Source organism: Streptomyces sp. NPDC005576 (assembly GCF_042871745.1).
Lineage (GTDB): Bacteria > Actinomycetota > Actinomycetes > Streptomycetales > Streptomycetaceae > Streptomyces.
This window is the reverse complement of sequence record NZ_JBIAJC010000012.1, coordinates 114,146-170,816: the sequence shown is the minus strand read 5'-3', so window position 1 is coordinate 170,816 and position 56,671 is coordinate 114,146. Positions and strand designations below refer to the sequence as shown.

At 72.6% G+C, this 56,671-nt stretch carries 49 protein-coding genes (2 of these 49 cut by a window edge); 31 read left to right on the top strand and 18 right to left on the bottom strand.

Annotation, left to right across the window (positions count from 1 at the left end; all coding sequences use genetic code 11):
• A protein-coding gene (locus tag ACFYPN_RS22665; protein WP_389300518.1) for an ABC transporter ATP-binding protein crosses the window boundary here: on the top strand, positions 1-509 show its 3' portion. The gene continues 280 nt to the left of window position 1, outside the view; only the last 509 of its 789 coding nucleotides appear in the window; its start codon lies beyond the left edge, outside the window; the stop codon is at positions 507-509.
• A 91-nt stretch (positions 510-600) separates the two neighbouring features.
• Here ACFYPN_RS22665 and ACFYPN_RS22660 read toward each other — a convergent pair whose 3' ends face one another.
• Positions 601-1,635: a PRC and DUF2382 domain-containing protein gene (locus tag ACFYPN_RS22660; RefSeq protein ID WP_358757779.1), complete on the bottom strand. Its 1,035-nt coding sequence runs from the start codon at positions 1,633-1,635 to the stop codon at positions 601-603.
• A gap of 404 nt (positions 1,636-2,039) precedes the next feature.
• Here ACFYPN_RS22660 and ACFYPN_RS22655 point away from each other — a divergent pair, with 404 nt between their 5' ends.
• Positions 2,040-2,678 (top strand): adenosylcobinamide amidohydrolase, encoded by a 639-nt coding sequence (locus ACFYPN_RS22655; RefSeq protein ID WP_389300689.1) that lies wholly within the window; start codon positions 2,040-2,042, stop codon positions 2,676-2,678.
• Between the two features lie 105 nt (positions 2,679-2,783).
• Here the strand turns inward: ACFYPN_RS22655 and ACFYPN_RS22650 are convergent, their stop codons facing one another.
• From ACFYPN_RS22650 to ACFYPN_RS22635, 4 genes are all read right to left on the bottom strand, one after another.
• Entirely contained in the window at positions 2,784-4,040 is a 1,257-nt protein-coding gene (locus tag ACFYPN_RS22650; RefSeq protein WP_358757781.1) for a sulfite oxidase, read from the bottom strand.
• Positions 4,041-4,537: 497 nt separating this feature from the next.
• Positions 4,538-5,953 (bottom strand): trypsin-like serine protease, encoded by a 1,416-nt coding sequence (locus ACFYPN_RS22645; protein WP_389300515.1) that lies wholly within the window; start codon positions 5,951-5,953, stop codon positions 4,538-4,540.
• 64 nt (positions 5,954-6,017) lie between these two features.
• Complete coding sequence (locus ACFYPN_RS22640; protein ID WP_389300512.1) at positions 6,018-6,188, bottom strand: hypothetical protein; 171 nt, start codon at positions 6,186-6,188, stop codon at positions 6,018-6,020.
• 1,184 nt (positions 6,189-7,372) lie between these two features.
• Positions 7,373-8,245, bottom strand: a complete 873-nt coding sequence (locus ACFYPN_RS22635; protein ID WP_358757786.1) for a SigB/SigF/SigG family RNA polymerase sigma factor — start codon at positions 8,243-8,245, stop codon at positions 7,373-7,375.
• A 386-nt stretch (positions 8,246-8,631) separates the two neighbouring features.
• On the opposite strand from ACFYPN_RS22635, the gene ACFYPN_RS22630 reads away from it, so the two are divergent.
• The 5 genes from ACFYPN_RS22630 to abc-f all read left to right on the top strand — a co-directional run bounded on the left by ACFYPN_RS22630 (position 8,632) and on the right by abc-f (position 14,528).
• Complete coding sequence (locus ACFYPN_RS22630; protein ID WP_389300509.1) at positions 8,632-9,435, top strand: GNAT family N-acetyltransferase; 804 nt, start codon at positions 8,632-8,634, stop codon at positions 9,433-9,435.
• A gap of 237 nt (positions 9,436-9,672) precedes the next feature.
• Positions 9,673-10,350: a TetR family transcriptional regulator gene (locus ACFYPN_RS22625; RefSeq protein WP_358757790.1), complete on the top strand. Its 678-nt coding sequence runs from the start codon at positions 9,673-9,675 to the stop codon at positions 10,348-10,350.
• Positions 10,340-11,116, top strand: coding sequence for an SDR family NAD(P)-dependent oxidoreductase (locus tag ACFYPN_RS22620; RefSeq protein ID WP_389300506.1), 777 nt, complete (start codon positions 10,340-10,342; stop codon positions 11,114-11,116). The genes ACFYPN_RS22625 and ACFYPN_RS22620 overlap by 11 nt, the downstream gene beginning before the upstream one ends.
• A 122-nt stretch (positions 11,117-11,238) precedes the next feature.
• Positions 11,239-12,279: an NAD(P)-dependent alcohol dehydrogenase gene (locus tag ACFYPN_RS22615; RefSeq protein ID WP_358757794.1), complete on the top strand. Its 1,041-nt coding sequence runs from the start codon at positions 11,239-11,241 to the stop codon at positions 12,277-12,279.
• A gap of 566 nt (positions 12,280-12,845) precedes the next feature.
• Positions 12,846-14,528: a ribosomal protection-like ABC-F family protein gene (gene abc-f / locus ACFYPN_RS22610; RefSeq protein WP_389300503.1), complete on the top strand. Its 1,683-nt coding sequence runs from the start codon at positions 12,846-12,848 to the stop codon at positions 14,526-14,528.
• A 118-nt stretch (positions 14,529-14,646) separates the two neighbouring features.
• Here abc-f and ACFYPN_RS22605 read toward each other — a convergent pair whose 3' ends face one another.
• Positions 14,647-15,129 carry an NUDIX domain-containing protein gene (locus ACFYPN_RS22605; protein WP_358757798.1) on the bottom strand — a complete coding sequence of 161 codons (483 nt, stop codon included), beginning with the start codon at positions 15,127-15,129 and terminating at the stop codon, positions 14,647-14,649.
• A 274-nt stretch (positions 15,130-15,403) separates the two neighbouring features.
• Between ACFYPN_RS22605 and ACFYPN_RS22600 the strand changes: the two genes are divergently transcribed.
• The 4 genes from ACFYPN_RS22600 to ACFYPN_RS22585 all read left to right on the top strand — a co-directional run bounded on the left by ACFYPN_RS22600 (position 15,404) and on the right by ACFYPN_RS22585 (position 21,308).
• Positions 15,404-18,925, top strand: a complete 3,522-nt coding sequence (locus tag ACFYPN_RS22600; protein WP_389300500.1) for a phosphodiester glycosidase family protein — start codon at positions 15,404-15,406, stop codon at positions 18,923-18,925.
• A 254-nt stretch (positions 18,926-19,179) separates the two neighbouring features.
• Complete coding sequence (locus ACFYPN_RS22595; RefSeq protein WP_389300498.1) at positions 19,180-19,641, top strand: hypothetical protein; 462 nt, start codon at positions 19,180-19,182, stop codon at positions 19,639-19,641.
• 118 nt (positions 19,642-19,759) lie between these two features.
• Positions 19,760-20,998 (top strand): DUF4032 domain-containing protein, encoded by a 1,239-nt coding sequence (locus ACFYPN_RS22590; RefSeq protein WP_358757803.1) that lies wholly within the window; start codon positions 19,760-19,762, stop codon positions 20,996-20,998.
• A 118-nt stretch (positions 20,999-21,116) separates the two neighbouring features.
• Positions 21,117-21,308 carry a DUF6381 family protein gene (locus ACFYPN_RS22585; protein WP_358757805.1) on the top strand — a complete coding sequence of 64 codons (192 nt, stop codon included), beginning with the start codon at positions 21,117-21,119 and terminating at the stop codon, positions 21,306-21,308.
• A 230-nt stretch (positions 21,309-21,538) separates the two neighbouring features.
• On the opposite strand, the gene ACFYPN_RS22580 is transcribed toward ACFYPN_RS22585, so the two are convergent.
• Positions 21,539-22,009, bottom strand: coding sequence for a MarR family transcriptional regulator (locus ACFYPN_RS22580; protein WP_389300495.1), 471 nt, complete (start codon positions 22,007-22,009; stop codon positions 21,539-21,541).
• A 92-nt stretch (positions 22,010-22,101) separates the two neighbouring features.
• Here ACFYPN_RS22580 and ACFYPN_RS22575 point away from each other — a divergent pair, with 92 nt between their 5' ends.
• The 4 genes from ACFYPN_RS22575 to pgm all read left to right on the top strand — a co-directional run bounded on the left by ACFYPN_RS22575 (position 22,102) and on the right by pgm (position 27,871).
• Positions 22,102-22,455, top strand: a complete 354-nt coding sequence (locus ACFYPN_RS22575) for an HGxxPAAW family protein (RefSeq protein ID WP_358757809.1) — start codon at positions 22,102-22,104, stop codon at positions 22,453-22,455.
• Positions 22,456-22,745: 290 nt separating this feature from the next.
• On the top strand, positions 22,746-24,383 hold the full coding sequence (locus tag ACFYPN_RS22570; RefSeq protein ID WP_389300491.1) for an ABC-F family ATP-binding cassette domain-containing protein: 1,638 nt from the start codon (positions 22,746-22,748) through the stop codon (positions 24,381-24,383).
• Positions 24,384-24,467: 84 nt separating this feature from the next.
• Complete coding sequence (locus ACFYPN_RS22565; RefSeq protein WP_358757813.1) at positions 24,468-26,117, top strand: ABC-F family ATP-binding cassette domain-containing protein; 1,650 nt, start codon at positions 24,468-24,470, stop codon at positions 26,115-26,117.
• 107 nt (positions 26,118-26,224) lie between these two features.
• Entirely contained in the window at positions 26,225-27,871 is a 1,647-nt protein-coding gene (gene pgm / locus ACFYPN_RS22560) for a phosphoglucomutase (alpha-D-glucose-1,6-bisphosphate-dependent) (protein ID WP_389300487.1), read from the top strand.
• Between the two features lie 195 nt (positions 27,872-28,066).
• Here the strand turns inward: pgm and ACFYPN_RS22555 are convergent, their stop codons facing one another.
• Complete coding sequence (locus ACFYPN_RS22555) at positions 28,067-29,290, bottom strand: GDSL-type esterase/lipase family protein (RefSeq protein WP_389300484.1); 1,224 nt, start codon at positions 29,288-29,290, stop codon at positions 28,067-28,069.
• A gap of 95 nt (positions 29,291-29,385) precedes the next feature.
• Complete coding sequence (locus ACFYPN_RS22550; RefSeq protein ID WP_358757819.1) at positions 29,386-29,955, bottom strand: TetR/AcrR family transcriptional regulator; 570 nt, start codon at positions 29,953-29,955, stop codon at positions 29,386-29,388.
• A 71-nt stretch (positions 29,956-30,026) separates the two neighbouring features.
• Here ACFYPN_RS22550 and ACFYPN_RS22545 point away from each other — a divergent pair, with 71 nt between their 5' ends.
• Positions 30,027-30,518: an FBP domain-containing protein gene (locus tag ACFYPN_RS22545; RefSeq protein ID WP_358757820.1), complete on the top strand. Its 492-nt coding sequence runs from the start codon at positions 30,027-30,029 to the stop codon at positions 30,516-30,518.
• Between the two features lie 70 nt (positions 30,519-30,588).
• Here ACFYPN_RS22545 and ACFYPN_RS22540 read toward each other — a convergent pair whose 3' ends face one another.
• The 5 genes from ACFYPN_RS22540 to ACFYPN_RS22520 form a co-directional block, all read right to left on the bottom strand.
• Positions 30,589-30,963 (bottom strand): hypothetical protein, encoded by a 375-nt coding sequence (locus ACFYPN_RS22540; RefSeq protein ID WP_389300481.1) that lies wholly within the window; start codon positions 30,961-30,963, stop codon positions 30,589-30,591.
• A gap of 114 nt (positions 30,964-31,077) precedes the next feature.
• On the bottom strand, positions 31,078-32,217 hold the full coding sequence (rho, locus tag ACFYPN_RS22535) for a transcription termination factor Rho (RefSeq protein ID WP_358757824.1): 1,140 nt from the start codon (positions 32,215-32,217) through the stop codon (positions 31,078-31,080).
• A gap of 498 nt (positions 32,218-32,715) precedes the next feature.
• Positions 32,716-33,714, bottom strand: coding sequence for a methylmalonyl Co-A mutase-associated GTPase MeaB (gene meaB / locus ACFYPN_RS22530; RefSeq protein ID WP_358757825.1), 999 nt, complete (start codon positions 33,712-33,714; stop codon positions 32,716-32,718).
• A 13-nt stretch (positions 33,715-33,727) separates the two neighbouring features.
• The gene (gene scpA / locus ACFYPN_RS22525) at positions 33,728-35,980 is read right to left on the bottom strand and encodes a methylmalonyl-CoA mutase (protein ID WP_389300477.1); all 2,253 of its coding nucleotides are present in this window, start codon (positions 35,978-35,980) and stop codon (positions 33,728-33,730) included.
• Positions 35,980-37,833, bottom strand: coding sequence for a methylmalonyl-CoA mutase family protein (locus ACFYPN_RS22520; protein WP_389300474.1), 1,854 nt, complete (start codon positions 37,831-37,833; stop codon positions 35,980-35,982). Before ACFYPN_RS22520 ends, scpA begins: the two co-directional genes overlap by 1 nt.
• A 454-nt stretch (positions 37,834-38,287) precedes the next feature.
• Here ACFYPN_RS22520 and ACFYPN_RS22515 point away from each other — a divergent pair, with 454 nt between their 5' ends.
• On the top strand, positions 38,288-39,097 hold the full coding sequence (locus ACFYPN_RS22515; protein WP_358757892.1) for a tyrosine-protein phosphatase: 810 nt from the start codon (positions 38,288-38,290) through the stop codon (positions 39,095-39,097).
• A gap of 132 nt (positions 39,098-39,229) precedes the next feature.
• Here ACFYPN_RS22515 and ACFYPN_RS22510 read toward each other — a convergent pair whose 3' ends face one another.
• Positions 39,230-40,084, bottom strand: coding sequence for a hypothetical protein (locus tag ACFYPN_RS22510; RefSeq protein WP_389300471.1), 855 nt, complete (start codon positions 40,082-40,084; stop codon positions 39,230-39,232).
• On the bottom strand, positions 40,081-40,677 hold the full coding sequence (locus ACFYPN_RS22505) for a hypothetical protein (RefSeq protein ID WP_358757833.1): 597 nt from the start codon (positions 40,675-40,677) through the stop codon (positions 40,081-40,083). Before ACFYPN_RS22505 ends, ACFYPN_RS22510 begins: the two co-directional genes overlap by 4 nt.
• A gap of 209 nt (positions 40,678-40,886) precedes the next feature.
• On the opposite strand from ACFYPN_RS22505, the gene ACFYPN_RS22500 reads away from it, so the two are divergent.
• Positions 40,887-41,306, top strand: coding sequence for a DUF1992 domain-containing protein (locus ACFYPN_RS22500; protein ID WP_389300468.1), 420 nt, complete (start codon positions 40,887-40,889; stop codon positions 41,304-41,306).
• Positions 41,307-41,336: 30 nt separating this feature from the next.
• On the opposite strand, the gene ACFYPN_RS22495 is transcribed toward ACFYPN_RS22500, so the two are convergent.
• A complete protein-coding gene (locus ACFYPN_RS22495; protein WP_358757837.1) occupies positions 41,337-43,004 on the bottom strand; it encodes a glutamate--tRNA ligase in 1,668 nt (555 codons plus the stop codon).
• A 92-nt stretch (positions 43,005-43,096) separates the two neighbouring features.
• A complete protein-coding gene (locus tag ACFYPN_RS22490; protein WP_389300465.1) occupies positions 43,097-43,420 on the bottom strand; it encodes an ArsR/SmtB family transcription factor in 324 nt (107 codons plus the stop codon).
• Positions 43,421-43,540: 120 nt separating this feature from the next.
• On the opposite strand from ACFYPN_RS22490, the gene ACFYPN_RS22485 reads away from it, so the two are divergent.
• The 13 genes from ACFYPN_RS22485 to hemL form a co-directional block, all read left to right on the top strand.
• On the top strand, positions 43,541-44,767 hold the full coding sequence (locus ACFYPN_RS22485) for an MFS transporter (RefSeq protein WP_389300462.1): 1,227 nt from the start codon (positions 43,541-43,543) through the stop codon (positions 44,765-44,767).
• A complete protein-coding gene (locus ACFYPN_RS22480; RefSeq protein WP_358757842.1) occupies positions 44,730-45,647 on the top strand; it encodes a TIGR03619 family F420-dependent LLM class oxidoreductase in 918 nt (305 codons plus the stop codon). Before ACFYPN_RS22485 ends, ACFYPN_RS22480 begins: the two co-directional genes overlap by 38 nt.
• Positions 45,648-45,714: 67 nt before the next feature.
• Positions 45,715-46,653 (top strand): LysR substrate-binding domain-containing protein, encoded by a 939-nt coding sequence (locus tag ACFYPN_RS22475; RefSeq protein ID WP_358757843.1) that lies wholly within the window; start codon positions 45,715-45,717, stop codon positions 46,651-46,653.
• 143 nt (positions 46,654-46,796) lie between these two features.
• Positions 46,797-47,729, top strand: a complete 933-nt coding sequence (locus tag ACFYPN_RS22470) for a DMT family transporter (protein WP_389300457.1) — start codon at positions 46,797-46,799, stop codon at positions 47,727-47,729.
• A gap of 186 nt (positions 47,730-47,915) precedes the next feature.
• Positions 47,916-48,503: a LuxR C-terminal-related transcriptional regulator gene (locus ACFYPN_RS22465; RefSeq protein WP_389300454.1), complete on the top strand. Its 588-nt coding sequence runs from the start codon at positions 47,916-47,918 to the stop codon at positions 48,501-48,503.
• Between the two features lie 111 nt (positions 48,504-48,614).
• A complete protein-coding gene (locus tag ACFYPN_RS22460) occupies positions 48,615-49,034 on the top strand; it encodes a hypothetical protein (RefSeq protein WP_358757849.1) in 420 nt (139 codons plus the stop codon).
• A 234-nt stretch (positions 49,035-49,268) separates the two neighbouring features.
• Positions 49,269-50,012, top strand: coding sequence for an arylmalonate decarboxylase (locus tag ACFYPN_RS22455; protein ID WP_389300451.1), 744 nt, complete (start codon positions 49,269-49,271; stop codon positions 50,010-50,012).
• Positions 50,009-51,304, top strand: a complete 1,296-nt coding sequence (locus ACFYPN_RS22450) for an FAD-dependent oxidoreductase (protein ID WP_389300448.1) — start codon at positions 50,009-50,011, stop codon at positions 51,302-51,304. The genes ACFYPN_RS22455 and ACFYPN_RS22450 overlap by 4 nt, the downstream gene beginning before the upstream one ends.
• Positions 51,273-52,073 carry an aspartate/glutamate racemase family protein gene (locus tag ACFYPN_RS22445; protein ID WP_358757854.1) on the top strand — a complete coding sequence of 267 codons (801 nt, stop codon included), beginning with the start codon at positions 51,273-51,275 and terminating at the stop codon, positions 52,071-52,073. The genes ACFYPN_RS22450 and ACFYPN_RS22445 overlap by 32 nt, the downstream gene beginning before the upstream one ends.
• Before the next feature lie 120 nt (positions 52,074-52,193).
• Positions 52,194-53,210: a porphobilinogen synthase gene (gene hemB, locus ACFYPN_RS22440; protein WP_358757856.1), complete on the top strand. Its 1,017-nt coding sequence runs from the start codon at positions 52,194-52,196 to the stop codon at positions 53,208-53,210.
• 4 nt (positions 53,211-53,214) lie between these two features.
• Positions 53,215-54,612 carry a glutamyl-tRNA reductase gene (hemA, locus tag ACFYPN_RS22435; protein ID WP_389300445.1) on the top strand — a complete coding sequence of 466 codons (1,398 nt, stop codon included), beginning with the start codon at positions 53,215-53,217 and terminating at the stop codon, positions 54,610-54,612.
• On the top strand, positions 54,609-56,654 hold the full coding sequence (locus tag ACFYPN_RS22430) for an acetate--CoA ligase family protein (RefSeq protein WP_389300442.1): 2,046 nt from the start codon (positions 54,609-54,611) through the stop codon (positions 56,652-56,654). The genes hemA and ACFYPN_RS22430 overlap by 4 nt, the downstream gene beginning before the upstream one ends.
• Positions 56,651-56,671, top strand: partial view of a glutamate-1-semialdehyde 2,1-aminomutase gene (gene hemL / locus ACFYPN_RS22425; protein WP_358757862.1) — the 5' end (the start) only. 1,281 nt of this gene lie beyond the right edge of the window; only the first 21 of its 1,302 coding nucleotides appear in the window; the start codon lies at positions 56,651-56,653; its stop codon lies off the right edge, out of view. The genes ACFYPN_RS22430 and hemL overlap by 4 nt, the downstream gene beginning before the upstream one ends.

The window sequence follows — 56,671 nt, the reverse complement described above, 5'->3', positions numbered from 1 at the left end:
TCGAACTGAGCGTCGCCGACGTCGTCCGCCTCGGGCGCATTCCGCACCGCCGGGCCTGGGCGGCGCCGGGGCCGGCGGACGAGGAGGCCGTGCGCGAGGCCATGGAACGCACTGGGCTGACCGACCGCGCGGGGCAGTCCTGGCACACCCTGTCCGGCGGCGAGCGCCAGCGGGTCCAGATCGCCCGAGCCCTGGCTCAGCGGCCCCGCGAACTCCTCCTGGACGAACCCACCAACCACCTGGACATCCAGCACCAGCTGGACCTGCTGACGCTGGTGTCCGCACTGCCGCTCACCTGCGTCGTCGCCCTGCACGACCTGAACCTGGCCGCGATGTTCTGCGACCTCGTCACGGTGCTGGACGGCGGACGGGTCGTCGCCGCGGGACCCCCGCACGAGGTGATCACCGAGCGGCTGATCGCGGACGTCTACCGGGTGCGGTCCGTGGTCACCCGGGAGGGCCCGCAGGGGCGGCCCAGCGTGCGGTTCCTGCCCTCCGCCGGCGTGTGACGCGAGCAGGGCGTGGGGGCGGACCCGTCACTCCGGATCCGCCCCCACGCCCTGCTCGCACCGGCCGGTCCGCCGCAAGGGACGGGACAGGTCAGCGGCGCCTCCCGCGTCCGAACTCACCGCCCATGTCCTTGCCGGTGCCGGTGTCCGTGCCGTCGGCGTAGTCGATCTTCTCCTTGCGGACCTCCGCGGAGACCTCCTTCTGCTCGGTCACCCGGTCCCTCTCCAGCCGTACCCGTTCCACGGCCACGGCCTCCTTGCGCACGGTCGCGCGCTCGGCGTGCAGGGTCACCTCCACGTCCTGCTCGCCGATGGCGGTCTGCCCGGTCACCTTCTCGCCCGGTGTCAGCGGTTCCCGGACCACGCGCACCTCCTCGTGCGAGACGGGCACCGTGCGGGTGACCTCCTCCGTCACGACGTACTTGTGCAGGCGGGCCCTCCCGCTCTCGTACTCCTCCGTGCCGACCCGCAGCTGCTCCTCGGAGCGGATGAGTTCCTCCTGGCCGGCGAGATCGGCCTTCGACATGTCGGGGGCGGACCGCTCCGCCCCGGCGCCCACCAAGGGACGGCCTCCGGCCGAGGCATCGGCGTCCCGGTGGGTGCCGGCACCCGTCATGCCCGTGCCCGTCATGCCCGCGGCACCGCCGGTCGCCTTGCCGGTGCCGGTGGGGCGGGCCGCGCCCGCCGCTCCGGCGCCTGCGGCCCCGGTGCCCGCGGCGGCACCGGCCGCGCCGCCCATCGCGCCCGTACCGGTCGTCGTCCGGCCGTCCGCGCCCACGCCGGTACCGGCGCTACTCCTGGGCTTCCTGGTGAGTCCGTAGTGGCGGTAGAGCTCTTCCTCCTCGGCGACGGAGAGGTGGGCGTCCGCGTCGACCCGGGGGGCGTCCTTGACGCTCTCCTTCGGGTGCGCCACGTGCAGGTCCGAGCCGACCCGACGGGCTCCGGCGAGCGGAACGAAGCTCTCCTTCATCCCGAACATGCCGGTCTTGACCGTGACCCAGTCGGGCTTGCCGGTGTCGTCGTCGACGTACACCCGGCCGACACTGCCGACCTTTTCGCCCCCGTTGTCGTAGACGGTGAGACCGTCGAGCTCTCCGGAATCCGTGAAACCGTCAGCGGCTGCCATGACCGATGCCTCCTCGCCCGGACGCGTCCTGTGGTGGGTCCACTCAGGTGCGGCACGCCCGGTTCCATCGCGCCTCACCCGGATGGCCCCTGCAACCCACCGGCCGTTCGGCGCCCGGCGGGGAGGGGGCGACGCCCCCGCCCTTGCCCGTGCCCGCCGGGAAAGTGACCCGGGCCACTCGTTAGGCCGAACGGGTGAGGGCCGTCGACGGCAGCCCGATCGGCGGCCCGGTCGGGGCACCGGTCGGGTGGCGGCCTGGCGGTGTCCTGCGGGGGCCGGGAGCCCGCATAGGATCGACCGGCCGTCGTCCGCTCCGGAGGACCGTCCGCCACGGCCGGCCGCCGCACACCCCGGGAACCGCCATCACCTCCGTCCCCCTCCACCTCCCGGCGCCGCGCGGGCGCCTGCGTACCCGGCACGAGGACGGCCACCGGCTGGGCCATCTGGTCTGGCGGCTGGCCCCCGGCAGCCGGGTCTGCAGCAGCGCGGTCCTCGGCGGCGGCATCGGGCCCCGCGCCTGGATCCTCAACGCCCAGGTGCCCGGCGGTTACCCGAGGCTCGACCCCGACCGGCACCTCGCGGAGATCGCGGCGGCGGAAGGGCTCGAAGGCCCGGGAGCGGGGCTCATGACCGCGGCCGACGTGAGCGCCTGCACCGAGGCGGACGACGGGGGAGTGACGGCCACCGTCACCAGCGGCCTCGGCGTCCGCGGCTGGGCAGCCGCACCGGCGCCCGGCGCGGACGGCCCCCTGCCGCCCGGGACGGTCAACATCGTCGTCACCCTCCCGGTCGCCCTCGGCGACGCCGCCCTGGTCAACGCGGTCGCCACCGCCACCGAGGCGAAGGTGCAGGCGCTCCTGGACGCCGGACTCGACTGCTCCGGCACCCCCACGGACGCCGTCTGCGTCGCCGTGCCCGCCCCCGGGGCCGAGGGAACGGAACCGTTCGCCGGACCCCGGTCGCTCTGGGGCGCACGCCTGGCGAGGGCGGTGCACGCGGCCGTACTCGAGGGCGCGCTGCTCCACCTGCGCGGGGAACGCTAGTGCCGGGCGCGGCACTAGCTGTTCTGTCCACCAGGAACGCGAGCAGGGCGGTCCGGGCGGTGGCCCCGGAGGCGCCGGCGGATGAGGATCCGCCGGGCCCAGTCCTCAGACCACCGTCACCGGGTGGCGGACCACGGCATCGAAGAGGTACCCCTGCGTGTTGTGCGCGGTGGTCTCCGGCTGGGTCCGGCCGGAGACGTCCGTGGCCCGCGCCAGCAGGACACCCGGCCCGGTGCGGTCCGGCACCCACGGGGCCGACCAGCGCACCCAGCTCCCCGCGCGCGGCTCGTCGCGCAGCCGGGCCCGCTGCCAGCGGATGCCGCCGTCCGTGCTGACCTCCACGGACCGGACCGGAGCGCCACCCGACCAGGACCGTCCCGTCAGACGGACCGGCCGGTGCGCGGGGAAGGACGCGCCGAGCGGAAGCTCGAAGGCGCTCTTGAGCGTCTGCCGCGTCAGCGGCGCGCTGCCCTCCGCCGGATAACCGGGTCCGAACAGCCGGTAGAGGGTGGTGTTCCACGGGGACACCAGCGGCTCGGCGCTCACCTCGATGTCGCCCACCCACTTGATGTTGGCGATCCCCACCCACGAGGGCACGACGAGCCGTACCGGGAAACCGTGGTCCGGCAAAAGCGGCTCCCCGTTCATCTCGTAGGCGAGCAGGACGTCATCCAACGCCTTGGACACCGGCAGCGGCCGGCGTACCCGTCCCAGATTCGTCCCGTCGGTCACGACCTCCGCGTCCAGGCCGCGCGGCAGCACGTCGACGGCGTGCCGGCCGATGCCCGCACGGTGCAGCACGGTACGCAGCGGCACCCCGCGCCAGCGCGCGGTCCCGATCGCGCCGAGTGTCCACGCCGTGCCGCTGACCTGCTGGTTCTGCTGGGAGGTGTAGAAACTGCGGCCGTTGCCCGCGCACTCGACGAACGCGGTCCGGGTGACGGACGGCAGGGCGCGCAGAGCGTCGTAGGAGAAGTCCACCGGGCCGCCGGTCAGTCCGTCGCCCCAGACGGTCAGCTTCCAGTCGGCCGCCTCGATGCGGGGGGTCGCGGTGTGGTTCCGCACGAAGAAGCGGTCCGTGGGAGTGAGCACTCCCGTCGTCCGCAGTGCGGCGAAGTTGGTCTCCGCGTTGGTGCCCCGGATCGTGAACAGGTCGGCGGGCAGCGGCTTCACCACGCCGGGCAGCGACGGTGCCGCGTGCGCGGGCGTGGCGGCCGCGACCAGCGGCACGGCCACGGAGGCGGCGGCCATCAGTCTCAGCAGATCACGCCGGTCGATCCCGGCGGACCGGGCCCCGCCACCGGCCCACTGACGCATGCGCATCCGGTCGTACGCGGACTCGGAGGGTGGTCCGGAAACCATGGGTACTCCTGGGAAGGCGAGGGGGAGAGGCGGAAGTCGCACGAACAGGGCGTTTCCGCAGGCCGGTTACGGACGGTAGGGCGTGGGGCGGCAGCCGGGAAGGTGGACGCGTGTCCTGCCACGAACCTGCAATGCGGCGGCAACACTCGGACCGCCCGGTGTACCGAGGGGGTTGTGGAGCACAGGAATGGGTGAGGTACGCGAATCTCCCTCGGCCAAGGACGGCCCGCCGAGGAAACCGGCGGGCCGTCACGGGTGAAGAGGTCGATCAACGGCCGGACAGATGTGGAGCATCGCGATGGTGTGGCCCGTGAAGGGGAAACGGCCCGGTACGAGAACCTGTAGGGAGAGGCGCCTTGGCACCGGGTTCCGCCGCCGCGGGCTCGGTCAGGGGAGGGCCGGCGGCGAGGACAACCGTCGCCCCGCTCGATCGGACTCGCCCTCGTGGTCGAACGGGGCGGCGGCTTCTCCGGGGCCCGGGTCGGCTGCCGGGCCTGTCAGACCCAGTCGTCACCCGGGGCGATCTGGAAGTACGTACCGGTGTTGATGCGCGTGCCCACCTTGCCGTCGGTACTGTGGACGATCAGGTCTGCTCTGCCGTCTGCGTTGATGTCGGCGAAGTAGAGGCGCCCTTGGCCTGTCTGGCCGAGGTAGTTGGCCCAGCCCGAGGTCCAGTCGGTGCCGCCGTTGAAGTAGGTGCCGGTGTTGAGGCGGACGGAGACCTTGCCGTCGGTGCCGTGGACGATCAGGTCTGCTCTGCCGTCTGCGTTGATGTCGGCGAAGTAGAGGCGTCCCTGGCCTGTCTGGCCGAGGTAGTTGGCCCAGCCCGAGGTCCAGTCGGTGCCGCCGTTGAAGTAAGTGCCGGTGTTGAGGCGGACGGAGACCTTGCCGTCGGTGCCGTGGACGATCAGGTCCGCCTTCTTGTCGCCGTTGATGTCGGCGAAGTAGAGGCGTCCCTGACCCGCTTGGCCGAGGTAGTTGGCCCAGCCCGAACTCCAGCGGACACCCGCGTCGAAGCGGAGCGAGGGGCTGCCGGAGGGGGCCGCCTTCGCGGTGCGCACCGTGATGGTGCCGTCACTGCCCTGGATGACCAGATCGGCACGGCCGTCCCCGGTGACATCGGCCGGTGTCACCACTTCGCGCGGGCGCTCGCGGGCCTCCTGCGCCCAGTCATGCACACCGCTGTCGTCCACGCGCGAGGAGAGCGCGCCGGTGCGGGTCTCGGTCGCGTCCTGCCCGTAGCAACCCCCCTGCCAAGAGAGGGAGTTGATACCCACCAGTTCGGGCTTGCCGTCTTTCGGGCGGATCAGTGGCCCACCGGCGTCGCCGGCGCAGATCGCGGTGTCCTGCCCGGTGATGGCCACGTGACCGTCCTGGGCGGAATCCACCACGAACGCGCCGGTGTGCAGCGCGAGCGGTGACCACTCGGTCTTCGTGCGGCCGAACCCGGCGGCCGTCAGGGTCTCCCCGGCGGTGGGCGCGGTGGCCGCGAACGGGATCGGGGTGATCCCGGCGATTCCGGTGGTGGGCTGTGCCAGGCGGGCCAGGACCAGATCGCGCCCCTGGTAGGGGACGAGTTCGGTGATGTCGGTGACCAGACCGCTGGTGGTGGTCAGGTCGCCACGGCCGATCGTGGCGACGGTCTTCTCGGCCGGCGTGCCCGCAGCGGGCACGGCGCCCGAGGTGGGGTCGTCCACGAAGCAGGACGCGGCGGTGAGGACCCACCGGGCGTCCACCAACGCTCCTGAGCAGGCCCGTGCACCATCGCCGATGGCGAGGCGTACGGCATAGGAGTAGGTGGCATCGGTGGCCGCAGGGCCCGTGACGGCGTCCGCGGACGGCGCGCTGAGCGCCAGTGGCCCGCCGATCAGGGCGGCGGCCAGTGCGGCGCGCACAGGTCTGGTGAGCTGCATGACGAGAATCCTTGATGCGAGGTCTGCGCGGCCGGTGGCCACTGCAGAGGAGCTGATGAGGAACTCATTGCCTGCCGTGCAGGGCTCTGGTGCAAGGAGCCTGCGCCTGTCTCTGCTTGGTCGTACCGATCTTCACCAGCACGACATCGCGGCCGGAGGGAGCGAAACTCCCGCCCACCCCGGCAAGGACCTTCTGCGAGGCCTCCCGGGTGAGCCGACCGGCGTTGCCCGTCACCCGCAGGCAGATCCTGTGGGTGCGGACGGGTGCGCAGACCCTCCGCCGACCGGTGCGGGCCGGCGGAGGGCGTCGGCTGCCGAGACGGTACGCAGGAAGGGCTTCGCCTTCGCCATACGGCCCCGTGCGGGTCCTGCCTTCATCGCTGTCCCCTTCTCGTCGCTTCGGTGAGGGGAGCGAGGGCCGACGCCGCCCGTCATGGGGGACGGAACGAATCCCAGGGGAATGGATTCGGTCGAACCGCTACGGATGAGCACATTCCTATGACTTTGCCCTCCGCCGCCTCCGTAGCTCGTCACGCGGGCCCAGCGGCCCAGGAGATCCGAACGGAGGCGGCCGGGCAATGGAATCCTCTTTGGGTGCCCGTATCAACTGGCCAAACTGGGTATAGGGGGCGGCTCTCGGAGGCGGCGCGTGACATAGGTCATAGCATGGGGAGGGTTGTGCGCCCCTCACTCAAGAGCCCACAAAGGAACGGGAAAGAAAGAACCCCGTCGGGTCTCCCTGTGTCCTCTGTCCCCATGTCCCCATATCCCTGCATCCCTTCGCGTTTCCGCACCCCTCCGTGTCCACGGCCGGGCAGATCGTTCGCATGTGCTGCACGGCGCGTGGGTGAGTCGAGGGTGCGAAGAGGCGGTCCATGGAGGTGCGGTCGGAGGGCATTTTTCCGGCCGCACGTGCGTGGTCGCGCACCCGCCAGTAAATGCGGGACGACCCCTGAGGGCCGGATGGTTTCCTTAGCCGTCGCTCGGCCTTACGACGCGGCCGGAAAACGCCTCGGTCGCCCGGATATCGGCCTCCGCACGACCGCAGCTGGAGGGTGACCGGGAGCCGATCCGGCGGGCCGCACCGCGACCTGTGTCGCCGGTGGCCCGGGCAAGAGCTGTCCCCGGGGAGTCGGGGCAAGCGGAAGTGCCGAAATCCACCTTGGGCGGACGCCGGTCATGGGCATGGTGAACGGGTGCTGGATCCCGTTGCGAGCCAACCGGATCGGCTTCTCCGGGGCTGGGTGGTAACCGCGTTCGTGTGCCGTTGCCGCGGCTGTGCTGCTCGTCCCCATGGTGGCCCCGCCGCCCGGGGCGGATGCCCCCACGGTCGGCGGAGCCCCGATCAATCAGGCGGCAGGATCCATCGAGGGCTCGACGACAGGTGGAGGGGCGGGCCACCGGTGTCCCGGCGCCCGTTCACTCCTCGGTCAGCATTCCGGCGCGAAGCTTGCGCAGCAGCCGGCTGAGCAGCCGGGACACGTGCATCTGGGAGATGCCCAGTTCGGCGCCGATCTGGGCCTGAGTCAGCTCCTGGCCGAAGCGCATGTCGATGATCAGGCGCTCCCGGGCGTCCAGTTGGCCCATGAGCGGAGCGAGCGCCTGGAGGTTCTCCACGCCCTCCATGGCGGCGTCCGGCTCGCCGAGTACGTCGGCGAAGGTCCGGCCGTTCGTGTGCGGGCGGCCGGACTCACCGCTGTCGCTGGGCATGTCGAGCGAACCGGCGGTGTAGCCGTTCGAGGCGACGATGCCCTCCGTGACCTCCTCCGGCGTCAGCTGGAGATGGTCGGCGAGCTCCTGGACCGTCGGGTCGCGGTCCAGCTCCAGGGCGAGGAGATCCTTGGCCTTGGCGAGGTCGACCCGCAGCTCCTGGAGCCGCCGGGGCACGTGGACGGCCCAGCTGGTGTCACGGAAGAACCGCTTGATCTCGCCGACGATGTACGGCACGGCGAAGGAGGTGAACTCCACTTCGCGCGAGAGGTCGAACCGGTCGATGGCTTTGATCAGCCCGATGGTGCCGACCTGGACGATGTCCTCCATGTCCCCGCTGCCCCGGTTGCGGAACCGGCCGGCGGCGAAGCGGACCAGCGAGAGGTTCATCTCGATCAGCGTGTTGCGCGCGTACTGGTACGCGTGGGTGCCCTCTTCCAGTTCCTGCAGCCGGTCGAAGAAGACGCGCGAGAGCTGGCGTGCGTCCTGAGGGGCGACTTTCCCGGCGTCCTCGATCCACGGAAGTCCCTCCAGCACCTCCGCTCTCTCCGTGCTGGTGATCCGTGCCGTGTGTGCGGTCATCCCGTCACGCTCCCCTGGTCGAGTGCCCTCAGGTACTGGCACCTTCCCCGGGTCCGGAACCTCATGCGCCGTCAGCGAAATTGATCGGGGCACCAGTTCGGAATTGGCCGGGAAGCGTTGCTGCCAGCGTGGACCCGCCCTCACCGGAGGAGCCGCGGGCCCGTGGGCGTACGGAACCGCCCCACCGGTACGGGGGAGCCCGGTGGGGCGGTCGCCACCAGAGTGCCACAGGTGGGCACCGCAGGAAGGCGGACCGGCCAGGCTTCCTCCGTCCGTGACACCACCCACCGTCGGAGCGGGGAATACCGGATCGCCGTAGGCGCTTTTCGCCAGATGCGGCGCCACTCTCCGGGGCCGCCCACCAGGAACACCGGAGCGAGGAAAGCATGTCCGAGGCATACGTCACCGATCACCGCGGAGCCCCCGCGAGCAGGGGGAGCGGCCCGGTGGGCACTCCGGCTCCTTGGCAGGAGAGTTCCGGTCATGGGTTCCACCCTCTGGACAATCCGTCCCTCTCGGCGCTGAGCGGCCCCCAGGCGCACCTCGCCGAACGGCTCGGCCGCGTCCTCCGCTACCCCGCCGACATGGCGCCCTGGTTCGCCCTGCCGCAGGAGCCGGATGCGAAGGACTGGGCGGACGCCGCCGCGCTCGCCGGGCCCGGCGCTCCGGTCATGCTCATGGGTGTCCGGCAGGCGCCGCCCGAGGGCTGGGAGATCGGCTTCGAGGCCGAAGGTGTCCAGTTGACCGGTGAGGGACTGCGCCCCGAGTCGTACCCGGAGGCGGTGCGGCTCGGCGCCGAGGACGTGCCGGAGATGCTGGAACTGGTCGAGCGCACCCGCCCCGGACCCTTCCTGCCGCGCACGGTCGAACTCGGTACGTACCTCGGCGTCCGGCGGGACGGGGTACTGGTCGCGATGGCGGGGGAACGGGTGCGCCCGACGGGCTGGAGCGAGATCAGCGCGGTCTGCACCGACCCGTCCGTCCGGGGCCAGGGCCTCGCGACCCGGCTGGTCCTGGCCGTCGCCCACGTGATCACGGCGCGTGGTGAGACGCCGTTCCTGCACGCCGCGGCCGAGAACACCGGGGCGATCCGGCTCTACGAGTCCCTCGGCTTCCGCCTCCGCCGTACGACCTTCTTCCGGGGCGCGACGACTCCCCCGCCCCTGCCCTCCCCGGTGCTGGGCGCCTGATCGCCACCCCGGTCGCCCCGGGGCGCCCCGGTCGCCCCGCTCGCCCCGGTCGATTCCCGCCGAGGCGACCGGGGTGAGGTGTGCCGGGCCGGGCCCGCGGTCGCGGAGTGCCTGATCGCGCGCCCCTCTCCCGGCGTCACTGATCCGGGGTGCCGTAGGAAAAGGTTCTTTTCCTGGAGGAAAAGTCCCTCCGCGACAGGTGTCCCATGGGGACATTTTTAGGTGTACGGTGCAAACATGACCACGGAGCAGAAGGAACCGGAGAGGCGGGGCCGCAAGGCACGCCAGACCCGGGAGACGCTGGCCCGGGCCGCGTTCGAGCTCGTGCTCGACCGGGGGCTGCGCGAGGTGACGGTCGAGGAGATCGCGGAAGCGGCCGACGTCGACAGGCGTACCTTCAGCCGGTACTTCCGGAGCAAGGAGGACGCGGTCCTCGACGCCGTACGCGGCGACGGCCACCGCATCAACGACGCCCTGCGCGCCCGGCCCGCCGCCGAGCCCCCGCTCACCGCCTACCGGCGCGCCGTACTCGACTGGCTCGACGACACGGCCGCCGGGCCCTGGCACCTGCGTCCCCGGATCTTCGACCTGCTGGTCCTGTCCAAGGAGGAACCGACCCTCTACGCGGCGTACCACCACATCCGGGTGGACGCCCAGGAGGAGTCGATCGTCATCCTCGCGGACCGGCTCGGCGTGGACCCCCGCGAGGACCTCCGTCCCGCGGTGGCAGTCGCCGCGGGAGCCGGAGCCCTGCTCGCCGCCCAGGCCGCCTGGGTCCGCGGCGGCCTCCCGGCCGCCCTGCCCGACCTCGTGGTCCAGGCGTTCGACGCCCTTTCCTCGGACCTCCTGACCCCGGTCCCACAAGGCCGGCGCACCGCAGCACCACAGAAAGAAGCACCCCATCATGAGCACTGACCTCTCCACCTCCTACGCGTCGGAATTCACCGGCAAGGTCGCGCTGGTCACCGGCGGTGCCTCCGGCATCGGCTTGGCCCTGTCGCGGCGCCTCGCGGCCGGCGGCGCGGCGGTCGTCGTCGCCGACTACGACGAGGAGGGCGCCCGCAAGGCCGTCGCGGAGCTGACCGCCACCGGCGCACGCGCCGCCGCCGTCCGTCTGGACGTCACCGACCCCGCCTCCGTCGAAGCGGGCGTCCGGTTCGCCGTCGACACCTTCGGCTCCCTGCACCTCGCCGTGAACAACGCCGGCATCGGCGGCCCCGCCGCCCCGACCGGCGAGTACGCCGTCGAGGACTGGAACCGCGTCGTCGCGACCAACCTCAGCGGCGTCTTCCACTCGATGCGCTACGAGATCCCCGAGCTCCTCAAGGTCGGCGGCGGCGCCATCGTCAACATCTCCTCCATCCTCGGCACCAACGGCTTCGCCCAGTCGCCGGCCTACGTCGCCGCCAAGCACGGCGTCGTCGGTCTGACCAAGACGGCGGCCCTGGAGTACGCCGCGCAGAACATCCGCGTCAACGCCGTGGGTCCGGGCTTCATCGACACCCCGCTGCTGCGCGACACCGAGGGCCCGGCGCGCGACCACCTGATCTCGCTCCACCCGGCGGGCCGTCTGGGTACCTCGGAGGAGGTCGCCGAACTGGCCGCGTTCCTGCTCTCCGACCGCGCCTCCTTCATCCACGGCAGCTACCACCTGGTGGACGGCGGCTACTCCGCCTCCTGACCGCTCTCCCCCGGAGACACGCCAGGGGTGACCGGACACAGATCAACGAGGCACGCCACCGGGAGACCGGCCGAGACCCGGCCGGACCGGCGGCGAGCCCGGTACAGAACAGAGGGAAGAACATGAAGGCAGTTCAGTACCGCACCGTCGGCGCGGCACCCGAGGTCGTCGAGATACCGAAGCCCGTCCCCGGACCCGGCCAGATCCTGCTGAAGGTCACCGCCGCCGGGGTCTGCCACTCCGACATCGCCGTGATGAGCTGGTCCGCCGAGCAGCTCACCTACCCGCTGCCGCTCACCCTCGGCCACGAGGGCGTCGGAACCGTGGTCGAGCTGGGCGAAGGCGCCGAGGGCGTCTCGGTCGGGGACAACGTCGCCGTCTACGGTCCCTGGGGCTGTGGCACCTGCGTGAACTGCGCCGAGGGCCGTGAGAACTACTGCCTGCGCGCCGAAGAGCTCGGCATCATGCCGCCCGGACTCGGCAACCCCGGCGCCATGGCCGAGTACATGATCGTCGACAACGCGCGGCACCTGGTCCAGATCGGCGATCTCGACCCGGTCACGACCGTCTCCCTGACCGACGCGGGCCTCACGCCCTACCACGCGATCAAGCGCTCGCTGCCGAAGCTGACGCCCGGCGCCACGGCCGTCGTCATCGGCACCGGCGGCCTCGGCCACGTCGCCATCCAGCTGTTGCGCGCGATGACCGCCGTCAAGGTCATCGCCCTCGACGTCACCGAGGACAAGCTGGAGCTGGCCCGCAAGGTCGGCGCCCACGAGACCGTCCTCTCCGACGAGCATGCCGCCGCCAAGGTCCGCGAGCTCACCGGCGGGACCGGCGCCAAGGTCGTGCTGGACTTCGTCGGAGTCGACGCGACCGTGAAGACGGCCGGAGCGGTCGCCTCCGTCGACAGCGACGTCACCATCGTCGGTATCGGCGGCGGTCTCCTGCCCGTCGGCTTCGGTGTGCTGCCGTTCGCCACCTCGGTCACCGCGCCGTACTGGGGCTCCCGCAAGGAGCTCGCCGAGGTCATCGAGCTTGCGCACGCCGGCGCCGTCGATGTCCACGTCGAGACGTTTTCCATCGACGAGGCGCCGCTCGCCTACGAGCGGCTGCACGACGGCAAGATCAACGGCCGGGCCGTCATCCTCCCCAACGGCTGACACACTCCGGGTCCTGTTCGTCCTCCCCCGGGGCGGGCGGGACCCGGCCTCTTCGTCGCTCGTGCGCGGTCGGTACGCGTACAGCGCCACCCGACGCGGGCCGCCGAACCACGGCGACGGCCCGCGTCGGCATGTCCACTCGCCGGCGCCGGGCACGACCCGGAAAGGCAGGCCGGAGGCGCCCCCGGCCGGCAGAGCGAACTCGAGGTACGCGCCGGCGCACCGCGGAGGCGGGACGACGGGAGGACGGCGCCCGCCGCACCGCTCGACCGTCGACCCGGACGGGAGCCGCGGCCGTCACCCGTCGTGCCGGCCCCGGCCCCCCGGCACGACTCGACCCCGGCAGAGCCCAGCATTGCGAGGGACGCCCGTCCGGCCGTTCCTCTACACTCGCGCCATGGGTTCGTACCACTGCTTCCGCTGATCCGTTCCGGCGAGGACCGTGGCAGCCCCCTGCGCGCTGCCACGGTGCATCCCGCCGACCCGGCAGCCACGCCCGCCGCGCGCCCGTCCCCGACGCGGCGCTCCCGGGTCCTCCTTCAGCGAAAGCATCAGGAACGACACCCATGTCCCCCTCGCGCGACCGCTCCCAGATCACCCTCCAGGACGTCACGCTGGCCTACGGCGACAGGACCGTCCTGGCGGACGTCTCCCTCAGCGTCGGGTCCGGTGAACACGTCGCCGTCATCGGCGAGAACGGTTCCGGCAAATCGACCCTGCTCCGGCTCATGTCCGGTGCCGAGGCCCCAGACACCGGAGAGGTCGTCACCCGGTTCCCCGACGGTGTCGGCCACCTCGCCCAGACCCTCGCCCTCGCTCCGCACCACACCGTGCGGGACGCCGTCGACACCGCCCTCGCCGAACTCCGCGCCCTGGAAAACCGCATGCGCGAAGCCGAGGCCCGGCTGTCCGGTCCCGCTCCCGCAACAGCCGAACTCATCTCCTACGGGGAGCTGCTGACCACCTATCAGGATCGTGGAGGTTACGAGGCGGACGCCCGCACCGACGCGGCGCTCGACGGTCTCGGACTTGCGCACCTGCCCCGCGACCGTCCCCTGGCCACCCTCTCCGGCGGCGAACAGTCCCGGCTGGCCCTCGCCTGCGTGCTGGCCGCCGCACCGGAGACGCTCCTGCTCGACGAGCCGACCAACCACCTCGACACGTCCGCCGTGCGCTGGCTGGAGAACCACCTGCGCGCCCACCGGGGCACGCTCGTGGTGGTCACCCACGACCGCGCGTTCCTGGAAGCCACCACCACCGTCGTCCTGGAGGTGGACCGGGATCGGCGTACCGTCACCCGCCACGGCGACGGCTGGCACGGCTACCGGACGGCGAAGGCCGCGGCGCGGCGCCGATGGGCGCAGGAGCACCAGGAGTGGCTCACCGAATTCGCGCGCGCCGAGGAGCTGGTGGAGGCCGCCGACCGGCGGGTCCGGTCCACCGGCAAGGACCCGGGGGAGGGCTTCGGCAAACACCGCCGCTCGCACGACGCCAAACTCTCCGGCCGGGTCAGGGCCGCCCGGACGCGCCGGGACGCCCTGCTCGCCGCGCCGGTGCCCCCGCCGCCGGAGCCCCTGCGCTTCACGGCCGGGCTCTCCCTCGCGACCGACGCCACGGATGTCCCCGACGCCATCGGGACCCCGGTGCCCCTGCTCGCGCTGGAGTCCGTCTCGGTGGGGGAGCGGCTGCGCCTGCCCTCGCTCGACGTGCTGCCCGGGCAACGTCTCCTGGTCACCGGCCCGAACGGCGCGGGCAAAACCACCCTGCTCAGGGTGCTCGCGGGTGACCTCGCCCCCGACTCCGGGACGGTCGCCCGGCGCGGTCGCGTCGGCTATCTCCCCCAGGAGCTGCCGGCCAGGCTGACCCGCCGCTCGCTCCTCGCCACCTATGCGGCCGGCAGGCCGGGCACGCCCGAGGAGTACGCCGGGGACCTGCTCGCCCTCGGACTCTTCCGCGCCGAGGACCTCGGTGTCGCGGTGTGCGACCTCTCCGTCGGCCAGCAGCGCAGACTCGCCCTCGCGCGGCTGGTGACCCGCTCCGCCGACGTACTCGTCCTGGACGAACCGACCAACCACATCGCCCTCGACCTGGTCGAGGAGCTGGAAGCGGCACTCGCCGTGTACGAGGGGGCGGTCGTCGTGGTCTCCCACGACCGCGCTTTCCGCGGCCGCTTCGCGGGGGACGTGCTGGAACTGCGCGACGGGCGCCCCGCCGGGGCTGCCCGGAGGACGGCCGTCGCGCAGTGGTGACCGAAGCACGCTGCGGGGCCCGGCGGCGATCCGCCGGACACGCCGGAGCCGTGCCGGACACCGCCCGCCGGTCGGGAGGGGCGCGCCCGCCGTCCACGGCGCGCCCCGCCGGACACCCCTACGGCTCCAGGTGTGCCAGCAGCCGCTCCACGAAGATTCGCTGACCGGTCACCAGCCGGGACGCCGCCTGCTCCGGGGTGCACCAGGCGACCCGGTCGATCTCGGGGAACTCCTGGACCACTCCGGAGCCCCTCGGCCACTCCATGGAGAAGGTGCCGTACACCGCGTCGGCCGGGTCCACCTCACCCTCCACCGCCCAGATGGTCACCGTCTTGCCGCTCGCCTGCCGGGACTGGCCCAGCGGAACCCAGAACCCGTCCGGCACCCGCAGCCCCACCTCCTCCTCGAACTCCCGGCGGGCCGCCGTCTCCGCCGCCTCGCCCGGCTCGTACTCGCCCTTGGGGATGGACCACGCGGCGTCCTCGCGCCCGGCCCAGAAGGGGCCTCCCATGTGCCCGAGCAGCACCTCCACACCTCTTCCGTCCGTCCCGTCCCCGGTCCGGTAGAGAAGGACTCCCGCACTGCGCTTGCTCATCGACATGTCGTCAATTCTCCGTACATCACGCCTCCGACGCCACCGGTTCAGGTATTCCGGGCGTTCCGGGAACCGGCCGGTCGTGCCGCGGGACGCGCGCCGTGCGCCGATGCCGCGTCGTGCACCCGGTGGTGCCGCGCCCCGGTCGTACGCTGTTGTCCCCGCCGTCACTCCCGCCCCCTGGCGCTGCCCGGGCGGTCCCGGCATGCTGTCCGCCACGAGGGCATGTTTCGCCCCAGCGCTGATGAACCGTCCAACCCGCCTCTCAGCAGGAGGACTTGTGCGTCGACGTCCAGGGCCGGCCGTCCGCTCCGCGCGGGCGCTCGTGCTGTTCGCCACCCTCTGCGGGGTCGCGGTGGGGGGCGTCGCCCCCGCCGCCGCCGACACGACACCCGACCCCCACCCGCGCGATGCCGCCGAGATCCTGAGACCGGTGGCACCGCCCGGCGCGAGCGCACCGGCGGGCGCCGGGAGTGCCGTCGGCCCCGTTGTCGACGATCACGGCATCGAGACCGCCCGCGCCTCCCGGCCCGTCGCGCCCGGCGTCGGCCTCACCTCCTACGACCGGCTCGAAGCCGACAAGTGGCTCCGCGTCGACGCGCTCACGGTGGACCTGAGCAAGGACGTCCGCGCCGATTACCTCTCCTCCGGGAAGGTCAGCGACCGGCGTACGGTCTCCGAAATGGCGGCCGGGCACGACGCCGGAGCGGGCCGCCGCACCGTTGCCGCCGTCAACGCGGACTTCTTCGACATCAACGAGACCGGCGCACCGCAAGGACCCGGCCTCCGGGACGGCGTCCTCGACCACTCGCCGGCCACCGGCTCCTCCCACGCGGTGGGGATCGGCCCGGAGAGCGCCGGGCGGGTGCTGGACCTGTACTTCGAGGGCACCCTCACCCTGCCCTCCGGCGACCACCCCCTCGGTGCCTACGACGCGGCCAACGTCCCCGTCGGCTCCGTGGGCGCGTACACCTCCGCCTGGGGCGGCGCGGACCGTGCTCTGACCGTGGACGCGGCGCGGCCGGTCGCGGAAGCCGTCGTACGGGACGGCCGGGTGGTCTCCGTCTCCACGGCACCCGGTGCCGGCCCCGTCCCCGAGGACACCACCGTGCTCGTCGGGCGCGAGGCCGGGGCGGAACTCCTGACGGCGCTGCGGCCCGGGGACCCGGTGGAGCTGACGTACCGGGCGCGGACCGGCGACGACGGACCGCTTCCGCGCACAGCCGTCGGGGGGCGCGAGCCGCTCGTGGTGGACGGCGTCGGACAGAACCACGACGGCGAGGCCAACAACACCGCGGCGCCCCGCACCGCGGTCGGGTTCTCCCGCGACGGCCGCACCATGCACGTCATGACCGTGGACGGCAGGCAGGCCGACAGCGGCGGGGTGACCCTCACCGAGCTCGGCCGGATGATGAGGGAGGCCGGTGCCTTCAGCGCGCTCAACCTGGACGGCGGCGGCTCCTCCACCCTGGTGGCGCGTGAACCCGGCACGGACGCCCTCCAGGTGGAGAACAGTCCTTCGGACGGCAGCGAACGCACCGTCGCCAACGGCCTCGCCCTCACCGTGCCCGACGGCAGCGGCACCCTCTCCGGGTACTGGGTGGAGACCCGCACGAGCCCGGCCGCCGCCCCCGGGGACGACCCGGTCGCGGGCGGCCACCCCGACCGCGTCTTCCCCGGTCTCACCCGTGCCCTCACCGCCGCCGGGTACGACGACACGTACGGCCCCGCGTCCGGCGCCCCGCGTTGGCGGACCACTCTCCCGGCAGTCGGAACCACCGACGCGCGCGGCCTCTTCACCGCCCGGCACGGCGGCACGACCGAGGTCGTCGCCGAGCGCGGGCGGGCCCGGGGCTCGGTCCGGCTCACCGTGCTCGGCGAACTGGCGCGCGTCCGGGCCACCACCGAGCGCCTCGGCCTCTCCGGCGAAGGCGCCACCGGAACCTTCGGGATCGTCGGATTCGACGCCCACGGCGACAGCGCCCCCGTCGAACCCCGGGACGTGACCCTCCACTACGACCGCGACCTCTTCGACGTGCGCGACGACGGCCGGGGGTCCTACACCGTCGCCGCCCGCGCCGGCTCCGGAGCGGCGGGGATCGTCACCGCCTCGGTCCACGGAGTCACCACCGCCCTGGCCGTCACGGTCGGCCTCGCCGCCCAGCCGGTCACCGACTTCAAGGACGCGGCCGCCTGGAGGTTCAGCCAGGCCCGCGCGAGCGGCTCGCTGACCGCCACCGAGGAAGGCCACACCGGCACCGGACTGAGGCTCACCTACGACTTCACCCGGGCCACCGCCACCCGCGCCGCCTACGCCGCTCCGCCGCAGCCGCTCGCGGTACCCGGTCGGCCCCAGTCCTTCACCCTCTGGATCAACGGGGACGGCAAGGGCGCCTGGCCCACCCTCCACCTCAAGGACGCCGCCGGAGCGGACCAGTTGCTCCGCGGCCCGTACGTCACCTGGACCGGCTGGCGGCAGGTCACCTTCGCCGTGCCCGCCGGGGCCCCGACCCCGCTGTCGGTGTACCGGTTCTATCTGGCGGAGACCGCCGCGGGCGCGCAGTACACCGGCGAGGTGGTGATCGACGACCTCGTCGCCCAGGTGGTGCCTGCCGCCGACCTGCCCGCCCAGGAGCCGGTGAACGACCCGGTGATCGACTCGGCGGCCGTCACGGAGGGCCGGGACTCACGGTTCGCGGTGATGTCCGACGCGCAGTTCGTCGCCCGCGACCCCGACAGCGAGATCGCCGGCCGGGCCCGGCGCACCCTGCGCGAGATCAAGGCCGCGCACCCCGACTTCCTGGTGATCGACGGCGACCTCGTGGACGAGGGCTCACCCGCCGACCTCGACTTCGCCCGCCGGATGCTGGACGAGGAACTCGGCGACGACCTGCCCTGGTACTACGTGCCGGGCAACCACGAGGTGATGGGCGGCTCGATCGGCGACTTCACCGACCGGTTCGGCCCGGCCCACCGTACGTTCGACCACGACGGCACCCGCTTCGTCACGCTCGACACCTCCAGTCTCAGCCTGCGGGGCGGCGGATACGCACAGATCCGGGAGCTCCGCGAACAGCTCGCCGCGGCGGCCACCGACCCGGACATCGGTGCCGTCGTGCTGATCGAGCACGTACCGCCGCGCGACCCCACCGTGCAGCGGGCCAGTCAGCTCGGCGACCGCAAGGAGGCCGCCCTCGTGGAGGAGTGGCTCGCCGGATTCCGGCGTACGACCGGCAAGGGGGCCGCCTTCGTCGGCGGGCACGTCGGCGTGTTCCACGCCTCGCACGTCGACGGCGTGCCCTACCTCGTCAACGGCAACTCGGGCAAGACCCCCTCCGGCCCCGCCGACGAGGGCGGGTTCACCGGCTGGAGCCTGGTCGGCACGGACCGGGTGACGCCCGCCGAACAGGCGGCCGCCCGGCGACGGCCCTGGGCGGGCGGCCCCGACTGGATCTCCGTACAGACCCGGGCGCACGTGGACGACCTCACCCTCGACGCCCCCGCCGTGCTCCCGGCGGGAGGCAGGGCCGAGGTGTCCGCCCGGATCGTCCAGGGCGCGCGTGCGGTACCGGTCGCCTTCCCGGTGAGCGCCGACTGGACGGGGTCGCCCGGCCTCAGGATCGGGGAGGCGGTCCGGTCGGCCTCCCTCTCCGGCCGGCCGGTCGCGTCCCTGGACCCGGCCACCGGCACGCTGACCGCCCTGCGGCCGGGCACCGTCACCCTCGCGGTGACCGTGAACGGTGTCACCAGGACCGCCCGCGTCACGGTCGCCGCCGACGGCACCGGGCGGCCCGCGGCCTGACCCGGGCGGCCCGGCGGGCGCGGGAATCCTCCCGCGCCCGCCGCCGCACCGTGCGGTACGCGTACGCCCCGACGGCCGCCTCAGGCACCGCCGCCCGCGAGTGCCCGCGCCGGGGCTCACCCGCGTCGAGCACGTCACGACCGCCCTTTCCGGCGCGGGGCGGGGGGCCGTTCGCACCGGGCCGGGGCTCGCCCGGTCGGGTGGTGGACCGGCCCCATGCCCTGCCGGGGCTCCGGGCCGGGCAGGTACCGGGCATGAGCGATGAGCACGCCGACCACCCCGACACCGCACACATCCGGCCCGACACAGTGAGCGACGAGACGGTCCGCGCCCTGGGCGCCCTGTCGGAGGCGCTGGAGACCACCGAGCGCGCCCGGGGCGCCCTCTACACGTTCCACCAGCTCACCGGCGGCGCCGACTTCCAGCTCGGCGACGCGGTACGGCTGCTCCGCGAGGCCGGCCACGACCGGGCTGCGGACCTGGTGGAGCGGGAGATCGTGGGCCGCAACGTCATCCCCGGCCACTGGACCTTCCAGATCGTCGAGGCGTACGACCGCACCTACTACCGCCCCTTCGCCGAGACCGAGCGGCGCCTGACCGACGAACTCGCGGCGGGGCGGACCCATTTGTATGAGGCGGAGCTGAAGGAGGCCCGCAGGACCCGGGGCCGCCCCGATCACACAGCGCGCCCGGGCGCCCGGCCCGAGGAGCGGTAGGGGAGCCGCACGGAAGTGGCGGGGACCGGCCGGGCGCCCCCGCACCACCCCGCCCCCCGGCCGGTACGACGGCGTCCCGCACACTGGTGGTCCGTCACCCGTTCGAGCGAGGCGAGCCATGGCTTTGCAGATCAGCGCCACCAACCCGGAACACCCCGCGCTCCTCCTGGAGCTGCCGTGGGGCCTGCCGCTGGAGGAGTGGCCGGAGAAGTACCTCGTGCCGCTGCCGCGCGGCATCTCCCGCCACGTGGTGCGCTACGCCCGCGCCGGGGCCGACGTGATCGCCGTCAAGGAACTCGCCGAACGTCCCGCCGTCCGCGAGTACGACCAGCTCCGCACGCTCGACCGGCTCGGGATACCCGCGGTCGACCCCCTCGCCGTCGTCACCGGACGCACCGGCGCGGACGGGGCGCCGCTGGAGCCCGTACTCGTCACCCGGCACCTCAACGGCTCGCTGCCCTACCGCTCGATGTTCGAGACCACGATGCGCCCTTCCACCGTGCACCGGCTGATGGACGCCCTCGCGGTACTGCTCGTCCGGCTGCACCTCGTCGGATTCGCCTGGGGCGACTGCTCGCTCTCCAACACCCTCTTCCGGCGGGACGCGGGCGCCTACGCCGCCTACCTCGTCGACGCCGAGACGGGCGAGACCCACGAGCGGCTCAGCGACGGCCAGCGCGAGTACGACATCGACCTCGCCCGCGTCAACATCAGCGGCGAGATGCTCGACCTGGAGGCCGCCGGAGCGCTGCACCCCTCGGTGGACCCGATCGCGTTCGGCGCCGAGATCTCCCGGCGGTACACCGCGCTGTGGCAGGAGCTGACCCGTACCTCCGTCTACCCGGCGGGCAAGTACCACTACATCGAGCGTCGGGTGCGCCGGCTCAACGAGATGGGCTTCGACGTGGCGGAGATGCAGATCGTCAACTCCCCGGACGGGGACACCGTCACCTTTGTACCCAAGGTCGTCGACGCCGGCCACCACCAGCGCCAGCTGCTGCGCCTGACCGGCCTCGACACCGAGGAGAACCAGGCGCGCAGGCTCCTCAACGACCTCGAAGGCTGGATGGCCACGCAGGAGGACTACGCCCCCGGCGATCCGCTCGGGGCGCGTACCGAGGTCCTCGCGCACCGATGGGTCCGCGACCAGTTCCGGCCCACGGTCCGTGCCGTCCCGCTCGAGCTGCGGGGCTCCATGGACCCGGCCGAGCTCTACCACGAGCTGCTGGAGCACCGGTGGTTCCTCTCCGAGCGCGCCCAGCGCGACATCGGCCTCGAGGTGGCGGTGGCGGACTACACCGCCACCAGGTCCCCCCGGGCCGAAGCGCCCGCGACGGTGGAGACCGACGAGGAGTAGCGGGCAGCCGACGGCCGGTGGCCGGGCGCAGGACGGTCCGGACCGGCCGCCGAGATGCGTCGGCCCCGTCCTGCTGCTTCGCTGGGAGCGTCGGATGCCCAGCGGACGAGGAGTGGTGATGAGCGGAGCGGACGAACCCGCCAAGCTGGCCCAGCAGATGCGGGACAAGGCACGGCAACTGAGCGAGGCGGCCGAGAGCGCCAAAGACCCCGACGAGCGACAGCGCCTCGCGGACAAGGCCCGCAAGATGCGGGACCGCAGCGAGCAGCAGTCCGGAATGAGCAGCGGGGACATCTACCCGCAGCTGTAGGACGGACCGCCCGGGGCTCCTTCCGCGCGCCCGCCACCGCAGGCCGCGCCGATCCGCACGCGGCGGGTCGGCGCGAGCGGACCGGCCCCCGGGGCCGCGCGGGGGAGCCGCCGGCGCCCCGGGTGTGGCACATGCGTGGCTCATCGGCCGCGGGCCCACGATCTCCCTCGGGAGCGCGGCCCGCCCCCGCCGTGTTCCCTCAGTCCTTCGCGCCCCCGCCCTGCGCCCCCTCAGCCCCTCAGCTCCGCGAGGTGGGCGCGCATCTCGTCCGCGGCGCGGGTGAACCAGTCCGCGAGCACCGCCGTCTCCTCGGGCGAGTAGTCGGCGAAGAGAGCTGTCAGCCGCCGGTAGAAGGGCTCGTACACCGCGACCACCCGGCCCGCCGCGGATTCGTCGGCGACGATCCGGACCCTTCGGCGGTCCCCTGGGTCGGGCTGCCGACGGGCGAACCCCGCGCGCTCCAGCCGGTTGAGCACTCCGGTGATGGCGCCGGTCGTCAGGTCGGCCCGTTCGGCGAGGTCGCCTGCGGTCAGGGCGCCGGGGCCCGCCCCGAGGATGTGCCCGAGGCAGGTCAGATCCGTGACGTTGAGCCCCAGCGACTGGGCGACGTCGCTCTGGCCCACCAAGCTCAACGCGACGAACCGGTCCATGCGCTGAAGTGCCTGCTCGGCCGAGGCCACGGGGCGGGGTTTGCCCTCCACGAGCATTCTCCTTAGCATCTAAGTTACTTAGCTCGTGAGATGAAATATCTCGTCGGAGCCTACCCCTGCCATTTTCCTGGACCGGAGAAGCGATGAGCGCACACGATGATGTCGACCTCGGCCACACCCTGGCGGGCTGGACCGGAACGGCCCTCGCTCTCGTCGGCGTCACGGGAGCCGGAGCCGCCGTCTGCGCGGCTTCCGTGCCCGGTGTGCTGCTGTCCGGGGCGGTGACCCTCGCGGCGGGCGTCGTCACCTGGCTGCTGCACCTGGCGGGCTGGGGAAAGCCCGGCGGCCCGCGGCCTCCGGCCGAGTGGAGTTGGCGCGTACGTGATGCCGGAGCCCGCGCCGGACATCCCGACTGCCTCGGGTGCCGGATGGGCGGTCGGCGCACGACCCGGGCAGAGGAAGTGCCCGTAGCGGTGTCCACGCCCGTGACCTGCTGAAACGTCGGATCGGCCAGGCGGTCGGGCCCCGTGACGCCCCGCCCGTAAATTCCCGGCACCGGCCGGGCGGGGCTGTTATCGTGGACGGCACGTGATCAGCGATGTGATCATCGATGAAGGAGAGCAGCTGTGAAGGGTGACGACGACATCTCCGGGTGACACCCGAAGGTGATCGGCCACCGGCAGGCGCGTGTCGCGCCGCTGGGACGGCTTCCGTTGTCGTACCCCCACCCTGTTCGCCGCCGGGCGACCGCTTCGACGCGCGCCCGCATCACGTCACGAGGACGCCCATGTCCACCCCCTCCCTCACCTGCTCGAACCTCTCCTTCTCCTGGCCCGACGGCACCCCCGTCTTCCAGGGCCTCTCCTTCACCCTCGGCGCCGGCCGCACCGGACTCGTCGCGCCCAACGGCGCGGGCAAGAGCACCCTGCTCAAGCTGATCGCCGGTGAGTACCGGCCGACCCGGGGCTCCGTCTCGGTGGACGGCGTGCTCGGCCACCTCCCGCAGGACCTGCCGCTCACCGGCGGCCTCACCGTGGCAGAAGTGCTCGGCGTCGCCCCGGTGGTCCGCGCGCTCGACGCCATCGAGTCCGGCGACACCAGCGAGGACCTCTTCGCCGTGATCGGCGACGACTGGGACATCGAGGAACGCACCAGGGCCCAACTCGACCGCCTCGGCCTCGAAGATGTCACCCTGGCGCAGCCCCTGGACACCCTCAGCGGCGGGCGGATCGTCTCGCTCGGAATCGCGGCTCAGCTCCTCGAGCGCCCCGACGTCCTCCTCCTCGACGAGCCGAGCAACAACCTCGACCTCGACGCGCGCCAGAGGCTCTACACCGTGATCGAGGAGTGGAACGGCTGCCTGCTCCTGGTCAGCCACGACCGGGAACTGCTCGACCGGATGGACCGCATCGCCGAGCTCGACCGGGGTGAAGTCCGTTTCCACGGAGGCAACTTCACCGCCTACGAGGAAATGGTGCGGGCGGAGCAGGAGGTCGCCGAGAAGAACGTCCGCAGCGCCGAGCAGGAGGTGAAGCGGGAGAAGCGGGAGATGCAGCAGGCGCGCGAACGCGCCCAACGCCGGTCGAGCAACGCCGCCCGCACCCTCAAGAGCGCCGGGCTGCCCAGAATCGTGGCGGGCGGACTGAAGCGCAGCGCCCAGGTGTCGGCGGCCAAGGCGGACGGTACGCACGCCGCCCGCGTCGGGGACGCCCGTACCCGGCTCGACCAGGCGGGCCGCGCGCTCCGCGACGACCAGCGGATCACCCTGGAACTGCCCGGGACCCGCGTCCCCGCGGGACGGACCGTCTTCCTCGGCGAAGGCGTCCGGGTCCGACGCGGGGGGCGCGAGCTGTTCGGCGGGGAGGGGGTGCACCTGGAGATCCGCGGCCCCGAGCGGATCGCGCTCACCGGCGCCAACGGGGCGGGCAAGTCCACCCTGTTGCGGATCGTCCAGGGCGAGCAGGTGCCGGAGAGCGGAACCCTGCGGCGCGCCGACGGCCGCATCGCGTACCTCTCCCAACGCCTCGACCTGCTCGACTCCGGGCGGACCGTCGCCGAGAACTTCGCGGCGTTCGCGCCCGCCCTGCCGGAGGCGGAACGGATGAATCTGCTGGCCCGCTTCCTCTTCAGGGGCACGCGTGCGCACCTGCCGGTGTCGGCGCTCTCCGGCGGCGAACGGCTGCGCGCCACCCTCGCCTGCGTCCTCCACGCCGAACCGGCGCCGCAGCTCCTGTTGCTGGACGAACCCACCAACAACCTCGACCTGGTCAGCGTCGGCCAGTTGGAGGCCGCGCTCAACGCCTACCAGGGGGCCTTCGTCGTCGTCAGCCACGACGAACGCTTCCTCGCGGAGATCGGGGTGAACCGGCGGCTCGGGCTGAGCGACGGACGACTCACGGAGGCGGACGCGCCCGGCGACGACTGACCGCCGGGCGTTCCCTCCGACCGCGCCCGCGCCCGAGGCCCTGCCCGGCGGGCACCGTGACCGACCGGACCCAGGTGATCCACCATGAGCCGACCCGCCCTGCTCGCCCACGACCTCGTCGTCACGCTCGGGAGGCGCCGGGTGCTCGACGGCGTCTCCCTCACCGCCGCCCCCGGCCGCCGCATCGGCCTGATCGGGGAGAACGGTGCCGGCAAGTCCACCCTGCTGAGAATCCTCGCCGGGGTGGACGAACCCGACTCCGGCACCGTCGAGCGCCCCGCCGGCCTCGGATACCTCCACCAGGAGATGCCGTACGAGAGCGGGGCAGCCCTCTCGGACGTACTGGACGACGCCCTCGCCGAATCCCGCGCGGATCTCGACCGGCTCGACCGGCTCGCCCGGGAGATCGCGGCCACCGCGGAGGACACGCCCGGCCACCGCGCCCTCCTCGCCCGGTACGCGGAGTGCCTGGAGCAGGCCGAGGAGCACGAGGCGTGGGACGCCGACCGGCGCGCCGGTCTCGTGCTCGACGGCCTCGGCCTCGGGGCCGTGGCCCACGACCGGGTCCTCGGCTCCCTCTCCGGCGGGCAGCGGGGACGGCTCGCCCTGGCGGCGCTGCTGATCCGCAGGCCCACCGCGCTCCTCCTCGACGAACCCACCAACCACCTGGACGACGAGGCCGCCGCGTTCCTGGAACGGCGGCTCTGCGAGATGCCCGGAGCCGTGGTGGTGGCCGGGCACGACCGGGCCTTCCTCGATGCCGTCTGCACGGACCTGATCGACCTCGATCCCGCCGTACGCGGCCCCGTCCACTACGGCGGTGGCTACACCGCCTACCAGGACCAGCGGCGGGCCGCCCGGGAGAGCTGGCAGCGCCGCTTCGAGGAGGAGGAGAAGGAACTCGCCGACCTGCGCGGCGCGGTGGAGGTCACGGCCCACCGGGTCGCCCCGGACCGGGGGCCGCGCGACAACGAGAAGATGGGATACGGCCACGCCGGAGGACGCGTCCAGAACCAGATCGCCCGCCGGGTGCGCAACGCCGCCCGCCGGCTCGGCGAACTGGAGCGGCAGCGCGTTCCCGCACCGCCGGAGCCGTTGCGCTTCCGTACCCCCGACGAGGAGTCGGCCGGACCGGGCGGACCCGCGGGCGACGCCCCGCTCCTCTCCCTCCGGGACGTCAGGGTTCCCGGACGCCTCGGCCTCGACAGCCTGGAGCTCCACCCCGGCCGGCGCCTGCTGGTGACCGGCCCGAACGGTGCGGGCAAATCGACGCTTCTGGCGGTCCTGGCGGGCGGACTGACGCCGCCCACCGGCCGGGTGCGGCGCCGGGAGGGGCTCCGGACCGGACTGCTGGCCCAGGACACGGTGTTCGAGACACCCGGTCGGACCGTCGCCGAGACGTACGTCCTCGGCCTCGGCGAGGAACGGGCCGAAAGCGTCCCGCTCGCCACGCTCGGGCTCTTCGCCGCACGGGACCTCGACAGCAGGGTCGGGGAACTGTCGGCCGGTCAGCGCCGTCGGCTCGCCCTCGCCCTGCTCGTCGCCGACCCACCGGACCTGCTGCTGCTCGACGAGCCGACCAACCACCTCTCGCCCCGGCTCGCCGACGAGTTGGAGGAAGCGCTCGGCACCGGCCCCGGGAGCGTCGTGGTCGCCAGCCACGACAGGTGGCTCAGGTCCCGGTGGCCGGGGCCGGAACTGTGCCTGCGGGCTCCGGCGGGGGAGCGGACGTGAGGAACGCCGCGTTCGCCCGCGACGGAAACCGGACGCCAGTACGGGAGTGACGGCTGGTGATCGGGTACAAATCGTGGTGATCGTCCGCCCCCGAACGAGGAGAACCGATGGTGCACGCACGGGCCGGCAAACCGGCAGAATCCGACGACCTGGTCGACGTGGCACGGCTGGTGACTGCCTACTACGCCCTCCACCCCGACCCGGCCGAGCCCGGCCAGCGGGTGGCCTTCGGCACGTCCGGGCACCGCGGTTCCTCGCTCGGGACCGCGTTCAACGAGGACCACATCGCCGCCACGACCCAGGCGATCTGCGAGTACCGCACCCGGCAGGGCACGGACGGGCCGCTCTTCCTCGGCGCGGACACCCACGCGCTGTCGGAGCCCGCACGGGTCACCGCCCTGGAGGTGCTCGCCGCGAACGGTGCCGCCGTCCTCATCGACTCCGAGGACGGCTACACGCCGACCCCGGCGGTCTCGCACGCCATCCTGACGTACAACCGCGGCCGGACCGGAGGACTGGCCGACGGGATCGTCGTCACCCCGTCGCACAACCCGCCCGCCGACGGTGGGTTCAAGTACAACCCGCCCAACGGCGGACCGGCCGGCTCGGACGCCACCTCCTGGATCCAGGACCGCGCCAACGAACTCATCGCGGGCGGCCTCAAGGAGGTGCGCCGCGTTCCGTACGCACGCGCGCTGGCCGCCGGGACGACCGGGCGCCACGACTTCCTCGGCGGGTACGTCGCCGACCTGCCGTCCGTACTGAACCTGGACGCGATCCGCGACGCGGGCATCCGGATCGGAGCCGACCCGCTCGGCGGCGCGTCCGTCGGCTACTGGGGCCGCATCGCGGAGACCCACCGCATCGACCTCACGGTGGTCAACCCGCTCGCCGACCCGACCTGGCGGTTCATGACGCTGGACTGGGACGGCAAGATCCGGATGGACTGCTCCTCGCCGTACGCCATGGCCTCGCTCATCGCCCAGCGGGACGCGTACGCCATCTCCACCGGCAACGACGCCGACGCCGACCGGCACGGCATCGTCACCCCGGACGGCGGGCTGATGAACCCCAACCACTACCTGGCCGTCGCCATCCAGTACCTCTACACCCACCGCGACGGCTGGCCCGCCGGGACCGGCATCGGCAAGACGCTCGTCTCCTCCTCGATGATCGACCGGGTCGCCGCCGACCTCGGCCGTCCGCTGGTGGAGGTCCCGGTCGGCTTCAAGTGGTTCGTGGACGGCCTCTTCGACGGCAGTCTCGGTTTCGGCGGCGAGGAGTCGGCCGGTGCCTCGTTCCTGCGGCGCGACGGCCAGGTGTGGACCACCGACAAGGACGGCATCCTGCTCGCCCTGCTGGCCTCCGAGATCACCGCCGTCACGGGCTCCACCCCGTCCCAGCACTACGCGGAGCTCACCACCCGCTTCGGTGACCCCGCCTACGCCCGCGTCGACGCCCCCGCCACCCGGGAAGAGAAGGCCGTACTCGCCAAGCTCTCGCCCGAGCAGGTCACGGCCGACACCCTGGCGGGCGAGGCCATCACCGCCGTCCTCACCGAGGCGCCGGGCAACGGCGCGGCCATCGGCGGCCTCAAGGTCTGCACCGACAGCGCCTGGTTCGCCGCCCGCCCCTCCGGCACCGAGGACGTGTACAAGGTGTACGCGGAGAGCTTCCAGGGCCCCGACCACCTGAGCCGGGTGCAGGACGAGGCCCGCGCCCTGGTCTCGACCGTCCTGGGCGCCGCGGGCTGACCCCGCACCGACCCCACGTGCGCGGCCGGGCCCGGGGATACCGGCACCCGGCCGCGCAGCGGCCCGTGTCCAGGGCCTGTACGGGGTTGGGTCGCGGCGTCGCGGGGCCGGGCACGCGCGCTCCGGCGCCTTTCGCTCGCATGCACCCGGCCCCGCTCCTTCTTCCGCCTTCCGCGCGACAACCCCACACAGCCCCTAGGTCCGCGGATGACGGGCCGCACCTTCTGGGCGCCGGGCCCCGAAGGGGCCGTCCGCGGCGAAGGCGAGCGCCGCGAAGCGCTCGCCCATAAGGCGGTGGGTCGCGGCGTCGGGGTGGAGCTGGTCGGGGAGTGGCAGCTCGTCCGCGTCGGCGGAGCCGTAGAGCGCCCGGCCGTCGAGGTGGTGCAGATGCGGGTCGTCGGCGGACCGCTGTTCGACGATCCTGGCCAGCTCCCTCCGTACGACGTTCAGCGTCAGCTTCCCGCCCGCGGTCTCGGCCGCGTCACCCATGGCGACGAATGTCAGTTGCCCCGTACTCAGGCGGGACAGGTCCGGTGCGCTCGGGCCCGGGGTGTCCTCGTGGATCGGGCACAGGATCGGTGAGACCAGAAGCAGGGGCGTGGTGGGGTGGCCCTCGCGGATCGTGTCGAGGAAGCCGTGGACGGCGGGGGTGAAGGCGCGCAGACGCATCGCGTCGGTGTTGACCAGGTTGATGCCGATCTTCAGGCTGATCAGATCGGCGGGGGTGTCCCGCAGGGTGCGCGCGGTGAACGGGTCGAGCAGGGCGCTTCCGGCCAGACCCAGGTTGATCAGCTCCGCGCCGCCGAGGCGCGCGGCGAGCGCCGGCCAGATGGCACTGGGGCTCGCGGCGTCGGAACCGTGGCTGATCGAGCTCCCGTGGTGCAGCCACACCGGCCGGCCCCGGTCCGGCGCCGGCTCGACGGGGGCGTCGGTGCGCAGGGCGACGAGTTCGGTGGTCTCGTTGTGGGGGAGCCAGATCTCGATGTCCTTGTCGCCCCCGGGCAGGTCGGCGAAGCGGATCGTGGCGACCGGCCCCGGCCGGTGCTCGGCCGCTCCGGTGGCCATGTCGACGATCACGGTGTTGCCGGTGGACGCGGTGGCCCGGCCCGCCGGACGGCCGTCGACGAGCAGGTCGTACACACCGTCCGGGCGCGGCGGCGCACCCGCGTAGGCCCGCTTGGTGGGCAGGGTGTCCAGCTCCAGGGCGGTCGCCTTCGTGCGGAAGGTAAGCCGGACTCCGGACGGCTGGGACTCGGCCGAGGCCAGCTGGGGGTCGGCGTACTGGGCGCGGGCCCATGCCGGCAGCCGGTGCGGGAGGACACCGTGCACGGTGTCCTCCAGATCGAGGGCGCCCCGCAGGAGTGCGGCGGTGAGGGGCGTGGTGATCCAGCGGTGCGGGGTGCTCGGAGGAGTGCTCAAGGTGCTCAGCCCGTCGGTCGGATGGCGGAAGTCGGGTGTCGGAGGGCAGATGCCGTCGTGCCGAGCGTGGCGGACGCCGCGCACGGCACGACGGCTCAGGGAGCGGACCAGTTCCTCAGGAGCGCGTCGAGCCGGTCCAGGGTCCAGGTCCAGCTCTCCTGCGAGTCGGGAGCGGAGTGGCTGAAGCCCCCCGCCGACTCCAGACTGACGTATCCGTGGAACACGCTGCCCAGGAGGCGGACGGCGTGCGTCTGGTCCGGTTCCGTCAGGTCGTAGCCCCGCAGGACGGCCCGTGTCATGCGCGCGTGCCGGGGCCCCGCGCTCGCGGCCGCCGTCTCCGGATCGAGCCTGAGCTGGGCGGCGGCATAGCGGCCGGGGTGGTCACGGGCGTAGCCGCGGTAGACGTCGGCGAAGGCGGTCAGCGCATCCCGCCCGGCCCTGCCCGCCAGGGCGGAGGCGGCGCGGTCGGCCATCTCCTCCAGAGCGAGCAGGGCGATCCGCGTCCTGAGTTCCTGAGAGTTCTTCAGGTGCGAGTACAGACTCGCGACCTTGACGTCGAACAACCGGGCGAGTGCCGAGAGCGTCACCTGGTCAAAACCGGCGGTGTCGGCCATGTCCGCCCCCGCCCGGACCAGTCGCTCCGTGGTGAGCCCCGCGCGTGCCATGACCGTCCTCTCCCGTGCCTGAACTACATAATCATTTGCCTATAGGATTTAGGTAAATTAGCATACCGTGCATGAATCCGCTGAGTGAGCAAGAGATCCGCGCCGCGTTCGTGAACTGCACCAAGGGCGAGGCCAAGCGCCTGGCGGTCCCGCGCGACCTGGCGGACCGTGACTGGACGGACCTGGACTTCCTCGGTTGGCGCGACCCCCAGGCGCCCGACCGCGCCTACCTCGTCACGGAGTCGCAGGGCCGTCCGAAGGCCATCGTGATGCGCTGCCCCGGCGCGGTGCCCGGCCGGCAGCGGAGGAGCATGTGCTCGATGTGCCTGACCGCCCACACCGGCGGTGTCTCGCTGATGGTCGCGCCGAAGGCGGGCAAGGCCGGACAGCAGGGCAACTCGGTGGGCGCCTACCTCTGCAGCGACCTCTCCTGCTCCCTGTACGTGCGGGGCAAGAAGGACGCGGGTCCGGGCGCCCGGCTGCAGGAGTCGCTCACCCTGGAGGAGAAGATCCAGCGGACCGTGGCGAACCTCGCCGCGTTCCTCGCCCATGTGACGGAGTGAGAGGGGTGACGGACGAGGGTCGGCGCGGTGGTGTGAGGGCCCGTGCGGGCGGTGCTCAGGTGGTGCGCGCTCAGGCGGTGTCGGCCCCCTGCCGGGCGACCCGGCGGGCCCACAGCACCAGGGGAATCTGGAGCGGAACACGCGCGTAGGCGATGCCGCGCTGCGGAGCCGGGCGGTGGCGCCAGTCGACCGCCATCTTCACGTTGGCCGGGAGTACGCCCACGAAGAACGCGGCGGCACCGAGTGCGGCGGCACGGCGGGTGCGCGGGGCGAGAAGGCCTGCTGCGAGGGCGAGTTCGACTCCGGCGCTCGCATACGTCCAGGTGCGGGGGCTGCCCGGCAGGACGCTCGGGACCAGCGAGTCGAAGGGGCGTGGCGCCGCGAGGTGCAGTGCGCCCGCACCGGCCAGCAGACCGGCCAGGGCGACGGCGGAACGGTGGGTCATGGGCGGGTACCTCCTGCGGGGCGCGATTTCCCGGAGGACCGATCCTAGGCTGTGGCTGAGGGGTGCCCCGCGTGAACGCACCCGGCCCGTGCCGCTCCGGGGCCCCTACCGCTCTCAGGCGCCGGGGACCGTCTGGTGCACCTGGCGCAGGAAGGCCGCGTTGTCGGGCGTCCGGCGGACCTTGTCCAGTACGGCTTCGAGGGCGGCCCGGCTGTCCCGGCCGAGCAGTGCGCGCCGCAGTCCGCGCATCGCCGTCAACTCCTCCTCGGAGAGCAGGAGTTCTTCCCGCCGCGTGCCGGAGGAGGCGATGTCCACCGCAGGGAAGATGCGGCGGTCGGCCAGCGCGCGGTCCAGGCGGAGCTCCATGTTGCCGGTGCCCTTGAGCTCCTCGAAGAAGAAGTCGTCGGCGCGCGAGCCGGTTTCGACCAGGGCTGTCGCCAGGATGGTCAGCGAGCCGCCCTCCTCGGTCAGCCGCGCCGCGCCGAACAGCTTCTTGGGGCCGCTGAGCGCGGCCGCGTCGACGCCACCGCTCAGCGTGCGACCGCCGGGGCCGGCCGCGTTGTTGAAGGCCCGGCAGAGACGGGTGAGCGAGTCGAGGAGGATGACGACGTCCTGCCCCTGCTCGACGAGTCGCTTGGCCCGCTCCACGGCGAGAGTGGCCAGGGCGATGTGCTCCTTCGCCGGGCGGTCGAAGGTGGAGGCGAGCACGTCGCCCCGCACCGACCGGCGCATGTCCGTCACCTCTTCGGGGCGTTCGTCGAGCAGCACCACCATGAGATGGCACTCCGGGTGGTTCGCCGCGACGGCTGCCGCGAGCTGCTGGAGCAGCACCGTCTTGCCGGTCTTCGGCGGGGCGACGATCAGGCCGCGCTGCCCCTTGCCGACCGGGGCGATCAGATCGACCAGGCGTGGCGCGGGCCCGCCCGCACGGGTTTCCAGGCGCAGCCGGTCCCGGGGGTGCAACGGTGTCAGGTCGTGGAAGTGCGGGCGCGAGCGAAGGGCCTGCGGGGGCAGTCCGTTGACGAGGTCGACGACGGTGAGTGCGCCCGGCCGGTCGCAGCCGCCCGTCACCAAGTCGCCCTTGCGCAGGCCGTACCGGCCGATCAGGGCGGCGGGGACGCGGACGTCGCCGGGGGCGGGATGCCCGTGCGGACCGCGCAGCAGCCCGTGACCGCCGTCCGAGATGTCGAGAACACCGGCGGCGGCGACGGGCGCGTGCTGGGCGTGTACGGGGCGTTCGAGTGTGGTGGTCACGAGGAATGTCCTTTCGGGGACGGAAGAGTGTGCGGGCCCGGTGCGGGCGGCCTGGAGGCGGTGCTCACACGCCTCGGCGTGCACCGCGCGGACCCTCGTCCCGGTGAGCGAAGACCGGGGATCGCGTCGTGCCGTGTGGGTCACGGGTACGGCGGACCGGTTCGACGCGCGCGGGAGAAAGGGAGAAGTGCGAGTGTTCTGGAGTGAGCTGAATCGCGGGCCGTGAATCGACAGGTGCGACAGCGATGAAAGCGAAGAGGAAGGGCACCGGTGTCCCGACGGGGACGTCCGCGAGTGCTGTTTCGGACAGTACCACGGCGAGCGGCCGGAGGGAACAGGGTTTCCGGCTCGGCGGGTGGGCCTGAAAGTGCGGGGAAGTTCCGGCGGCGGGAACGGCATGCCACGGACCCCCGAGCCGCCGGCTCGCCCGCCCGCGGTCCCCACGGCGCTGTACGGGCCGTCAGAACCCGTCGTTCCGGGTCGCCGGATACGACGCCGTCATCCGCGCCCGGAGCCGCCCCGGAACGCCGCGAGGATCTCCTCGGCGGCGAGTGTGGCCGTCAGAGCACCCTCACGGACCCGCCGTTCCAGCTCGGGCGCGCGCGCCCGTACGTCCGGATGGGAACGCAGGCTCTCCAGCAGCTCGTCCCGGACCATGCTCCACGTCCAGTCCACCTGCTGTTCGCTCCGCTTCGCCGCGAGACGCCCCGTCGAGTCCAGCAGCGTGCGGTGCTGCTCCAGGCTCTCCCACACCGTGTCCAGGCCCGTCGCCTCACGGGCGCTGCAGGTGAGGACCGGCGGGGTCCACGCGGCGTCGGCGGGGTGCATCAGCCGCAGGGCGCCCGAGAGTTCGCGCGCGGCCGAGCGGGCCTCACGCTCGTGCGGACCGTCCGCCTTGTTCACGGTGATGACGTCCGCCAGCTCCAGGACGCCCTTCTTGATGCCCTGGAGCTGGTCGCCCGTGCGCGCCAGGGTGAGCAGCAGGAAGGTGTCGACCATGCGCGCGACCGCGGTCTCCGACTGGCCGACGCCGACCGTCTCCACCAGCACCACGTCGTACCCCGCCGCCTCCATCACCACGATGGACTCACGGGTCGCCTTCGCCACCCCGCCCAGCGTGCCGGCGGAAGGGGAGGGGCGGACGAACGCGCGCGGGTCCACGGAGAGCCGCTCCATCCGGGTCTTGTCGCCCAGGATGGAGCCGCCGGTACGGGTGGACGACGGGTCCACGGCGAGCACCGCGACCCGGTGCCCCAGTCCCGTCAGCAAGGTGCCGAGCGCGTCGATGAAGGTCGATTTCCCGACCCCGGGCACCCCGCTGATCCCGATCCGCCGGGCCCGGCCGGCGTGCGGCAGCAGCCTGCTCAGCAACTCCTGGGCGAGCACGCGGTGGTCGGGGCGGGAGGACTCGACGAGGGTGATGGCGCGCGCGACGAACGCGCGCTTCCCGTCGAGCACTCCCTTGGCGTAACTCTCGATGTCGATCGTCGGGGCCATGAGGATCAGCGGCTCACAGCTCGTGGCCGAGCGCCGCGCCGAGCCGCCGCACCAGGTCGTACGCGGCGTCCGGGATGACCGTGCCCGGCGGGAAGACCGCGGTGGCACCCGCCTCGTGCAGGGCCTCGACGTCCTGCGGGGGGATCACTCCGCCCACCACGACCATGATGTCCTCGCGCCCCTCGGCCGCCAGCTCCTCCCGCAGTGCGGGGACGAGCGTGAGGTGCCCCGCGGCCAGCGACGAGACGCCCACGATGTGCACGTCCGCCTCGACCGCCTGACGTGCCACCTCGGCGGGCGTCTGGAACAGCGGGCCGACGTCCACGTCGAAGCCCAGGTCGGCGAAGGCCGACGCGATCACCTTCTGGCCGCGGTCGTGGCCGTCCTGGCCCATCTTCGCCACCAGGATGCGCGGGCGACGGCCCTCCGCCTCCTCGAAGTCGTCGACCAGCTTGCGGGTGCGGTCCACCGACGGGGACTCTCCTGCCTCTTTGCGGTACACCCCGGAGATCGTACGGATCTGCCCGGCGTGCCTCCCGTACACCTTCTCCAGCGCGTCCGAGATCTCGCCCACGGTGGCCATGGCGCGTGCCGCGTCCACCGCCAGCGCCAGCAGGTTGCCCTCCAGATCGGCGCCCGGTGCGCGTCCCGCCGCCTCCGTCAGCGCGCGCAGCGCGTCCTGGCACGCGGTCTCGTCCCGCTCCGCACGCAGCCGCCGCAGCTTCTCGATCTGCTGGGTGCGCACGGAGGAGTTGTCGACCGAACGCACGTCGATCTTCTCGTCCGTCTCCACGCGGTACTTGTTGACCCCGATGACCGGCTGGCGGCCCGAGTCGATGCGCGCCTGGGTCCGGGCGGCGGCCTCCTCGATCCTCAGCTTGGGGATGCCCGCGTCGATGGCCTTCGCCATGCCGCCGGCCGCCTCCACCTCCTCGATGTGCTGCCAGGCACGCCGCGCCAGGTCGTGGGTGAGCTTCTCCACGTACGCGCTGCCGCCCCACGGGTCGATGACCCGCCCGGTGCCGGACTCCTGCTGGAGGAGGAGCTGCGTGTTGCGGGCGATGCGCGCCGAGAAGTCCGTCGGCAGCGCGAGTGCCTCGTCCAGCGCGTTGGTGTGCAGCGACTGCGTGTGCCCCTGGGTGGCGGCCATCGCCTCGACACAGGTGCGGGTGACGTTGTTGAAGACGTCCTGCGCGGTCAGCGACCAGCCGGAGGTCTGCGAATGGGTACGCAGTGAAAGGGACTTGGGGTTCTTCGGCTCGAACTCCCTTACCAGCTTGGCCCAGAGCAGCCGGGCCGCCCGGAGCTTCGCGATCTCCATGAAGAAGTTCATGCCGATCGCCCAGAAGAACGACAGCCGGGGCGCGAACGCGTCCACGTCCAGCCCGGCGTCACGCCCGGCCCGCAGGTACTCCACCCCGTCCGCGAGGGTGTACGCCAGCTCCAAGTCGGCCGTCGCCCCGGCCTCCTGGATGTGATAGCCGGAGATGGAGATGGAGTTGTAGCGCGGCATCTTCCGCGAGGTGTACGCGAAGATGTCCGAGATGATCCGCATGGAGGGGCCCGGCGGATAGATGTAGGTGTTGCGGACCATGAACTCCTTGAGGATGTCGTTCTGGATGGTCCCGGCCAGTTTCTCGGGCGGTACGCCCTGTTCCTCGGCGGCCACGATGTACAGCGCCAGCACGGGCAGCACGGCGCCGTTCATCGTCATCGACACCGACATCCGGTCCAGCGGGATGCCGTCGAAAAGCTGGCGCATGTCCAGGATCGAGTCGATCGCCACGCCCGCCATGCCGACGTCACCGGTCACCCGGGGGTGGTCGCTGTCGTACCCCCGGTGCGTGGGCAGGTCGAAGGCGACCGAGAGCCCTTTCTGACCGGCCGCGAGGTTGCGCCGGTAGAAGGCGTTCGACTCCTCGGCGGTGGAGAACCCGGCGTACTGACGGATCGTCCACGGCTGGTTGACGTACATCGTCGGGTAGGGGCCGCGCAGGTACGGGGCGATGCCCGGGAAGGTGTCGAGGAAGTCGACGCCCTCCAGATCGGCCTCGGTGTACAGCGGCTTGACGGTGATGCCCTCGGGGGTCTCCCAGAGCAGGTCGTCCACGGAACTGCCGGTCGACTCCTTGACCGCGGCCCGCCAGCGGTCGGCCGAGGGCGCCGGGGAAGCGTCCGCGACGAGCGGGACGGCGGAGAAGTCGGGGACGGGGCCGGCGGCGGCCCCTGGAGTCCCGGCGGCTTCGGGGATCTCGGGGTTCTGCATCACGCCACTCCCAGTCGGTCGAGTTCAAAGGAGAGCACGGCGACGGCGTCGCAGCCGGCGAAGAGGTACGAGTCGACTCCGTCCACCTCACCCGGACGGCCGGCGAGCAGCACCCGGCTCGCTCCGGCGGCCACGAGCGCCGCGGCCACCCCCGCTGCCTCCTGCGCGTACACCGCGTCCGACGAGCAGAGGCAGGCGATCGACGCGCCGGACGCGGCGAAGGCGTCGGCGGCCGTCGCCGCGTCCACGGTGACCGGCCGGTGGACCGTCTCGATGCCGCCGGCCTGGAAGAGGTTGGCGGCGAAGGAAGCGCGGGCCGTGTGTGCCGCCGCGGGACCGAGGGCCGCCAGGAAGACCTTCGGACGGGCACCGGTGGCGGCCAGATGGTCGTCCGACCGCTTCCGCAGCGCCTCGAACGCCTCGTCGCGGCGGACCTTCGGCAGGCCTCCGGAGGGGGCGGCGGCCGCCTCTTCGCGCTCCACCGGGGGCTCGGCCAGATGCGGGAACTCGCTGACCCCCGTCACCGGCTCCTTGCGGCGCGCGAGGTCACGGGAGCGCTTTCGCCAGGTGGCGGCGAGCCGGTCGGCGACCAGACCCGAGGCGGTGGCCGCCTCCACGCCGCCCGCCCGCTCGATCTCCTGGAAGAAGGCCCAGGCGGCGACGGCCACATCCTCGGTGAGGCGCTCCACGTACCAGGAGCCGCCCGCCGGGTCGACGACACGGGCCAGGTGTGACTCCTCCATCAGGATGGTGGAGGTGTTCCGGGCGATCCGCCGGGCGAAGGCGTCGGGGATGCCCAGCGCCTCGTCGAAGGGGAGGACGGTCACGGCGTCCGCGCCGCCGACCCCGGCACCCAGACTGGCCAGCGTCGTGCGGAGCATGTTCACCCAGGGGTCGCGCCGCGTCATCATCACCGAAGAGGTCACCGCGTGCTGCCGCTGCGCACCCGCGCCCGGCGCCCCGCAGGCCTGCGCGACACGCGCCCACAGCCGGCGCGCGGCCCGCAGCTTGGCGATCGTCAGGAACTGGTCGGCGGTCGCGGCGTACCGGAACTCCAGCTGCGAGCAGGCCACCTCGACGGACATCCCGGCAGCGGTCAGCGCCCGCAGGTACGCCACCCCCGTGGCGAGCGAGAGGCCCAGCTCCTGGGCGGCGCCGCCACCGGCCTCGTGGTACGGCAGCGCGTCCACGCTCAGCGCACGCAGCCCCGGATACGCCTCGGCGCACCTGCCGGCCCACTCGACCGCGGTGGTGAGGTCGGGGGTGCCACCCGTTCGGGCGGACCCGCCCAGCGGATCGATGCCGAGGCCGCCGCGTACGGCTTCCGGGGCGACACCCCGGTCCGCGTACAGGCGCACGAGCTCCGCCGACGCCGCGCCGGAGTCGTCCCCGGCGTCGAGGACGAGCGGCGCGAGGTCGAGGAGGACGCCGTCCAGCGCCCGGTCCAGGCCGGACACCGGTACGCCTCCGGGGCCGCCGACACCGAGCCACAACGAGGTGACGCCGTTCTCCAGATCCGCGAGCAGCGCCTCGTTGAGCCGGGCCGGATCGGTCAGTGCGTGGCGCTGCCGTACGCCCCAGCCGCCCGCCGCGTTCCCGGCGGGTGTGCCACCCCGGGTGAAGGGCGCGAAACCTGGCAGACCGGCGGAGGGCGCGCTGTCCCGGGAGGTGTACAGGGGGCGGGTGGTGAGCCCGTCCTCCAGCGTCGTGGACAGGGCTTCCAGAGCGGCCTCACCCGTGACGTCCTTGCCCGACTTGCGCAGCACGCCCTCGACGAGGGACTGCCACTGGCCCGGGGAGGCATCAGCGAATTCGGCGGCCAGGGGGAGCCCGTCAGCAGGCAGGACCGTCATGCCCAGATGCTAGGGCAGTCCGGCGGGGGACCAGGAGAGGGAGCCGCTGTGACCTATCCCTCTCCGGTGCGCGTCCGGGCGCACACGCAGCGTGTCGCGACGCGTCCGCGACCCCGGCCGGATGATCCGGGACGCCCGCGGGATCACTGCGGGGCGACGGGCAGCCGGCAGGTGGTCCCCCGTCCGGCCCACGGAGCGGGCACCGCGTCCCGCGGAGAGGCGGGCTACCGCGAGCGCGGCGGCGGACCCCGGGTACGGAGGTGAGGACCGGTCGGCGATCCCGGATCGGACCGGGCGTCGCGCGCGGGTGGCGCCCTTCCTCGCGGGCGGCGTGCGCGTGCCGTCCTCGGCATCGAAAGTGCCGGTCCACTCCGGCGCTTTCCGTTGTCCATTCGCCTCTGACGTGCGACGTTGATACCACATGCGCAAAATGTCGGGAAAGAGGCAGTTCATCGTGCAGACCGCCCGGGCCGTCCCAGCCACCACCGTCGTCAATCTGCGGGATCTGGGCGGCATCGCCCTGGGCCACGGCCGGCGGGTGCGGCAGGGGATCCTCCTGCGTTCGGGCCAGCTGAGTGAACTCGATCCGGAACACGACATGGCGGTCGCCGCGCTCGGCGTCCGTACGGTCGTGGACCTGCGCACCGCCGACGAACGCCACTGGGCCCCGGACCGGCTGCCCCCGAGGGCCCGGCTCTTCGTGGCCGACGTGCTGGGCGGCAATCCGGGTGTCGCCCCCGCCCGGCTCAGGGCCCTGCTCGCCGATCCGGCCGCCGCGGAGGAGGCGCTGGGCGGCGGGAGGGCGGAGGAGGTGTTCGCGCAGACGTACCGCCAGATGGTGCTCTCTCCGGGAGCCGCGGCGGCCTACCGCGCGTTCCTGGAGACGGCGGCGGACGCGGCGGCCCGGCCGGTGCTCTTCCACTGCACCGCGGGAAAGGACCGTACGGGCTGGGCCACCGCGGTACTGCTGATGATCCTGGGGGCGCCCCAGGAGTCCGTCCGGGCCGAGTTCCTCGCGGTGAACCCCGCCGTACGCCTCGCCTTCGCCCCCTCGGTACAGCGCTTCCTCGACGCGGGCGGCGACCCGGCCATCGCCTCCGCCGTCATCGAGGCGCGGCCCCGCTATCTGGACGTCGCGCTCGACGCGATGGAGGAGCGGTGGGGCGGCCTCGACGGCTATGTGAGCAGCGGGCTGAGACTGCCGGAGCCCGTGGTGGAGCGACTGCGCGGGGAGCTGACCGCCCCGGTCGGCGTACCGGTGTAGGCGCGGGTGACGGGGAATGCCTGAAGGGCCGGGAGGTACGCGGACGGTGTGTCCGTGTACCTCCCGGCCCTTCGTGGCCCGGCGGGAACTGCCCGGCGGTAATGGCCCGGGGTGTCGCGGGCCGCGGCCGGGTCAGACCTTCAGCAGCCGGTCGGTGAGGTCGCGGTAGCGCTGGAGCACGATCCGCAGCTGCTCCGTCCGCTCGCCGCCGCGCTCGCCCGCGCCCTCCGGACCCTCCGCGGAGCGCAGCGCGGAGCTCCGCTCGGAGAGCGCCTTGACCAGGTTCTCGGTGACGGCGTCCAGGGTGGCACCGGCCTCGCGGACGGCGCGCTGCGGGTCCTCCACGAAGTCGCTGACCGCGTCCCGCATCCGCCGTTCCAGCTCCTCGCGGTCGGTCCCCGCGAGGAGCGCCCCGTCATGGCCCCGGCCGTTCGTGCCGGCGGCGGAGGTGCCGGCGGTCTCGCGGCGCGTTCCGGTGGCGGCCGTTCCGTCGCGTTCCGTGCCCGCCTTCGCCCCGAGGGCGCCGGAGGACACTGTGCGGTCCGCGTCCGCGGTGCCCGTGCGGTCGCCGCGGTCGGTGTGCGCTGCGTCCGTCGCGTTCGATGCATCCGCCGCGTGCGGGGTAGCCGTACGGTCCGCGCGCTCCGTGTCGTCCGTGCGCTCGGCACGGTCCGTCGCGAGGTCGCGGCCGAGGCGGTGGGCGGGGCTCCCGTCGGCGGGCGCGGTCTCCGCTCCCGCCGGCTTCCCCGGAGCCGTCTTCGTCCCGGCGGAGGAGGCCGTACCAGCCGTCCTCGGGGCGGGTACGGACGTGGCGCCCGCGGCACTCTCCCCGGCCGGTGCGGTCCGGGTCCGGTCGGAGGTCCCGGCAGCAGGCGCCGCCGAGCGTGCCGTGTCGTCCGTGCCGGCCGTGCGGTCGGTGTCGTTCGTGCGGCGGGCGTCTGCCGCCCCGTCGATCCGCTCGTCGTTCGTCGAAGATCCAAAAGTCATGACGTCACACTTCCCTTCGCGTGGTGCTGCTTGTCCGTGTCCGTGCGGTCCCGCTCGACCCGTTCGGTGGTCCGGTTCCCGAGCAGCGCGTCGAAGAGTGCGCGGGCCTCGACGAGGTCCTGGCGCAGCTCCTCCGTGCCCCCCGAACCGTCGCGTGCGGTGTGCACCCGGCGGTAGGCGTCGACGTGCGCGCCGTGGTGGACCGACAGTGCCTCCGCGCGGTCCTCGGCGCTGCCCGCCTCCGGGAAACCGCGCTCGCGGGAGAGCTCGTCGAGGAGGTCACCGGCCTCGGCGACCGCGTCCTCGGGAGTGTCGACGAACCGCTCCTGCACCTGGGTCCAGCGCGCCGTGTACCGCTCGCGGGCCTCCGCCGACAGCGGCCGCGTGCTGATCGAGCCGTGCCGCTTCACCCGTTCCGCGAGCTCCTGCTCGGCGAGCTTGGTGTCGCCCCGGTGGCGGGCGAGCACCCGGTCGTACTCGGGCCCGAAGCGGCGCTTGAGCCCGGTGCCGCCGGTCGCCCGGCCGCGCAGAAGGAGCCAACCGGCGATCGCCGCGAGGACGACGACGCCGATGATGATCAGTACGGTCGTCATGATCGAGTCTCCCGCCGTTCGCTGTCCGGTACGCAGTTCTCTCGCACGGTCGTCAACTCCCTCCGATCCGGGCTCCGGCCGGTTGATCCGGCCGAGCGGGGTGCGTGGAGTCGTGTACCCCCGACCGGCCGTTCGAGACAGCGCCGTCCGGACGGAGGACCCGGGTATCGTGGAAGTGCCCTGGCGGCGTACGGAAGAAGAGGTGTGCCGTGACCGAACGGAAGCCCCCTGGCGTCAGCTTCGACTCGTGGGTGGACCGGCAGATCCACGAGGCCGAGCAGCGTGGCGACTTCGCGTCCCTGCCGGGCTTCGGCAAGCCGCTTCCCGGACTCGGACGCAGCTACGACGAGGACTGGTGGATCAAGGAGAAGATGCAGCGCGAGGGGGTGTCGGTCCTGCCGCCCGCCCTCGCGCTGCGCAAGGAGGTGGAGGACGTCCGTCAAGCGATCACCGAGGCGGTCTCCGAGCGCCGGGTGCGGGAACTGCTCGACGCGATCAACGAGAAGATCGACGCGGCCGTACGCATGCCTCCGCCCGGACCCCCGCTCAACCTCGGGCGCCTCGACGTCGGGAAGACGGTCGCTGAATGGCGTGCGGCGCGGGCCGCGGACGGGGACCGGCCCGCCTGACGCGGACGCGGTACCGCGCCGCCCGGCGTGTCAGGGGAGCAGGGTCAGCCGCGCGCGTACCTCCTCCTTCCCCAGGCACTGTGCGACGGCGAACAGGTCGGGGCTGCGCTTCGCACCGGTGAGGCAGACGCGGACCACGTTGGCGACCTGGCTCGGGGGCCCGGCGTAGCGCGTCGGATCCTGGCGCCAGACCGCGTTGGCCGGGGCGAATCCGTGGAGTTCCGCCACCACGCGCAGCTGGCCGATCCAATCCGTGGCGTCGTCCGTGTGCTGGTAGCCGGCGGCGAAATCCCCGACGATGCGGCGCACCAGCGCCGGGTCCAGCCCGCCGAACCGTTCGTCCTCGGCCGCCGGGCGCGGCGGGGCCGAATCGGGGAGGAGGAAACCGAACCGGTCGCGGAATTCCGACCAGCGGGTCAGGTCCTTGCGCGGCCGCGTGCCGGGGCCCTGCACGACGGCGACCGCCCGGTGGGTGCGCGGGGGGTCCCGGGTGAGGGCGCCGTGCAGTTCGATGTCGTGCGCGGCCGCCCAGGCGGTCAACTGGGCCGACACCTCCTGCGTGGTGAGGGCGGCGATGTGCTCCCGGCTGATCTGGTTCAGCTTGGGCAGGTCGACCAGTGGTCCCGAGGGGCGCATCTCCCCGATGCGTACGGGCGCGCCGGCGGCGCGCGCGGTGGGTACGTCCATCAGCCGGGCGTTGGCGAGTCCGTACAGGTAGTGCCGTACGGCCCGGGGCGGGTAGCCGGTCGCGAGGTAGAACTCGACGGACGCCTCGGGGTCCTTGCGCTTGCTCAGCTTCCGCCTGCTGGAGCCCTCCGTCTTCATCAGCGGGGCGAGGTGCGCGTATCTGGGTACCGCGAAGCCGAGCGCGGTGTGCAGTTGGAGGTGGAGCGGTGTGGAGGAGAGCCACTCCTCGCCCCGTACGACCAGCGTCACCCCCATCAGACTGTCGTCGACGACGTGGGCCAGGTGGTAGGTGGGAAGGGGAAGGGGGCCCGGCTCGCCGGAGGACTTGAGCAGGACGACGTCGTTGCCGTTGTCCTGCATCACCACCGGGCCGCGGATCTCGTCCTCGAAGCGCACCCGCCCGGGGAACTCGTGCGGGCAGCGGAACCGGACCACGTAGGGCGAACCGTCGGCGAGCCGTCGCGCGACCTCGTCGTCCGGGAGCGAGCGGCAGGCCGCCCACTTCCCGTAGTACCCGAGGGGCGACCGGGAAGCGCGCTGCGCCTCGGCGTTGGCCGCAAGCCGGTCCTTGGCGCAGAAGCAGAGGTAGGCCACGCCGCGGCGCAGGAGATCGCGCACATGGCTGAGGTAGATCTCGCGCCGCTCCGACTGGAGGTACGGGCCCCACCCGCCGGAGCCGCCGGACGGCTCCCCGGCGCCGGGGCCCTCGTCGGGGGAGAGGTCGAACGCCCGGAGCAGACGGACGAACGACTGCGCGGCTCCGGCCACCTCGCGGGACTGGTCGGTGTCCTCGACCCGCAGCAGATGCACCCCGCCCGTCTGCCGTGCCAGCGCGTGGGACACCGCGGCGGTGTAGAGACCGCCGATGTGCAGGACGCCCGTGGGGCTCGGGGCGAACCGGGTCACCTCGGCGCCCGCGGGAAGCCCGCGCGACGGGTAGCGGCGCCGACAGTCGGACGGTTCGGGCAGGTCCTGCGGGAACAGCGCGTTGATGACGGATTGGTCGGGCACGGTGGACTCCCTCCGGGTCGCCCCAACCGTAGGGGGGCGACGGGAGGGTTCCGGAGGACCGGAGGCAGGTCCCTGCGGGACCCCGAACCCTCTCAGGGCGTGATGTGCCTCACAGTGACGTGGGAGAGCAGCGTCCTCAGCAGGCCGGGAAAACGTCGCTCCAAGTCGTCCTCGCGGAGCGAGATGTAGCAGCGGGTCCCCTCGGGGCGGGAAGCGGTGAGCCCGGACTCGCGAAGAATCTTGTTGTGGTGGCTGAGCGTGGATTTCGGCACTTCACCGGAGAGCTGTTCCCCCACGGACAGCTCACCGGATGAGCTCAGTTCGGTGACCATGGCGAGCCTGGTGGGGTCGCTGAGTGCGAACAGGATCCGGTGCAGTTCGAGTTCGTCGACGGGAGGCGTGGGATAGGTGCGCACCCCCTCAGGATTCCACGCGAGGAGCGGGACATGCCGAGCCCGTGCACTAAGGTCCAAGGAACTAGTTACATAGAACAATGTTGAAGGGGCCTCGACGGGCCCGGGAGAAGGGGGGCGCGCATGGCAGGAGCCTTACGCCGCGTGCCGGTGCTCGCGTTCGGCGCGTTCGCCACGGGCATGGACGCCTACGTCATGGCAGGGCTGCTCGGCGCGATCGGACACGACCTGGGGGTGTCCGTATCCCGAGCGGGCCAGTGCGTCACCGTCTTCACGGTCTGCTACGCCCTCTCCGCCCCCGTGCTCTCCGCCGTACTCGCCCGCTTACCCGGGCGCACCGTCCTGGTGGCCGCGCTGTCGGTCTTCACCCTCGCCAACGCCGGGAGTGCGCTGGCCGACTCCTACCCCCTCCTGCTCGCCTGCCGGGCCGTCGCCGGCGCGGGCGCCGGCCTGTTCGGCCCCAACGCGGCCACCGCAGCCGCCGCGTTGGTCCCGGCCCGGCAGCGCGGACGCGCCCTCTCCCTCGTGCTCGGCGGAATGAGCGGCGGCACGGTGCTCGGTGTCCCGCTCGGCCTCCTGCTCGCCGAAGGACACGGGTGGCGGGCAGCCCTGTGGCTGGTGACCGCCGTCGGCGCGGCGGCGTGCGTCGCCGTCGCCGCCCTGCTGCCCCGTACCCACGGCGGTAAGGCGCCGACCCTGCGGGCCCGGCTGACCCAACTGGCCCGCGCCAGGGTCGCCCTGGTCATCGGCACGACCTTCTTCCAGACGGTGGCGAGCCTGGGTCTCTACACCTACCTGCAGCCGGTCCTGCACGCTGTCGCGGGCATCGACCGGCCCACCGTCCCGCTGTGGATCTGGGGCATCGGCGGGGTGTGCGGCAGCCTGCTCGCCGGCACGTTCGCCGACCGCGTCCGCACCCCCGCACCGCTCTCCGCCGCCCTGCTGGCCTCACTGGGCATCACCCTGGCCGTGCTCCCCTGGGCCGGTGCGGCCCCCGGCCTCGTCCTGCTGCCGCTGCTGCTCTGGGGCGCGGTGGGCTGGGCCTTCGTGGTGCCCCAGCAGCACCGCCTCATCGCGGACGACGCACCCGGCGGGGCTGCCGTCGCCCTGAACAGCTCAGCCACCTACCTGGGCGGCTCCGTCGGGTCCGCCCTCGGCGGTCTGGCCCTCGCCGCCGGCGCCGGCGCGCGCTGGCTTCCGGCCGGCGCCGCCGCGATCGCCCTCGCGGGGCTCCTCCCGCACTTCCTCGCCCAGCGCTCGGCGGAGTCCGACCCGTCCGACCGCTCCTCCACCCCGACGAAGGGAACCAGCCATGAAGATCGGTGTGAATCTCCCGAACTACGGCCCTGAGGCCTCGCCCGACCACCTGGTGGAGTGGGCCCGCCGGATCGAGAGCGCCGGCTACCACTACGTCATGCTCTCCGACCACGTGGCCCTCACCCCGGAGGTCCAGAACCTCTTTCCCGCACCGTTCTACGATCCGCTGACCACACTGGCCTACCTGGCGTCCGCCACCGACCGCATCGGCCTGGGCACGACCGTCGCAATCCTTCCGTACCGCCACCCCGTGCACACCGCCCGGGTCGTCGCCAACATCGACCGCTTCAGCAACGGACGGATGACCTTCGGCGCCGCGGCCGGCTGGGCCGCCCGCGAGTTCGCCGTGCTCGGTGTCCCCTACCGCAGGAGAGGCGCCATCAGCGACGAGTACCTCGCTGCGATGAAGGCGTGCTGGGCGGACGAGGTCGCCTCGTTCGACGGCGAACACGTCTCCTTCCGGCAGATCCACACCGGCCCACTGCCCGTCCAGCGCCCCGGGCCGCCGGTCTGGGTGGGCGGCCACAGCTACGGGGCACTGCGCCGGGCCGTACGCCTGGGGGATGCCTGGCACCCCACGTCCGTCTCCGCGGACTGGCTCCTCGGCGTGGGCCTGCCCTCCCTCCGCCAGGTGGCCGAGAACGAGGAGAGGCCCGTCCCGGCGCTCGCCCCGCGGATCAAGTTGCGCCTCACGGAACGCCCCCTGAGCGACGCCCGGGTGCTCGGTGAGGGGTCTCTCGCGCAGATCCGCGACGACCTGGCGCTGCTCGCCGACGCCGGTGCGCAGTCCGTGATCCTCGACCCCACCTATCCCGGCGAACACCGGGAACAGGGGCGCACCGACCGCGACATCGAGGTTCTTGAAATGTTTGTGAACGAAGTCATCGATGTAAAAAGTGGTGACCTATTGTGAGGCTGCGGTGACCGAACCTGCGTCGCTGCCCATGGTCCGACCGTCGGGAACAGGGGGTTACGCAGTCATGATCGACCTGCGCAAATTACGGGTGCTCCGCGAACTGAGCCGGGCCGGCACCATCGGCGGGGCGGCCCAGGCCCTGCACCTCACACCACAGGCCGTCTCCCAGCAGATCACCACCCTCGGCAAGGAGTTGGGCGTCCAGCTCACCGAGCCCGTGGGGCGCCGCCTGCGGCTCACCTCCGCCGCCCGGATCGTGCTGCGGCACGCCGACGTCATGTTCGAGCAGGTCGAGCAGATGCGGGCGGACCTGGCCGCCCACCACGGCGGCGAACGCGGCCAGGTGGCGGTGGCAGGATTCTCGACCACGCTTTCGGCACTGATCCTGCCCGCGGTCGCACTTCTGAAGAAGGAACGGCCGATGCTGCGCATGGTGCTGACCGAGGCCGACCCGCCGGAGAGCTTCGCCATGCTGCACCGCGGCGAGACCGACGTGGTGATCTCCGCCGACACGGTGCGCAGCCCGGGGGAGGAGGGCCCCCGATTCCACCGGGAGCCGCTCTGCGAAGACCCGTTCGACGTGGCGCTGCCGGAGGGACACCGGCACGCCGACCGCTCCCCGCTCCGACTCGCGGACCTGGCGGACGAGACCTGGATCTTCGCCACCACCGGGATGTGCCACGACATCGGGGTGGCGGCGTGCACGGCCGCCGGGTTCGTCCCGCAGGACTCCCACGCCATCGGCGACTGGGACGCCACCCTGGCCGCCGTACAACTCGGTCTGGGCGTGGCCCTGATCCCCCGGCTGGCCAGCCCCGCCGCCCGCCCCGGGGTGACCGTGCGGGCCTTCACCGAGGCTCCGCCCAGCCGCAGTGTCTTCGCCGCCGTCCGTGAGGGCAGTCAGGCCTCGCCGGAGATCGTCGCCGTGCTGGACGCGCTGCGCGAGGTCGCCACCGGTGCCGTGCGGCGCCGGCGCGTCTCCGCGGTGGTCTCCGCCGCCTGATCGTCCACATTTCCTTACCGGTACCCGCCATCAGACGTGGATGGACCCCGAAGGAAACGGCTGCCAAGCTGAGGCCGGTTCCTTTCCCTGGCGCATCACGCCAATTCCCCTGACGCATTCTGTCCCGGAGGGCGGGCATTTCCATGTCCAGAGCAACCTACGCGCGGCTCGCCGCTTTGAGCCTGATCTGGGGCTCGGTATTTCTGTGGATCAAGATTTCCGGCTACGGATTCTCTCCCGCCCAGATGGTGCTCATCCGGCTGGCACTCGGTGCCGCCGTGATCCTCGCGATCGCCCGTGCCAAGGGACTGCGTCTCCCCAGGGGCGCCTCGATCTGGGGGCACATCACGGTGGCGGCCCTGCTGGGCAACGCCATCCCCTGGACCCTCTACGCCGAAGGTGAGCGCACCGGCTCCAGCGGTGTGGCCGCGGTGGTCAACGGCAGCGCGCCGATCTGGACTCTGGCCGCCGCCCTGCTGCTCACCACCGAGAAGCGCGTCACGGGCGCCAAGGCGGCCGGCGTGTTGCTCGGCCTCGCAGGGACCGCGCTGATCGCCTCGCCGTGGAACGGAGCGGGTACGGGCAGCGGGTCGAGCATCCTCTGTTTCTTCCTCGGCTCCATCAGCTTCGGCGCCAGCTTCGCCTACATGGGCAAGTTCCTGGTCGGCCGGGGTATTCCCCCCCTGGTGCTGGCCGGCGGCCAGCTCACCGTCGCCACCGGCATCCTGGTCGTCGCCTTTCCCTTCCTCGGGCTCCAGGCCGTCACCTGGCGCACCGACTCGGTGATCTCCGTGATCATCCTCGGGGTGGTGTGCACCGGCGCCGCGGCCCTGCTCAACTTCGAACTCATCATCAAGGACGGGGCGACGGTGGCGTCCACCGTCACTTATCTGATGACCGCCGTCGCTGTCGTGCTCGGCGCCCTCGTCCTGGACGAACCCCTGGGCTGGACGGTCTGGGTGGGAGCCGCGGCAGTCCTGGCGGCCACCGGACTCCTGCGCCGCAAGCCCCGTACGGAGCCCGCCCCGGTGGAGCCCGTCGCTCCGCGGGTCGGCAGCACCACCGCCGAATCGTAAGCCTGGAGCGCGCGAAAAGCCTTCACCGGGCGAAAACCCGTGTGCCCGGCCGCAATGGAGCGGCCGGACGCACGGTTTCGTCATGTGCGGAGGGAGTTTTGTCAACGGTGTATGAACATCCGGAAACAGCCGGACAGCACGCGCGAAAGAGATCTGATACCTCATCCGCCGCGAGGGAGAAGAGACATGGCGTTCATCGTCGAAATGGAATTCAGGGAAGGCGAAGGAGCCCGCGTCCGAGTCGGTGAGGCGCACCGCTCCTACTGGAAGAGGATGGCGGAACGCGGCATTCTGCTCGGCGGTGGGCCCTGGCGGGACGGCAGCGGCGAGCTCCTCCTGTGCGAGGCGCGTGACCGTGCCTCCCTGCTGCGGATCGTCTACTCGTCCCCGTACGTCCAGGCACAGATCGCCACCGGCATCAAGATCAGGGAATGGGACGCCGACATGGGGCACGTGGTCCTGGCGGCCCTGGAACGCACCCCCACGGCCTACGGACCCCTCGGTGTCGTCCGCGTGGGAAGCGAACCACCCGCGCCCCGGCAGCCCGGGAAGGCCGGCGCCCGGCGCCCGGCGATCCAGGACGGTCTGACCGCGCACGAACGCCGCATCGCGACCCTCATGCTGGACGGCATGACGAACAAGCAGATCGCGGAGAGGTTCACCGTGTCGACCCGGGCCGTCGAACTGCACATCACGCGGATCTACCGGAAGCTCGAAATCCGTCGTCGCGCACAGCTGGCCACTGTCCTCAACCGTGCCGCACCCGGTTTCTGATGCACGGCGGCTACGTATCTCCGTAGTGTCCCGGGTGTGCGTCCGGGGATATTTTCGGTGCAGTCGGGACAGTTCTCAGTCCACGTCGAATGAGATATCAGGGGATCTGCCATGCCGCTTGTCGAAATCACCGCCCCCTCGGGCTTGCTTCCCGGACCGGCCCTGCCCGCAGTGCAGAAGGACGTGGCCGAGGCGGTCCTGAAGTGGATGGGGCTGCCACAAACAGATTTCTTTTCGGGCGCTACCTGGGTGTACGTCCGTGAAACCGAAAAAGGTGGTGCGGCGACCGGTATCCCGGGGGTCGAGCCCGGATTTCTCGTCGTCGTGACTCCGCTGGGGGGATTCCTCGATCCCGAACGGAACGAGTCGCTGGCCACGGAGATCACCTGGATCCTGCAGGCGGCGGCCGGTGGTGAGCCCGTCGTCTGGACCTTGGTGAACGAGATACCCGAGGGTTTCTGGGCCGTGAACGGCTCCCTCACCCGGCGGGCGAAGATCGATGAACTGATAGCGCGGACGGCTGCCCCGTAGGCGAGCTGGGGCGTATTTCGCCGAACGGGTCCTGTGTTCACACCCCGGCTCGTCAGAATGGTGTGACGCGCATACCGCTCCCGGCGGGGTGGGTGAAGAGTGATTCCACTTCTTCACCCACCCCGCTTTTTCATTTCTCTCCTCCGGAGGTCTACGGATTCCCGTAGTGGCTCCCGCCGCGCATGCGCCTAGCTTTTCTTCTGTCGAAGAAAGCGAGTAGGGGAGGAAGACGTTATGGCTCCGGAAAGACCGTCGAGACTGGGCGTGGTCGTGCCCCCGGCGAACGCCGCTGTGGAACCGGAATTGACCCGCCTCATGGCTCCGCACGCCGGTATCCACACGACCCGATTTCCCGTCCTCCCGGACACGGAACTCCGAGGTCGGCTCGGAAGGTACAACGAAGTTCTCCCCAGCACCCTGGGCGATTTCGGCAGCCTCGACCTCGACGCGGTCCTGGTGGCCTGCACCGGCTCGCACTACCTGCTGTCGCCCCGGGGTGACAGCGAACTCTGCGACCGGCTCTCCCAGCGGACGGGGCGCCCCGTCCGGTCCGCCGCCCTCGCCATCCTGGCCGCGGCCGAGGCCGCCGGGGTGGACAAGCTGGTCCTGGTGTCCCCGTACGTGCCCTGGCTCACCGAACTCTCCGAGACCTACTGGCGCGACGCCGGTCTCGGCGTCGAGCAGGTGGTGAAGGTGCGGGCGGGCGACGTCTTCTCGCCGTACGACGTCACCACGGAGGAACTCGTCGCCCAGGTGAGAGGGGCGACGCTCCCGGACGGTGTCGCGCTGCTCTTCACCGGCACCGGCATGTTCACCTTCGACGCTCTGGCGGAGCTCGCCCAGGACTCCGGCCGCCCGCTCCTGACCTCGAACCTGGCCGGCGCCTGGTGGGCCCGTGACACCCTCGGCCTGCCCCTCTCGGGTCCCGACGTCCACCCGTTGCTGCAACGGCTCTCCGGCCGCACGGTCGCGCCGTGACCGCCGTGCCCGTCGCCGTGGTGGGGGCCGGCCCCGTCGGGCTGACCGCCGCACTGGTCCTGGCGCGCGCCGGAATCCCGGTGACCGTCTACGAGGCGGAGCCGGCCCTGTCCACGGCCTCCCGCGCCTCCACCTTCCACCCGTCCACCCTCGACCTGCTCCACGAACTCGGCGTCGCGGCCGGGCTGCACCGGCTGGGACGCGTGGCCGACCGCATCCAATGGCGGAACCTGGACGGACACGTCCACGCCGAACTCGACTACCGCGTTCTGGCCGGCACCACCGGGCACCCGCACCGTCTCCACGTCGAGCAGTCCCGGCTCACCCCGCTCCTGCTCGCCGCTCTCCAGGACACCGGGCGCGCGACCCTCCGCTTCGGCACCGCCGTCACCGCCGTCCACGCGACGCCGGACGCGGTCGAGCTCACCGCGGGGGACACCCGGGACGGCCGGACCGCCCACACCGGCCACTACCAGCACGTGGTGGCCGCGGACGGCAGCCGCAGCACCCTCCGCGACCTCGCCGGTCTTCCCTCCGGCGGCCGCGCGTACCCGCACTACGCCCTGCGGATCGTCACCCGGGAGCCGCTCGACGAGCTGGTCCCCGGCCTCGCGCCGCTCACCTACGTCCGGGACGCCCGTGCCTCGTACAGCGTGCTCGGCATGCCCGACCACTGGCGGCTCATCTTCCGCATCCCCCGGGACGTCCCCCGCTCGCAGGTGGTGACCCCCGAGGCGGTCCGCGCTCTGCTCACCCGGGCGCTGCCCGGTGCCGGCGCGGAACTGCCGGTCGCCGACGCCCACACCTACCGACTGGTCTCCGCCGTGCTGCCCCGGTTCCGCGCCGGTCGTCTGCTCTTCGTCGGCGACGCCGCGCACCTGACCTCGACCGCGGGCGGCATGAACATGAACTGCGGGATCCACGACGCCGTCGCCGTCGGACGCGCCCTGGTGGACGTGCACACGGGCCGGGCCCCCGACTCCACCCTGACCGACGCCCTGGAACTCCGCCGGTCCGTCGTCACGTCGTCGGTCATCCCCCGCAGCGAGGCGCGCACCGCCGGCATCGACGAAGCGGGGGCGCTGGTACGGGCGCTGGCGGAGATCCGCCGCACCGCAGCCGACCCCGGGTCCGCCCTCGCTTACCTGACCGGCGCCTCGCTGCTGGACTGCGCGCCGAGACCCCTGGACCGTCCCGCCCCCACCCCCGAGGAACCGAGCGCGCCCACCCCGACCGTCACCGCAGTGAAGGACGAAGCGCATGAAGATCTGGTTTCACAAACACACCGTTGAAGGCCGCATCCCGCTCCTGGACCAGTGGTACCGGGAGCATCTGGACGCCATCGTCGCGCCCGGCACCACGGTCGACATCAAGACGCTGCCCGCCGAGACCTACCCCGCGCGGACGCCGTTCGGACTCGTCGGCCACCACTCCGCACAGGTGCTGTTCTCCCAGCACTTCGCGCAGTCCGCGGTGACGGCCGAGCGCGAGGGGTACGACGCGTGGGTGATCGCGGCCGGCCAGGACCCGGGCCTGCGCGACGCGCGACACCTGGCCGGCATCCCGACCCTCGGCTACGGGGAGAGCGCCTTCTTCCTGTCAGCCATGACCGGGCAGCGCTTCTCGGTCCTCGGCTTCATGCCCCCGCTCGAAGAGCCCATCCGCGCCAACATCCAGCGCTACGGTCTCGCCTCCTCGCTCACCGGGTACGAGGTCGTCCCCGGAGGCTGGGATTCCGTCCACCGCTCGCTGGAGGGTGACTTCGACCAGTTCGTCGAGGTGTACTCCGCCGCCGCGGCGCGGGCTGCCGCGGCCGGGGCCGAGGTCATCGTCCCCGCCGAGGGCATCCCCAACGAGATCCTCTGGCACCTCGGCATCCACGAACTGCACGGGTTGCCGGTCATCGACCCGGCGGGCCTGACCGTCAAGCTCGCCGAGACCTTCGTCAACCTCGGTGAACTGGGCCTGTTCAACCGCAGCAAGCACGGCTACTGGTTCAGCCGGCCCGACCCGGCCGTCACCACCCACCTGGAGAAGGTCTTCCTGGGCGCCGCGCTGTAAGCCCCCTCCCGCCGTCCGACCACCCCCGCGCCGGACTTGCGCGCCCGGCTTCCGCGCCGAGCCGTCCCGCGCCGGACCCGCCCGCACCGCCCCTCCGTTTTCTCACCCAGGAGAATCACCATGTCCATCGCCTACGGCCTGAACTCCTCCTCCGGCGGAAGCCCCGCTCCTTTCTACCGCCCCCGCCGCCTGCGCCGGACCCCCGCCCTGCGCCGGCTGACCGCCGAGACACGGGTGTCGGCCGCCAACCTCGTACAGCCCCTCTTCCTGCGCGAAGGGCTGAAGGATCCCCGGGAGATCTCCTCCATGCCCGGCGTGTACCAGCACACCCGCGACACACTGCGCAAGGCCGCCGTGGAGGCGGTCGACAAGGGCGTCGGGGCGCTGATGCTGTTCGGCATACCGGAGCAGAGGGACCCCTCCGGCTCCGGCGCGGTCGATCCGGAGGGCATTCTCCAGACCGCGCTGCGCGACGTGTACGAGGAGGTCGGCGACTCCACCGTCGTCATCGGCGACATCAACCTGGACGAGTACACCGACCACGGCCACACCGGTGTGCTGGACGCGAACGGCGACGTCGACAACGACGCGAGCATCGAGCTGTACGCCCAGGCAGCCGTGGTCCAGGCCGACGCGGGCGCCCACGTCGTCGCCCCCAGCGGGATGATGGACGGTCAGGTGCGCCGCATCCGCGAGGCGCTGGACGCCGCCGGCCACCAGTCCGTGGCGATCCTCGGGTACTCGGCCAAGTACGCCTCCTCCTCCTACGGGCCCTTCCGCGACGCCGTCGAGTCCACCCTCACGGGTGACCGCAAGGGCTACCAGCAGTACCCCGGCAACATCCGGGAGTCCCTCCGCGAGGTCGATCTCGACCTCGCGGAGGGCGCCGACATGGTCATGGTGAAGCCCGCCCTGGCCTACCTGGACATCCTGAGCCTCATCGCCGCCCACGTGGACGTCCCGGTCGCCGCCTACCAGGTGTCCGGCGAGTACTCCATGATCGAAGCCGCCGCGGCCCGGGGCTGGATCGACCGGGACAACGCCGTCCGGGAGAGCCTCACCGCCATCCACCGGGCGGGCGCCCGCCAGATCATCACGTACTGGGCGACCGAGTTCGCCGACAGCCTGGACCAGTGATCCCATGACACTCCACGCTTCCCCCCGCTCCGACGCGACCACCCCCGGCCCGGCGGGCCGCCCCGCGGCCCCGGACACCGGGGGTCCCGGAATCCTGGCACTCGGGATCAGCCACGCCACCGCCCCGCTGGACCTCCTGGAAAGGCTGGCCGGCACCGACCGCCCGATCGACGATCTGGTCCGCGACGTCGCCTCCGTCGACGGTGTCGACGCCGCCGTCGTCGTCTCCACCTGCAACCGCCTGGAGGTGTACGCCGAAGCCCGGCCGCACGCCGACGAGAGCGGCGTGCTCGACCTCCTCGCCGAACACACCGGCGTGGCGCGGGCCGAACTCGAACCGCACCTCTACTCGCACCAGGCGGACGAGGCCGTCCGGCACCTGTTCACCGTGGCGTCCGGACTCGACTCGGTCGTCGTGGGCGAGGACCAGATCCTCGGCCAGGTGAAGCTGGGCCTGGACCGCTCCCAGCAGCTCGGCCACACCGGCAAGGTGCTGACCAAGGCGGTCCAGACGGCTCTGCGGGTCGGCAAGAGCGCCCGCAACGAGACCGGCCTGAACGAAGCCGGCCGGTCCCTGGCCACCGCGGGCCTCGCCTTCTTCGAACGGGAGGTGGGATCCCTCACCGGCAAGACCGCCCTGGTGATCGGCGCCGGGTCCATGGCCGGAGTCGTGGTGGCCGCCCTGCGCCGGTCCGGGCTGAGCAGGGTCCACCTGGCCAACCGCACCCCGGAGAAGGCCCAACGCCTCGCCGCGACCACCGGTGGCCAGGGCTTCGCCCTCGACGAGGTGCCGCGGCTGCTGACCGAGGTCGACGTGATCGTCGGGGCGACCGCAGCCACCGGCCACGTCGTCGGCCTCGACGAGGTGGTCGCCGCCGTCGCCGCCCGTCAGGGCCGCGAACTGTTCGTCCTGGACCTGGCCATGCCCCACAACATCACGCCCGCCGCGGCCGGCGTCCCCGGCGTCACGTTCGTCGATCTCAAGCGGATCGCCGAGGAGGGCGAGCAGGACGAACTCTCGGTCGCCAGCGTCCGGGCCGCCCACGTCCTCGTCGACAAGGAGGTCGGAGCCTTCCGGACCAGCCTCCGGCTCGCCGGGGCGGGCCCGGTCCTGGCCGCCATGCGCCGGTCGGTGACCGAGGCCGCCGACGCGGAACTGGACCGGTTGTCCAAGCGACTGCACGGCATCGACCAGGCCGCGCACCAGGAGATCGACCGCAGCGTCCGCCGCATCATCGACAAGTTCCTGCACCGGCCGACCGTCCGGGTACGCGAACTCGCCGCCGACGCGGACGGCGCGCGCTACATCGAGGCGCTCGGCGCGGTCTTCGTACCCCTGGACCCCGCACGGCCCACGACCGACCCCAAGCCGACCACGGAACAGATCGAGGCCATCGTATGAGTGACATCTCGGCGCTGTGGAATGCCGATTCCATCGCGGTGATCGGCGCGAGCGAGCGCCCCGGCGCACTGGGCCGCAAGCCCATGGACTACCTGCTGCGGTACGGCTACAAGGGCCGCATCCTGCCCGTCAACCCACGCTCGGCCGAGATCCTGGGCGTCCCCGCGTACCCCAGCGTCAAGGACGCCCCCGGACCCGTCGACCTCGCCCTCATCATGGTCGCCGCGGCACGGGTCGCGGACGCGATCGACGATTGCGTCGCGGCAGGGGTTCCCGTCGCCATCATCGCCTCCTCGGGCTTCGCCGAGACGGGGGAGGAGGGCGCACGGCTGCAGGACGAGATCGTGGCGAAGGCCCGGGCCGGGGGCCTGCGCGTCATCGGCCCCAACTGCATCGGCGCCGTCGGTTACGAGAACCGGGTCCTGGCGACCTTCAGTCCGCTCTTCGGGGCGGAGGACGTGCCCTTCGAACCCGGCACCCTCGCCTTCGTCAGCCAGAGCGGCGCGCTGGGCTTCGGCGCCGCCAGCCTGGCGCTGGAGCGCGGACTCCGTCCGGGCTGGGTCGTCAGCACCGGCAACGACGCCGACGTGACGGCCCTGGAAGTCCTCAGAGAGCTGGCGGACGTCCCCGAAGTGTCCGGTCTCCTCGGCTACCTGGAGGACACCCCCGACATCGGCACGCTGCGTGCGCTCGCCGGGTCCGGCAAACCGGTCGCCCTGCTGAAGTCCGGCCGCACCGAGGCCGGCGGACGCGCCGCGGCCTCACACACCGGGGCCCTCGCCACCGACGACCGGGTGCTGGACGCCGCGCTGCGCCAGCTCGGCATCGTCCGCGTCGACGACATCGACGAACTCCTCGACGTGGCACGCGTCTTCGAGTCCGAGCGCCGCCCGTCCGGCAACCGCGTCGCGGTCGTGACCACCTCCGGCGGCTCGGGCATCCTGGCCGCCGACGCCATCGAGGGGAGCGGGCTGGAGCTGAGCCCGCTGCGGCCGGAGAGCAAGGCGGCGCTCGGCGAGATCGTCCCCGCCTTCGGCGCCGTCGACAATCCGGTGGACATCACCGCCACCGTCCTCAGCGACCCGTCCCTCTTCGACCGGTCCCTGGACGTGCTGATCGCCGACGACACCGTGGACATCATCGTCGCCTGCTTCTGCGTGATGGCGGGCCCGGACGTCGAGAAGGCCGTCACCAGTCTCCGCAAGGCGGCCGAGAAGGGTGGCAAGCCGATCCTGGTGGCCCGTACCGGCGCGGACTTCCTCGCCCCCGACGCCCCGCGCGACCTGCGCGCGGCCGGGCTGCCCGAGTACCCGACACCGGGCCGCGCCCTGCGCGCGGCGGCGGCCCTCTGGGAGGTGTCGCGACCGCGGCCCGAACTGCCGGCCGCGGCACCCGCCGACGGGGTGGCCCCGGCCGGGGCCACCGAACCGGAGCTGAAGGCGCTGCTCGCCGACGCGGGCATCGCCGTGCCCCGCGGCCGGATCGCGGCCGACGAGGGGGACGCCGTGGACGCCGTGCGGGAGGCCGGCGGCCGGGCGGTGTTCAAGGCCGTCGTCGCCGGTCTGCTGCACAAGACCGAGGCGGGTGGCGTGCGGGTCGGCGTCACCGAGGACACCGCAGCCGAGTCCTTCCGGCAACTGGCGGCTCTCGGCGGCGGCGTGCTGGTCGAGGAACTCGTGGAGGAGGGTGTCGAGCTCATCGTCGGAGTCCACTCCAGCGACCTCGGCGCGGTCCTCACGGCCGGACTGGGCGGCATCTTCACGGAGGTTCTCGGCGACGTGGCCCACCGGTTGCTGCCGCTGCGGCCCGGCGAGGGCGCCGAGATCCTCGCCGAACTGCGCGGCGCCGCGCTGCTCGACGGCGTCCGCGGCCGGCCCGCCGCCGACAAGGCGGCCGCCGCCGAAGTCCTGCACCGCGTGGCCGACCTGGTCCAGCACTGGTCACCGGGCTACTCGCTGGACCTGAACCCGGTACGGGTGCTGGCCCGGGGCGCCGTCGTGCTGGACGCCGCCCTCACCACAGAGACGGAGGAGGCCCTGTGACCACCAGCGCGCAGTGG

Bases quoted from the DNA above. Each gene is read 5' to 3' on its own strand.
- ACFYPN_RS22660 (WP_358757779.1), bottom strand. From the start codon at position 1,635: ATGGCAGCCGCTGACGGTTTCACGGATTCCGGAGAGCTCGACGGTCTC.
- ACFYPN_RS22650 (WP_358757781.1), bottom strand. From the start codon at position 4,040: ATGGTTTCCGGACCACCCTCCGAGTCCGCGTACGACCGGATGCGCATG.
- ACFYPN_RS22645 (WP_389300515.1), bottom strand. From the start codon at position 5,953: ATGCAGCTCACCAGACCTGTGCGCGCCGCACTGGCCGCCGCCCTGATC.
- ACFYPN_RS22635 (WP_358757786.1), bottom strand. From the start codon at position 8,245: ATGACCGCACACACGGCACGGATCACCAGCACGGAGAGAGCGGAGGTG.
- ACFYPN_RS22630 (WP_389300509.1), top strand. From the start codon at position 8,632: ATGTCCGAGGCATACGTCACCGATCACCGCGGAGCCCCCGCGAGCAGG.
- ACFYPN_RS22625 (WP_358757790.1), top strand. From the start codon at position 9,673: ATGACCACGGAGCAGAAGGAACCGGAGAGGCGGGGCCGCAAGGCACGC.
- ACFYPN_RS22620 (WP_389300506.1), top strand. From the start codon at position 10,340: ATGAGCACTGACCTCTCCACCTCCTACGCGTCGGAATTCACCGGCAAG.
- ACFYPN_RS22615 (WP_358757794.1), top strand. From the start codon at position 11,239: ATGAAGGCAGTTCAGTACCGCACCGTCGGCGCGGCACCCGAGGTCGTC.
- abc-f (WP_389300503.1), top strand. From the start codon at position 12,846: ATGTCCCCCTCGCGCGACCGCTCCCAGATCACCCTCCAGGACGTCACG.
- ACFYPN_RS22605 (WP_358757798.1), bottom strand. From the start codon at position 15,129: ATGTCGATGAGCAAGCGCAGTGCGGGAGTCCTTCTCTACCGGACCGGG.
- ACFYPN_RS22595 (WP_389300498.1), top strand. From the start codon at position 19,180: ATGAGCGATGAGCACGCCGACCACCCCGACACCGCACACATCCGGCCC.
- ACFYPN_RS22590 (WP_358757803.1), top strand. From the start codon at position 19,760: ATGGCTTTGCAGATCAGCGCCACCAACCCGGAACACCCCGCGCTCCTC.
- ACFYPN_RS22585 (WP_358757805.1), top strand. From the start codon at position 21,117: ATGAGCGGAGCGGACGAACCCGCCAAGCTGGCCCAGCAGATGCGGGAC.
- ACFYPN_RS22575 (WP_358757809.1), top strand. From the start codon at position 22,102: ATGAGCGCACACGATGATGTCGACCTCGGCCACACCCTGGCGGGCTGG.
- ACFYPN_RS22570 (WP_389300491.1), top strand. From the start codon at position 22,746: ATGTCCACCCCCTCCCTCACCTGCTCGAACCTCTCCTTCTCCTGGCCC.
- ACFYPN_RS22565 (WP_358757813.1), top strand. From the start codon at position 24,468: ATGAGCCGACCCGCCCTGCTCGCCCACGACCTCGTCGTCACGCTCGGG.
- pgm (WP_389300487.1), top strand. From the start codon at position 26,225: ATGGTGCACGCACGGGCCGGCAAACCGGCAGAATCCGACGACCTGGTC.
- ACFYPN_RS22550 (WP_358757819.1), bottom strand. From the start codon at position 29,955: ATGGCACGCGCGGGGCTCACCACGGAGCGACTGGTCCGGGCGGGGGCG.
- ACFYPN_RS22545 (WP_358757820.1), top strand. From the start codon at position 30,027: ATGAATCCGCTGAGTGAGCAAGAGATCCGCGCCGCGTTCGTGAACTGC.
- ACFYPN_RS22540 (WP_389300481.1), bottom strand. From the start codon at position 30,963: ATGACCCACCGTTCCGCCGTCGCCCTGGCCGGTCTGCTGGCCGGTGCG.
- meaB (WP_358757825.1), bottom strand. From the start codon at position 33,714: ATGGCCCCGACGATCGACATCGAGAGTTACGCCAAGGGAGTGCTCGAC.
- scpA (WP_389300477.1), bottom strand. From the start codon at position 35,980: ATGCAGAACCCCGAGATCCCCGAAGCCGCCGGGACTCCAGGGGCCGCC.
- ACFYPN_RS22520 (WP_389300474.1), bottom strand. From the start codon at position 37,833: ATGACGGTCCTGCCTGCTGACGGGCTCCCCCTGGCCGCCGAATTCGCT.
- ACFYPN_RS22510 (WP_389300471.1), bottom strand. From the start codon at position 40,084: ATGACTTTTGGATCTTCGACGAACGACGAGCGGATCGACGGGGCGGCA.
- ACFYPN_RS22505 (WP_358757833.1), bottom strand. From the start codon at position 40,677: ATGACGACCGTACTGATCATCATCGGCGTCGTCGTCCTCGCGGCGATC.
- ACFYPN_RS22485 (WP_389300462.1), top strand. From the start codon at position 43,541: ATGGCAGGAGCCTTACGCCGCGTGCCGGTGCTCGCGTTCGGCGCGTTC.
- ACFYPN_RS22480 (WP_358757842.1), top strand. From the start codon at position 44,730: ATGAAGATCGGTGTGAATCTCCCGAACTACGGCCCTGAGGCCTCGCCC.
- ACFYPN_RS22475 (WP_358757843.1), top strand. From the start codon at position 45,715: ATGATCGACCTGCGCAAATTACGGGTGCTCCGCGAACTGAGCCGGGCC.
- ACFYPN_RS22470 (WP_389300457.1), top strand. From the start codon at position 46,797: ATGTCCAGAGCAACCTACGCGCGGCTCGCCGCTTTGAGCCTGATCTGG.
- ACFYPN_RS22465 (WP_389300454.1), top strand. From the start codon at position 47,916: ATGGCGTTCATCGTCGAAATGGAATTCAGGGAAGGCGAAGGAGCCCGC.
- ACFYPN_RS22460 (WP_358757849.1), top strand. From the start codon at position 48,615: ATGCCGCTTGTCGAAATCACCGCCCCCTCGGGCTTGCTTCCCGGACCG.
- ACFYPN_RS22455 (WP_389300451.1), top strand. From the start codon at position 49,269: ATGGCTCCGGAAAGACCGTCGAGACTGGGCGTGGTCGTGCCCCCGGCG.
- ACFYPN_RS22445 (WP_358757854.1), top strand. From the start codon at position 51,273: ATGAAGATCTGGTTTCACAAACACACCGTTGAAGGCCGCATCCCGCTC.
- hemB (WP_358757856.1), top strand. From the start codon at position 52,194: ATGTCCATCGCCTACGGCCTGAACTCCTCCTCCGGCGGAAGCCCCGCT.
- hemA (WP_389300445.1), top strand. From the start codon at position 53,215: ATGACACTCCACGCTTCCCCCCGCTCCGACGCGACCACCCCCGGCCCG.
- ACFYPN_RS22430 (WP_389300442.1), top strand. From the start codon at position 54,609: ATGAGTGACATCTCGGCGCTGTGGAATGCCGATTCCATCGCGGTGATC.